The sequence below is a fragment of the Bradyrhizobium sp. U87765 SZCCT0048 genome, from assembly GCF_018131225.1.
Classification (GTDB): Bacteria; Pseudomonadota; Alphaproteobacteria; order Rhizobiales; family Xanthobacteraceae; genus Bradyrhizobium_A.
Map to the genome: position 1 here is coordinate 505,951 of NZ_JAFCMM010000004.1, position 57,671 is coordinate 563,621.

General features: G+C 67.5%; 49 protein-coding genes (2 of these 49 only partly in view). 36 read left to right on the top strand and 13 right to left on the bottom strand.

Features of this window, described 5'->3' with window-relative positions:
- On the bottom strand, positions 1–86 hold the 5' end (the start) of the coding sequence (locus tag JQ639_RS25150; RefSeq protein WP_211968839.1) for a metallophosphoesterase family protein. Its footprint begins 670 nt before the window's first position; the window shows 86 of its 756 coding nt (coding positions 1–86); it begins with the start codon at positions 84–86; its stop codon lies beyond the left edge, outside the window.
- A gap of 299 nt (positions 87–385) precedes the next feature.
- Between JQ639_RS25150 and JQ639_RS25155 the strand changes: the two genes are divergently transcribed.
- Positions 386–1,609, top strand: coding sequence for a serine hydrolase domain-containing protein (locus JQ639_RS25155; RefSeq protein WP_211968838.1), 1,224 nt, complete (start codon positions 386–388; stop codon positions 1,607–1,609).
- 12 nt (positions 1,610–1,621) lie between these two features.
- Here the strand turns inward: JQ639_RS25155 and JQ639_RS25160 are convergent, their stop codons facing one another.
- On the bottom strand, positions 1,622–4,990 hold the full coding sequence (locus JQ639_RS25160; protein WP_211968837.1) for an autotransporter outer membrane beta-barrel domain-containing protein: 3,369 nt from the start codon (positions 4,988–4,990) through the stop codon (positions 1,622–1,624).
- Between the two features lie 323 nt (positions 4,991–5,313).
- A complete protein-coding gene (locus JQ639_RS25165) occupies positions 5,314–6,324 on the bottom strand; it encodes a helix-turn-helix domain-containing protein (protein WP_211968836.1) in 1,011 nt (336 codons plus the stop codon).
- 600 nt (positions 6,325–6,924) lie between these two features.
- Between JQ639_RS25165 and JQ639_RS25170 the strand changes: the two genes are divergently transcribed.
- Genes JQ639_RS25170 through JQ639_RS25200 form a run of 7 tightly spaced genes read left to right on the top strand, consistent with a single transcriptional unit; the run spans position 6,925 to position 15,084 of the window.
- Positions 6,925–8,349 (top strand): exopolysaccharide biosynthesis polyprenyl glycosylphosphotransferase, encoded by a 1,425-nt coding sequence (locus JQ639_RS25170; RefSeq protein WP_211968835.1) that lies wholly within the window; start codon positions 6,925–6,927, stop codon positions 8,347–8,349.
- 26 nt (positions 8,350–8,375) lie between these two features.
- Complete coding sequence (locus tag JQ639_RS25175) at positions 8,376–9,638, top strand: glycosyltransferase family 4 protein (protein WP_211968834.1); 1,263 nt, start codon at positions 8,376–8,378, stop codon at positions 9,636–9,638.
- A gap of 39 nt (positions 9,639–9,677) precedes the next feature.
- Positions 9,678–10,793: a glycosyltransferase family 4 protein gene (locus JQ639_RS25180; RefSeq protein WP_211968833.1), complete on the top strand. Its 1,116-nt coding sequence runs from the start codon at positions 9,678–9,680 to the stop codon at positions 10,791–10,793.
- Positions 10,794–10,823: 30 nt separating this feature from the next.
- A complete protein-coding gene (locus JQ639_RS25185) occupies positions 10,824–11,567 on the top strand; it encodes an FkbM family methyltransferase (RefSeq protein WP_211968832.1) in 744 nt (247 codons plus the stop codon).
- Positions 11,564–13,042 carry an O-antigen ligase family protein gene (locus JQ639_RS25190; protein WP_211968831.1) on the top strand — a complete coding sequence of 493 codons (1,479 nt, stop codon included), beginning with the start codon at positions 11,564–11,566 and terminating at the stop codon, positions 13,040–13,042. The genes JQ639_RS25185 and JQ639_RS25190 overlap by 4 nt, the downstream gene beginning before the upstream one ends.
- Positions 13,039–13,710: an acyltransferase gene (locus JQ639_RS25195; protein WP_211968830.1), complete on the top strand. Its 672-nt coding sequence runs from the start codon at positions 13,039–13,041 to the stop codon at positions 13,708–13,710. Before JQ639_RS25190 ends, JQ639_RS25195 begins: the two co-directional genes overlap by 4 nt.
- A 15-nt stretch (positions 13,711–13,725) precedes the next feature.
- Entirely contained in the window at positions 13,726–15,084 is a 1,359-nt protein-coding gene (locus JQ639_RS25200; RefSeq protein WP_211968829.1) for a lipopolysaccharide biosynthesis protein, read from the top strand.
- A 10-nt stretch (positions 15,085–15,094) separates the two neighbouring features.
- Here JQ639_RS25200 and JQ639_RS25205 read toward each other — a convergent pair whose 3' ends face one another.
- From JQ639_RS25205 to JQ639_RS25220, 4 genes are all read right to left on the bottom strand, one after another.
- The gene (locus JQ639_RS25205) at positions 15,095–17,389 is read right to left on the bottom strand and encodes a Wzz/FepE/Etk N-terminal domain-containing protein (protein WP_211968828.1); all 2,295 of its coding nucleotides are present in this window, start codon (positions 17,387–17,389) and stop codon (positions 15,095–15,097) included.
- Positions 17,386–18,552 (bottom strand): polysaccharide biosynthesis/export family protein, encoded by a 1,167-nt coding sequence (locus tag JQ639_RS25210; protein WP_349644579.1) that lies wholly within the window; start codon positions 18,550–18,552, stop codon positions 17,386–17,388. The genes JQ639_RS25205 and JQ639_RS25210 overlap by 4 nt, the downstream gene beginning before the upstream one ends.
- A 357-nt stretch (positions 18,553–18,909) precedes the next feature.
- Positions 18,910–19,164 carry a hypothetical protein gene (locus tag JQ639_RS25215; RefSeq protein ID WP_211968826.1) on the bottom strand — a complete coding sequence of 85 codons (255 nt, stop codon included), beginning with the start codon at positions 19,162–19,164 and terminating at the stop codon, positions 18,910–18,912.
- A gap of 107 nt (positions 19,165–19,271) precedes the next feature.
- Positions 19,272–20,246, bottom strand: a complete 975-nt coding sequence (locus tag JQ639_RS25220; RefSeq protein WP_211968825.1) for a LysR substrate-binding domain-containing protein — start codon at positions 20,244–20,246, stop codon at positions 19,272–19,274.
- A 142-nt stretch (positions 20,247–20,388) separates the two neighbouring features.
- Between JQ639_RS25220 and JQ639_RS25225 the strand changes: the two genes are divergently transcribed.
- Together JQ639_RS25225 and JQ639_RS25230 are read left to right on the top strand one after the other, a co-directional pair.
- Entirely contained in the window at positions 20,389–21,570 is a 1,182-nt protein-coding gene (locus JQ639_RS25225) for a cytochrome P450 (protein WP_211968824.1), read from the top strand.
- 143 nt (positions 21,571–21,713) lie between these two features.
- Positions 21,714–23,078, top strand: a complete 1,365-nt coding sequence (locus JQ639_RS25230; protein ID WP_211968823.1) for an MmgE/PrpD family protein — start codon at positions 21,714–21,716, stop codon at positions 23,076–23,078.
- Positions 23,079–23,108: 30 nt separating this feature from the next.
- Here the strand turns inward: JQ639_RS25230 and JQ639_RS25235 are convergent, their stop codons facing one another.
- Positions 23,109–23,873 (bottom strand): crotonase/enoyl-CoA hydratase family protein, encoded by a 765-nt coding sequence (locus tag JQ639_RS25235; RefSeq protein ID WP_249123441.1) that lies wholly within the window; start codon positions 23,871–23,873, stop codon positions 23,109–23,111.
- Between the two features lie 14 nt (positions 23,874–23,887).
- The gene (locus JQ639_RS25240; protein WP_249123440.1) at positions 23,888–25,420 is read right to left on the bottom strand and encodes a class I adenylate-forming enzyme family protein; all 1,533 of its coding nucleotides are present in this window, start codon (positions 25,418–25,420) and stop codon (positions 23,888–23,890) included.
- Between the two features lie 109 nt (positions 25,421–25,529).
- On the opposite strand from JQ639_RS25240, the gene JQ639_RS25245 reads away from it, so the two are divergent.
- On the top strand, positions 25,530–26,117 hold the full coding sequence (locus JQ639_RS25245; protein WP_211968820.1) for a TetR/AcrR family transcriptional regulator: 588 nt from the start codon (positions 25,530–25,532) through the stop codon (positions 26,115–26,117).
- 58 nt (positions 26,118–26,175) lie between these two features.
- Positions 26,176–27,093, top strand: coding sequence for a pirin family protein (locus tag JQ639_RS25250; protein WP_211968819.1), 918 nt, complete (start codon positions 26,176–26,178; stop codon positions 27,091–27,093).
- 431 nt (positions 27,094–27,524) lie between these two features.
- On the opposite strand, the gene JQ639_RS25255 is transcribed toward JQ639_RS25250, so the two are convergent.
- On the bottom strand, positions 27,525–29,018 hold the full coding sequence (locus JQ639_RS25255; protein ID WP_211968818.1) for an NAD-dependent succinate-semialdehyde dehydrogenase: 1,494 nt from the start codon (positions 29,016–29,018) through the stop codon (positions 27,525–27,527).
- 367 nt (positions 29,019–29,385) lie between these two features.
- On the opposite strand from JQ639_RS25255, the gene JQ639_RS25260 reads away from it, so the two are divergent.
- Positions 29,386–30,570, top strand: coding sequence for a serine hydrolase domain-containing protein (locus JQ639_RS25260; RefSeq protein WP_211968817.1), 1,185 nt, complete (start codon positions 29,386–29,388; stop codon positions 30,568–30,570).
- A gap of 157 nt (positions 30,571–30,727) precedes the next feature.
- Positions 30,728–31,369 (top strand): HAD-IA family hydrolase, encoded by a 642-nt coding sequence (locus JQ639_RS25265; protein ID WP_211968816.1) that lies wholly within the window; start codon positions 30,728–30,730, stop codon positions 31,367–31,369.
- Here JQ639_RS25265 and JQ639_RS25270 read toward each other — a convergent pair.
- Positions 31,363–31,953 (bottom strand): NADPH-dependent FMN reductase, encoded by a 591-nt coding sequence (locus JQ639_RS25270; RefSeq protein WP_211968815.1) that lies wholly within the window; start codon positions 31,951–31,953, stop codon positions 31,363–31,365. The two genes, JQ639_RS25265 and JQ639_RS25270, sit on opposite strands and share 7 nt — an antisense overlap.
- A 126-nt stretch (positions 31,954–32,079) precedes the next feature.
- Complete coding sequence (locus JQ639_RS25275; protein ID WP_211968814.1) at positions 32,080–33,081, bottom strand: adenosine kinase; 1,002 nt, start codon at positions 33,079–33,081, stop codon at positions 32,080–32,082.
- 301 nt (positions 33,082–33,382) lie between these two features.
- Here JQ639_RS25275 and murJ point away from each other — a divergent pair, with 301 nt between their 5' ends.
- From murJ to trmB, 14 genes are all read left to right on the top strand, one after another.
- Positions 33,383–34,921: a murein biosynthesis integral membrane protein MurJ gene (gene murJ, locus JQ639_RS25280; protein WP_211968813.1), complete on the top strand. Its 1,539-nt coding sequence runs from the start codon at positions 33,383–33,385 to the stop codon at positions 34,919–34,921.
- A 102-nt stretch (positions 34,922–35,023) separates the two neighbouring features.
- Positions 35,024–36,064, top strand: a complete 1,041-nt coding sequence (gene trpS, locus JQ639_RS25285) for a tryptophan--tRNA ligase (RefSeq protein WP_211968812.1) — start codon at positions 35,024–35,026, stop codon at positions 36,062–36,064.
- A gap of 89 nt (positions 36,065–36,153) precedes the next feature.
- Positions 36,154–36,648, top strand: a complete 495-nt coding sequence (locus JQ639_RS25290) for a universal stress protein (protein WP_211968811.1) — start codon at positions 36,154–36,156, stop codon at positions 36,646–36,648.
- Positions 36,649–36,861: 213 nt separating this feature from the next.
- On the top strand, positions 36,862–37,419 hold the full coding sequence (locus JQ639_RS25295; protein ID WP_211968810.1) for a NifU family protein: 558 nt from the start codon (positions 36,862–36,864) through the stop codon (positions 37,417–37,419).
- A 111-nt stretch (positions 37,420–37,530) separates the two neighbouring features.
- On the top strand, positions 37,531–38,211 hold the full coding sequence (gene tsaB, locus JQ639_RS25300; RefSeq protein WP_211969072.1) for a tRNA (adenosine(37)-N6)-threonylcarbamoyltransferase complex dimerization subunit type 1 TsaB: 681 nt from the start codon (positions 37,531–37,533) through the stop codon (positions 38,209–38,211).
- A gap of 78 nt (positions 38,212–38,289) precedes the next feature.
- Positions 38,290–38,775, top strand: a complete 486-nt coding sequence (gene rimI / locus JQ639_RS25305; protein WP_211968809.1) for a ribosomal protein S18-alanine N-acetyltransferase — start codon at positions 38,290–38,292, stop codon at positions 38,773–38,775.
- Positions 38,776–38,889: 114 nt separating this feature from the next.
- A complete protein-coding gene (locus JQ639_RS25310) occupies positions 38,890–39,342 on the top strand; it encodes a Fur family transcriptional regulator (RefSeq protein ID WP_211969071.1) in 453 nt (150 codons plus the stop codon).
- 369 nt (positions 39,343–39,711) lie between these two features.
- Complete coding sequence (gene miaB, locus JQ639_RS25315) at positions 39,712–41,118, top strand: tRNA (N6-isopentenyl adenosine(37)-C2)-methylthiotransferase MiaB (RefSeq protein ID WP_211968808.1); 1,407 nt, start codon at positions 39,712–39,714, stop codon at positions 41,116–41,118.
- Positions 41,119–41,122: 4 nt separating this feature from the next.
- The gene (locus JQ639_RS25320) at positions 41,123–42,214 is read left to right on the top strand and encodes a PhoH family protein (protein WP_211968807.1); all 1,092 of its coding nucleotides are present in this window, start codon (positions 41,123–41,125) and stop codon (positions 42,212–42,214) included.
- A 28-nt stretch (positions 42,215–42,242) separates the two neighbouring features.
- Positions 42,243–42,755 carry an rRNA maturation RNase YbeY gene (gene ybeY / locus JQ639_RS25325; RefSeq protein ID WP_211968806.1) on the top strand — a complete coding sequence of 171 codons (513 nt, stop codon included), beginning with the start codon at positions 42,243–42,245 and terminating at the stop codon, positions 42,753–42,755.
- Positions 42,752–43,882, top strand: coding sequence for a hemolysin family protein (locus JQ639_RS25330; protein WP_371745171.1), 1,131 nt, complete (start codon positions 42,752–42,754; stop codon positions 43,880–43,882). The genes ybeY and JQ639_RS25330 overlap by 4 nt, the downstream gene beginning before the upstream one ends.
- A 5-nt stretch (positions 43,883–43,887) precedes the next feature.
- Entirely contained in the window at positions 43,888–45,501 is a 1,614-nt protein-coding gene (gene lnt, locus JQ639_RS25335) for an apolipoprotein N-acyltransferase (protein ID WP_211969069.1), read from the top strand.
- 211 nt (positions 45,502–45,712) lie between these two features.
- The gene (locus JQ639_RS25340; RefSeq protein WP_211968805.1) at positions 45,713–46,132 is read left to right on the top strand and encodes a helix-turn-helix domain-containing protein; all 420 of its coding nucleotides are present in this window, start codon (positions 45,713–45,715) and stop codon (positions 46,130–46,132) included.
- Positions 46,133–46,233: 101 nt separating this feature from the next.
- Entirely contained in the window at positions 46,234–46,968 is a 735-nt protein-coding gene (gene trmB / locus JQ639_RS25345; protein WP_211968804.1) for a tRNA (guanosine(46)-N7)-methyltransferase TrmB, read from the top strand.
- Between the two features lie 4 nt (positions 46,969–46,972).
- Here trmB and JQ639_RS25350 read toward each other — a convergent pair whose 3' ends face one another.
- Positions 46,973–48,067, bottom strand: a complete 1,095-nt coding sequence (locus JQ639_RS25350) for a DUF2336 domain-containing protein (protein ID WP_211968803.1) — start codon at positions 48,065–48,067, stop codon at positions 46,973–46,975.
- 435 nt (positions 48,068–48,502) lie between these two features.
- Between JQ639_RS25350 and rimP the strand changes: the two genes are divergently transcribed.
- From rimP to pnp, 8 genes are all read left to right on the top strand, one after another.
- Positions 48,503–49,282 (top strand): ribosome maturation factor RimP, encoded by a 780-nt coding sequence (gene rimP, locus JQ639_RS25355; RefSeq protein ID WP_211968802.1) that lies wholly within the window; start codon positions 48,503–48,505, stop codon positions 49,280–49,282.
- Positions 49,283–49,284: 2 nt separating this feature from the next.
- On the top strand, positions 49,285–50,892 hold the full coding sequence (nusA, locus tag JQ639_RS25360) for a transcription termination factor NusA (RefSeq protein ID WP_211968801.1): 1,608 nt from the start codon (positions 49,285–49,287) through the stop codon (positions 50,890–50,892).
- A 15-nt stretch (positions 50,893–50,907) separates the two neighbouring features.
- The gene (locus JQ639_RS25365; protein WP_211968800.1) at positions 50,908–51,639 is read left to right on the top strand and encodes an RNA-binding protein; all 732 of its coding nucleotides are present in this window, start codon (positions 50,908–50,910) and stop codon (positions 51,637–51,639) included.
- A gap of 40 nt (positions 51,640–51,679) precedes the next feature.
- Positions 51,680–54,418: a translation initiation factor IF-2 gene (infB, locus tag JQ639_RS25370; RefSeq protein WP_211968799.1), complete on the top strand. Its 2,739-nt coding sequence runs from the start codon at positions 51,680–51,682 to the stop codon at positions 54,416–54,418.
- Between the two features lie 181 nt (positions 54,419–54,599).
- Positions 54,600–55,040, top strand: a complete 441-nt coding sequence (gene rbfA, locus JQ639_RS25375) for a 30S ribosome-binding factor RbfA (protein ID WP_211968798.1) — start codon at positions 54,600–54,602, stop codon at positions 55,038–55,040.
- Positions 55,037–56,161: a tRNA pseudouridine(55) synthase TruB gene (truB, locus tag JQ639_RS25380; protein ID WP_211968797.1), complete on the top strand. Its 1,125-nt coding sequence runs from the start codon at positions 55,037–55,039 to the stop codon at positions 56,159–56,161. Before rbfA ends, truB begins: the two co-directional genes overlap by 4 nt.
- Before the next feature lie 2 nt (positions 56,162–56,163).
- A complete protein-coding gene (rpsO, locus tag JQ639_RS25385) occupies positions 56,164–56,433 on the top strand; it encodes a 30S ribosomal protein S15 (protein ID WP_211968796.1) in 270 nt (89 codons plus the stop codon).
- A gap of 293 nt (positions 56,434–56,726) precedes the next feature.
- Positions 56,727–57,671, top strand: the start of a protein-coding gene (pnp, locus tag JQ639_RS25390; protein WP_211968795.1) for a polyribonucleotide nucleotidyltransferase. Its footprint extends 1,212 nt past the window's final position; only the first 945 of its 2,157 coding nucleotides appear in the window; it begins with the start codon at positions 56,727–56,729; its stop codon lies off the right edge, out of view.

The window sequence follows — 57,671 nt, forward strand, 5'->3', positions numbered from 1 at the left end:
TATTGCATCCGGCCTCCGTCCACATTGCGATCGATCGTCGGGCGCTGGCCGAGGTGAGTGTCGGTGAAATGGGCGATGAGCGTCATTGTCCTGCCTGTTGAAGCCGCGGCGAAGGCGCCGGCAAAAGGCCTCTTGCACGGCGCGGGTTGAAGAACGAGCGAAGCGCCCCGGCACGACGACCAGGGCGCCCATCTCCAGCCGCGACCCTAGCAGCGCATCGCGACGCCATGTTTCGATCCCCGTCGAAGAAACGCATGGCGCCACGCCGCCAAAGGCGCATCGCGCAATCTGCGATACCGCAGAAAGCCGCAAGGTTGAGGTCATGCTGTTCCGACAGAGTGCCGGCGCATCCCGGACCATCCGAGGTGCCAAACCGGAGAGGCCGATGCCGTCGTTCACCGCACGCCGTCCCGCGCTTGCCCGTCGCCGACCTGTCGCGGGGCACACAGCGTGGCTTCTGACAGGTGCGCTGCTTGGATTGCCCCTCGCCGGCTGCAAGACATCCGATGTGCTCGGGCCGGCGGTCGAAGCCGCGGCGGAGAGCCCGACCGTCTGCACCGCGGCGAAGCCCTATGCCGGACAGCCGCTGCACGCGGCACCGTCGGCCAGCGTGCTGCCGCCGCGTGCCGCGCTTGCCGGACAGCTTCCCGCCGCCACAGCCGACAAGCTCGAAGCCGCGCTCGACACCGCCTTCAAGGCGACGCAGGCGCAGGCGATGACGGCGGCCGTGGCGCTGCCCGGCAAAGGCCAGTGGACCGGGATGCGCGGCACCGACAAGCCGCTGTTCTTCTGGGCCAGCGCCGGCAAGCAGGCGATTGCCGTGGTGGTGCTGCAGCTGGCCGAGGAACGCAAGCTGCGGCTGAGCGACCAGGTATCGCGCTGGATCGATGGTGTGCCGAACGGCGATCTCATCACTGTCGAACACTTGCTGTCTCATACCAGTGGGCTTTACAGCGCCAACGAGGACGAGGCGGTGCACCGCAGGGGCGGCCGCATGACCCGCGACGAGGAGATGGCGATCCTGCGCCATCGCGGCGCGTTGTTCTGTCCCGGCGAGAACTGGCGCTATTCGAACTCCGGCTACGCCCTGCTCGGCGACATCATTTCCAGGGCCGACGGTCGCCCGTGGCGGCAGGCGATCGAGGCCCGCATCATCGACCGGCTCGGCCTCAAGGGCATGCGCGTGGCGCAGCCGGGCATGGCCACCGACGATATCGCGCTGCCCGCGGCCGCGAACGGCGAGGACGGCCTCGATATCACCGTGCCCGGCGCGGCGGGCGCGCTGATCGCGTCCGCGTCCGACATGGTGCGGTTCGAACAGGCGGTGCTCGATGGCGAACTGCTGAAAACGACGAGCCGCCGGCAGATGCTGGCGCAGCTCTATCCGATGTTCGACGCCGGCACGTTCTACGGCTTCGGCGTCATGGTCTACGACCGGCCCGACACGCCGCGGCGGCTCTACTGGATCGGCCACAGCGGTGGCGGCGCCGGCGTGCGCGCCGTGGTCGCCTATGATCCGCACCGCCGCGCGTTTGCCGCGGTCTCGCTCAACGGCGGCGCGGGCGACGCCCATGCCAGCGCCAACCTGCTGCTGAAGACGCTGGACTGATCCGCGACGCTGTCAGAACGTCACGCGGAAGTTTGCCTTCACCGACTGATCGGACAGGCGGGAATCGAACTGGCCGTCATAGGCGATCCCGAGAACCGCGCCCTTGGTGAGGTTGACGTCCAGCCCCGCGCCGGCGATGGCCGCGTCGCGCCCGATGGGCAAGCCGGCAACACCGAACGGCGAGCCGCCGCCGAAAGCCACGATCGCGAGCGGCGTGACATCGCCGAAGGCGTGGCGCCAGCCGAGCGTGGCGCGCGCCGCCATGTCGGGGCCGTCGATGAACGAAAAATGGTGCTCCGCCCGCAAACCGAGGGTCGTGAAGGTGACGGCTGTGCGGTCGCCAGCCACCGCGAGCGCGGCAGCGCCGCCGCGCTCCGTAAAGCCATCGGTCGACAGATTGACATAGGCGAGGTTGGCAAAGGGCTCGAACATGACGCGGCGGCCTGCGTCGATGCGATAGCCCAATTCACCGAACACCTGGGTCGTGCGTGCCTGCTGGTCACCCCTGAGCATGTCGCCGAAACCCGCAAAGCTCACCGTGCGGCTGGTGGTGATGTCATGCCAGGTGAAGGCCGCTCCGGACCGGAACGCAAGGCTGCCCCACTGCGTGCCGGCATAGCCGGCGACATGATAGTTGTCGCTGGCTCCCGACGACATGCGGTCAGCGATGCGCAAGGTGGAATGGCTATAGCCACCGAGCACACCGAGGCGCCAGGTTTCGGCGACGCGTGCATCGCCGCCCGCGAACAGGCCGCCGATGTCGCGTGCCAGCCCCGCGGCGTTGCCATTGCCCGACGCCGATCCCCAGGCCCCGAAGCCGCGCGCCCACATCGCGATCGCATCGCCCGCCCGTGCCGCGGCCGGATCGGCGGACGCATAGGCCATCGCCGGTGCGGAAGCGACTGCGACGCCATCGAACGCGGAACGCAGGCGGTCGATCGCGGCCTCGCGCACGAAGCGGCTGTCCTCGATCATCACCATCCTGGCGGAGGCCTGAACCTCACCCGACAGGGCGTCGAAAGCCTGCCGTGCCCCCGCCGCGCCCGGCTGCTGCACGACCGCGTCATAGATCGCGCCACTGCGCAGCGCCTCGGTCGCCCGCGCCGTCGCCACCTGATTCGGTGTGATCGCGACCGACGGAAACGTGGCCTGACTGCGGGTGACGTCGAGATAGACGTTGGTGGGATCGTAGCTCAGCGCGAACTGAAGGAACGGGAAGCTCTGTGTCAATGACGCGAACGTGCCGGTAACGCCGCCATTGGCGGTGAGAATGGTGTAGCGCGTCCCGGACCGATAGGAGCCGGTCTCGGCGATCACGTTGACGCTGCCGCCCGCAAGCTTCGCGGTGCCGCTCGCCGCGATCCTGTCGCTCTGGCCGCCGGCATTGAGTTCGACATCATAGAACGAGCCGGCTGCGAAGCTGACGTTGCCGGCAACATTCAGCGTGCCGATGGAATTGCCCGGCGCGACGCGGGCGCCACTCGCCACGGCGACACCGCCGACGGTGCCGATGCCGCCGAGCGTACCGCCGGCCAGCGTGACGCGGCCTGCGATGCTCGCCGCCGGATGGCTGTCATCCCCCACCACGAGCTTGCCACCCTGGACCGTGGTGGTGCCGGAATAGGTATTCCGGCCGTTCAACACCTGGGTGCCGGCGCCGGTCTTGACGAGGCTCAACGGCGCAAGGCCATCGGCGATCACGCCCGAAAACACCGTGTTCGTGCCATTGGCGCCGAGCGTGAGGGTCGCGGCCGGCTCGCCGGAGTTTTGCACCAGACCGGCGCCCGCGAGCGCCCCGATGGTCTGCTTCCGGCCACCGATATCGAGCGCCGCGCCGGAAGCGACCGTGAAGGTGCTTGCCGCCGACAGCGCATTGACGCGACCTGCCACGAGAAGGCCGGCCATGACGGAGGTCGGTCCGGTGTAGGTGGACACGCCGTCGAGCGTCAGCGTGCCGGTGCCGATCTTGGTCAGCCCGCCGTCGCCGCTGATTGCGCCACTGAGCGCGACATTATTCGCCATGGTATCGACGGTGGCACCCGCGGCGTTCAGCACGATGTCGCGATTCGTCCAGAAGTTCGTGGTGAGCTGCAGCGTGCCGCCGTTGAACACGAGCCGCGCGCTGTTGCCGAGGTTGACGTCGTCGATGACCGCGAGCGTGCCGCCATTGATCGTCGTATCGCCATTGTAGTCGTTCGCGCCCCCCAGCAGCAGCGTGCCGGCGCCGGTCTTGGTCAGCCCGCCATCGCCCGTGATCGGGCCGGCGAAAGAGACCGTGTTGCCGTTGGTATCGATGGTGCCGCCGCCCGTGTTGAGCAGGACCTGGCGATTGGTGTTGAAGCTCGACAGCGCCTGCAACGTGCCGCCGCCGAACGTCAGCCCGCCGCCAGCGGCGCCGAGGCTGGCATTGCCGGCCACCGCCAGCGTGCCGGCGTTGACCGTGGTGCCGCCGGAATAGGTGTTGGTGCCGGTCAGGGTCAGCGTGCCCGTGCCGACCTTGACCAGACTGCCGCCGGACGACACGTTGAGACAGCCATCGCCGGCGGCGCAATCGGTGATCGCGCCGCTGACCGTGGTGCTGAGATTGTTGCCGCCGACGGTGAGCTGGCCGCCGCCGAGCACGAAACGGCCGGCGCCTTCGATCGAGCCCGCGGTGAACCTCCCATCGTTCTGGGGACCGCCATTCATCGAGAAATCGATGGAGCCGCCATTGGCGACCAGCCGCGCGTTGCCGGCGGTCGCATTGTTCAGGAATCCGATCGTGCCGCTGTTGTTGATGACGGTGGCATTGCCGGCCGTCGACGACGCTTGCCAGGCGATGATGCCGTTGTTGTTGGTGATGGTGGCGTTGCCGGCGCTCGCCGTATCCGCCCACACGATCTGGCTGCCATTGTTGGTGATCACCGCATTGCCGGCCGAACTCGTATCGTAGAAGGCGAGCCCGAGATTGACGCTGCTGACGACATAGCTGGCGCTGCCCGCAGAACTGCCCCCCGTGAAGAACATCGACCCGCCGACCGCAACATTGAACGTCGCGCTGCCACCGTTCACCGCGACGCCGGTGCCGTTGAGCGTCAGCGTCCCGGTCGACAGACCGAACGTATAGGCGGGGGCGTTCGCCCCGAGCTGAATGCCGCCCAGGGCAAGGGCTCCGTCCGGCGTGATGGTCACGGCGGCCCGCGTCGATGCGCCGAAGATCGCGCTGCCGGTCGGCACTGCCCCGCCCATCCAGTTGGCGGCCTCGTTGAATTCGGCGCTGGCCGGATTGGCCAGCCATTGCGCATCGAGCGCCGCGGCCGGATGAAGACCAGACAGCAAGGCCAGCAGCGCGGCAAGCGAGACACGGCGGCCATAGACCGCCGTGGACGTCAAATTCAGCACGGTACAGCTCTCCACTGTCAGGACGGCGCCCCGGGCGCCACGGCAGCCGATCCCGTTCAGCCGCTCGCCTTCGAGCCGCCGCCGGTCGTCGCCATTGATTGTTGTTGTGCCCGGGCCTGCCGGAGGGCGCCGCCTCCGGGCCGCCCGGCCCTTGATCCCTGTTCTGGATTATCAATCCGCGCAGCGCGGTTCACGCACCGTCAGCGCCTGGCGGTCAAATGTTGCTGGATGTGCAAGATCGGTAACGATTTCTGCATGGTCCGAAAGGGACCCGCGACGGCCGGGCTTCGCCGGCCGCACCACGACACCGCCGGGGCCGGCGCTCAGCGCAGGCGTCGAATCCAGCCCCACCACTCGTCGGGCTCGATGGCCGTCATCGACGGGCTCTCGCCGCGCATTGCAAGGCTGCGCACCTCGCGCGCGGTCATGCCGACATGGCGGCGGAAGGCGCGACTGAAGCTCTTGGGGTGGGTAAAGCCATAGGCTTCAGCAATTTCCGCGACACTGAGGTGGCGTTGGGACGGATCCGCCAGTGCCCTGCGGCAGGCCTGCAGCCGCTGCTTCTGGACGTAGCTGGCGAAGCCATCCCACGGCTCGAACAAATAGTAGAGCTTGCGCTGCGAGATGCCGAACGCCGCCGCGACACCGTCCACGGACAGCGCGGGATCGGCAATGTGCAATTCGATATGACGGGCGATGGCACCGAACAGCGACGATAGCACGCCCTGCCGGCCCTCCTCGCGAACGCCGCCATTGATGGCCGCGGCGGCGAGCTGGAGTGTCGGCTGGAGCAGCGCCTCCGCATCCTGCGGCATGAGTTGCGATCCACTCTGGAACATGGCGACGAGATGGCTGTGCAGCAGGCGCACCAATGGGTTCGATCCCGGCAGCACCCGCATGTTGTGCTCGTCCGGCGCGGACAGCAGCGGCGCCAGCAGCCGACGCGGCACCACGGCCGTCAGATTGGAGAAGCCTGTCACCGTGGTCGCCAGCGGCTGCGCGAGATCGGAGATCCAGAGATCGCCCGGCCGCGTGCGCTCCGCAGAGCTGCCGTCGCGGCGGCCACATGAACCTTCGGTGTAGAACTGCAGCAGCATGTGATCGAGATTGTCACGGCCGATCCGGCGCGGCGAACGATCGAAGGTTTGGGCGGCGGAGCGGCAGGTGCCGAGCAGCAACTCGTCGAACTGGAATCCCTCGACGCGGGCATGAAACGCGCCGTCCGGCGCCTGGCGCAGCCGCGTATCGAACATCACGCCGATGCTTTGCTGCCACGCCGCCGCGGCATCGGAGACCGCAAGGCCTTTGGTATCGAGGATGGAATGAGGCAGCATGAACACGCACCGGACACATCGCCGCCACGGGCCACCGTGTCAGCACCGTTCGCGGAACGCCGTATATATGCAGGAGACGGCTGCGCGTCGCAAGATCGTCGGCGCTGCAGCTTTCGTCGCAGGCCGCATCTTCCGGCCCTCGGTGCGATGGCCCGGCCCCGCCTGCTCTCAGTCCGTTGGCAACGCGCGGCACTCGCCGCGCCTGAATCATCGCACGCACATCGTAACCGAAGCGCGTGTCGCTCACACGAACGACGCCGGCAGGACGATGACCGTCATGCCTGAGGCTGCATTTGCGCCTCGTTGCGCAGATCGAACGACGTCCGTGCGGGGCGGATCGTAATCGCGCAGCGCGCGACAACGGCATTGCGCTTCCGCGTGAAGCCGCCGCGCAAATCGTTACTGCGAGAGCGGTAATGTCATCCGTCGTTTCCCGTGATTTCCCTTACGAATTAATTGCGTTTTTTGGAAATGCTTAGTTTTCCGTAAACGAGCGTGTAGAGCGGCTTCATCGATCGCCATGGAGCTCGCTCGTAAATGTCGCTGTTCAGGCACACGGATGATTGGGTCGCGTCTCGCCCCGTCGCTGCCGACGCGGCCGTGCAGCAGACCGGTACCCATGTGCTTCAGCGTTTTTACGTACCGACACTGAGATCCGCTCACACGACGATCGCAACCCTCGAATGCCTCGCGATCTCGGCCGGTGCGCTGGTGACGATCTTCTCCTACGCGATGCATCGGCCGCCAACCGGACTGGCCGTGCTTTACGTCGCGACCGCGGCGCTCATCGGCATCGCCCATCTCGCGGTGACCGCCGCCTCGCGCCAGTTCACGCTGATCGAGCGGCCGACGCCCTATCTCTATCTGCTCAGCGGCTTCGCCTCCGTGACATTGATGTTCGTCCTGCTCGCGGCCGCGCTGTTCTTCAGCCGCGTCGCATCAGTCTATCCGCGTGACGCTCTGCTCGCGCAACTCGCGACGTGCGGTGCGATGGTCGTGATCTTCCGCGGCTTCGCACATCTGCGCTTTCAGACTGCGGTTGCCGCGGGAACGATCCATGGCCGGCGCATCGTGCTGATTGGTCGCCAGGCCTTCGTCCACGACCGACATCGTGACATGCGCTTCGGCGGCGCCGGCGTGCAGATCATCCACTGCCAGATCCCGCCGCGCGACCGCAGCGGTCGCGCCTGCATCACCGCGGAGACCATCGCCGAAGCGCTCGTCGACCAGTGCCGCATGCTTCAGGCGGACGACGTCATCCTGCTCGCCGACGAGACGCGCAAGAGCGAGCTGTCGACCATCACCACCTCGTTCCGTGAAATTCCGGCCTCGATCTACGTCCTCCCGCGCGAGGCCCTCAGCGTGTGGGCCCAGGCACGTCTGGCGGATGTCGCCGGCGTGATGGCCTTCCGTGTGGCCGACGCACCGCCATCGGCGACAGCACTCGCCATGAAGCGCGGCTTCGACATCGTGGCCGCGGCGTCCGGGCTCATCCTGCTGTCGCCGCTGATGCTGGCGGTCGCTGCCGCCATCAAGCTCGATTCCGAAGGCGCCGTGCTGTTCGCACAGGATCGCCACGGCTACAATAACCAGCCGATCCGGGTGTTCAAGTTCCGCACCATGCGAACATCACCCGACGCGCCGTTCCGTCAGGCGACCCGCGACGACCCGCGCATCACGCGCGTCGGCGGCTGGCTGCGGCGCAGCAGCATCGACGAATTGCCACAGCTGTTCAACGTTCTGCGCGGCGACATGTCGCTGATCGGCCCGCGGCCGCATGCGATCTGTCACAACGAAATGTTCATGCCCGAGATCAAGCTGCTGTCGCGGCGACACAACATGAAACCGGGTTTGACCGGATGGGCCCAAGTGAACGGCTATCGCGGCGAGACCGACACGCTGGAGAAGATGGTCCGGCGTGTCGAATGCGACCTCTACTACATCGATCACTGGTCGCTGTGGTTCGACCTAAAGATTCTCCTTCTCACGGTGTTTTCCAGAAAAACCTACTCAAACGCGGGCTAACACGCGTTGAAAATCCAGGTGGCGTCATGCGTATTGCGATTGTCGACTATTCCGGACATGCCTTTGCCGTGCAGCTGTCGCGCGCGCTCGCCGCGCGCGGCCACGAGGTGCGGCATTTTCACTATGCGGATTTCCAGAGCCCTCACGGCACGCTGAGCCGCACCGCGGACGATCCGCCGACTTTCTCGATCGCGCCAGTCTCTCTGGGGGTGCCGTTCCACAAGCACTCCTTCGTGCGGCGCCGCTTCCAGGAGGTGCGTATCGGGCGGGCGTTCGCTGCGGCGATCGCCGCGTTCGGCGCCGATGTCGTGCTGGCCGGCAATTGCCCGCTGGATTGCGTCAGCCAGATCGGCCGCGGCGCCCGGCGCAGCGGCAGCCGCTTCGTGTTCTGGCAGCAGGACATCTATTCGTCCGCGATCACCCGCATCCTTGGCCGCAAGTTCGGGCTTCCGGGCCGGCTGGTCGGCGCGCACTATCGCCGCGTCGAACGCAACGCCCTGCGCAACAGCGACGCCATCGTGGTCATCAGCCGCGATTTCGTCGACACCATCCGCGACGAACTGAGACTGCCGGCCGGCCGCATTCATGTGATCGAGAACTGGGCGCCGATCCGCGAGCTGCCGCAGCGTCCCAAGGACAACGACTGGGCGCGCCGCCACGGTCTCGCCGACAAGACCGTCGTGCTCTACAGCGGCACCATCGGCCTCAAGCACGACCCGCATCAGCTGCTCGACCTCGCGCTCAGCCTGCAGGGCGACGCCAATACGCATCTCGTCGTGGTGTCGGAGGGCCCCTATGCGGACTGGCTCGCCAGCCAGTGCAACCAGCTCGGCCTTGCCAACGTACGCGTGCTGCCGTTCCAGCCGTTCGCGGATTTTCCGAACGTGCTGGGTTCGGCGGATGTCACCGTCGCGATCCTCGAACCCGACGCCGGCGTGTTTTCGGTGCCATCGAAGATCCTCAGCTATCTCTGCGCCGGCCGCGCCATCGTGCTGTCGGCGCCCACGGAAAATCTCGCCGCCCGCATCGTGCGTGGCTGCAACGCCGGCCGCGTGGTCGACGCCGGCGACCGCGCCGCGCTGGTGCATGCGGTGCGGCTGTTCATGGACAACCCGGCGCTGCGCGCCGACGCCGGGCGCAATGCCCGCCGACATGCGGAAGCGACCTTCGACATCGACATGGTGGCGACGCGGTTCGAGACGGTGTTCCACGACCTGCTGACGGAGCAGGCGTCGCGCACCGCCAGCCCGCTGCACGACGATACCATGCGCCCGATCGTCCGGCGCTAACACGGCACAGCGAGCGAAGCCATGCCCAGGAAACGGATTTTGATCATCTACCGGTCGTACTTTCCATCCCGCTCCCATCTCGGGCCGGCGACGTCGATTCGCAATCTCGTGGAAGCGATGGGCGGCGACTACGACTTCCACATCCTGACGCTCAATCACGACTTCACGACCGGTCGTCCGCTGTTTCCGACGCCCCATCATCGCGAGGTGCTGCCTCATGCGGTGGTCGAGTATGTGCCGCGCGGCATAGCCGCGCTGCGACTGCTGGCGCGCCGCCTCAATGAGAACTTCGACGCCGTCGACGTCAACTGCGCGTTCGATCCGCTGCTTGCAATCCCGGCGCTGGTGATGTGCCGGCTGGGCTTCGCGCCGCGCAGCCGGCTGTGCCACACGCCCCATGGCATCTACATGGACGTGATCATGGGGACGCGGCGCCTGCGCAAGACGCTGTTCTGCCGCGCCGCCGATCTTCTCGGGCTCTACCGGCGTGTCGTGCATCTCGCCAGCTCGCCGGGCGAGGCCAGCGACATCGCGCGGAACCATTGGCGTCCGCAGCAGATCGCGGTCGTCTCGCAGTTCGTGGCGATGCGGCCCGCGCCCGCACCACAGGCCGAAAAGCCGGCCGAACGGCTCAAGATCGCCTTTGTCGGCCGCATCACCGAGCAGAAGAACCTGCTCGCCGCCATCGCGATGATCCAGGCGCTGAAGGTGCCGGCGACGCTCCATGTGTTCGGCGAAGCAGCCGACCCCGACTATGTCCGCCGCTGCGACGCGCTGATGCACCAGGGGCTCGGGCTCGGCAGCATCCGCTTCGAGGGGCGTGTCGAGCCTGCCGAACTCGCCCGCGCGCTTCCGCAGCACGACGTGCTGCTGCATCCGACCCTCGGCGAGAATTTCGGCCACGCCATCGTCGAGGCCCTGCATCTCGGCCTGCCGGTGCTGATCAGCGACCGCAGCCCGTGGACCGACGTCGAAGCCGGGCAGGCCGGCTGGGTGCTGCCGCTCGCCGACCTCGGCGGCTTCGTTGCCCGCCTCGAGGCGATCTACGCCATGGGCGCGGAATGGGCGGCCTGGAGCGCCGGCGCCCTTGCCTATGCCCGCCGGACCTTCGACCCGGTCGCGACCATGCAGCGCTACAGGAACATCTATGGCTGACCCGCGCATCGACAGACAGGAGCGAACGCCATGCAATGGCTGACCCTTCGCAAGGGCGCATACTGCGCCGTTCACCCGCGGCTGTGGCCGCAGCTCGCCGGCGGCGTCGCGCCGGCGATCGAGCACACCACGGCACTGCAGCGCTTCGCATTCCGCACCGTGGTCGACGTCGGCGCCAACCGCGGCCAGTTCGCGATGCTCGCCCGCGCGCTGTTTCCGGACGCGTACATCTTCGCGTTCGAGCCGCTGGCCGCGCCGGCGAAACTGTTCCGCCGCTATCTCGACGGCGATGGCCGCATCCACCTGTTCGAAAACGCTATCGGCGAGCGCGCCGGGGCCCGCACCATCTTCGTGGCGACGCAGGACGATTCCTCGTCGCTGCTACAGCCGACGGAAGCCCAGAGCGAGATCTTCGGCGTCGAGGTGGCACGGACCGAGGTGATCGTGATGAAGCGCCTCGCGGACTGCCTGAGCGCCGGGCAACTGCACGGTCCTGCGCTGCTGAAAATCGACGTGCAGGGGGCCGAACTCGACGTGCTGCGCGGCTCGACCGATCTCCTCGATCGCTTCGACACCATTTATGTCGAATGCTCGTACCTGCCGCTCTACGAGGGCCAGCCACTGGTCCCGGATGTGGCGCGATGGATGGACCGCAACGGCTACGAACTCGCCGGCGTCTACAACCAGCATGTCGATCCGACGCGAGGCCCGGTTCAGGCCGATTTCCTGTTCGTGCGGCCGCCGGCCGACCGGCGGCGCGGGGGCGATGCATGAGGCGCCTGCTCGACACGCTGGCGATCGAGGCGACGATCCTGCGCGACCTGCTGTCGGGCGGCGCCTTCAACAGCGCCGGGCTCGGCTTCGCCGCCTATATCGTCTTGATCTGCTATCCCGCGATGCGTGCCACGCCGGCGATGCTGGAGAGCGTGCGGGCCGGCGAGACCACCATCGCCACCGCCGGCGAGAGCAGCCTTTACATCGCTGTCCCCGCGCTGCTGCTCGGGCTGTTGCTGTTCGCCCGGCATGGCATCATGACCGTGCTGATGCGCTTTCAGCCTGCGCTGATGTTCCTGTGGATGTTTTCGTGCCTGGTGCTGCTGTTCACCATCCTGCTCGGCGACTATCCGGATTCGATATCGCAGGTGACGCAGTACGCGCTGACCGCATTCGGCTTCGTGCTGTGCATCGCGTTCTGGCAGGCGCCGGCCCGCGCCATCGACAACGCGCTCGCCATGGCGGTGCTGGCGCTTGCCGGCTGCCTGGTCGCGGCGGCGATCCTGCAGGGCTTCCACGAATATCGCTGGGTCGGCCTGATCCACCCCAATCACTATGCGCGCTACGCCTATATGGCGCTGGTGCTGCACAGCGTGCTGACCCGCCGCGTCAGTTTCCTGATGCTGGTCCCTTGCCTCGCCGCCACCTACATGGTCAGCGCCCGCACGGTGATGATCGGCACCGTGGCGTTCTATCTAGGCTACCTCGCCTGCACCGTGCGCGGGGTGCCGGCCGACCCGCGACGGCGAGCCGTGATCGTCCGCACAATCTGCTTCACCCTGCTTGGCGCGCCGATCGCGCTGCTGGCGCTGATGGCGACGTTCGACGTCGGCCATCTGCTCGACCGCCTGACCAATGACCTCGCGATCTTCGATCCCGACCGCGGCATATCCTCGGGTTTCACCGGCCGTTCCGATTCCTGGAATGCGTTCTTCGACGCCATGGAGAAGTTCGTATTCTTCGGCTACGGTTTCCGCTCCAGTCGCTACAACATGCATTCGGTGCACAGCGGCGTCCTGTCCTACTTCATGGATTTCGGCATGCTGCTCGGCGGCCTGCTGCTGCTCGCTGTCGTCGCCCGCGCGATCCAGCTGATCTGGTACGGCACGCGGCTGCTCGAACGGCGCAGCCTGATCTGCGGGCTCGGCATCGCCACGACGCTGTTGATCCAGTGCTTCGAGCCCGACAACTTCAACATCGGCTTTATCGGTGCGTTCTTCTTCATGCTCATCCTCGGCTACGCCCGGCCGCCGGCCGCTGGCGCCGCACGAGCGCTGATCTGGCGGGCGCTGCCGCCCCGCCCCGCACCGCCGTCGCCGCCGCTGCTCCACAACATCATTCCCTTCCGCCGGCCGCGCTGGCGGCGGCTGCGCCAGCCGGACCGCGCCGCACCGCGACCCGCCGCGCGATCGATCATCAAGTTTGGCCCACGGGCCACCATCGACCTCACGACCAACGAACGGGTGACACCATGATCAGACTCGCGTTGCAGATGATCTTCCTCGTCCTGCCATGGCCGTTGCGCCGCAGGCTGCTGTCCGCCTGCCTTGGCCACAAGCTCGATCCGCAGGCACGCATCGGCCTGTCGATCGTCCTCGCCGACGATGTCGAGCTCGGCCGCAACGCCCGGCTGGGCCACTTCACCTACATCGCCCGCATGGATCGCCTGCAGATGGCGGCGGACTCCTATATCGGCAACTTCAACTGGATCGGCGGCCTGTCGACCCGCGTCGTCACGCCGTTCTTCCGCGGCATCAAGAACAGGCGGTCCGAATTCATCATCGGCGAGGGCAGCATGGTCGGCCATCAGCACTACATCGACTGTACCGACAGCGTCACCATCGGCCGCTATGCCGGCATCGCCGGCGTACGCAGCCAGTTCCTCACCCATGGCGTCGAGATCATCCGCTGCCGGCAGAGCTGCGCGCCGATCGTGATCGGCGACTATACCATGATCGGCTCGGGCTCGCTGATCATGAAGGGCGTGATACTGCCCGACCGCTGCATCGTGGCGGCCGGATCGGTCATCACCCATGTCAAGGCGGAGCCGTACTCATTGATCGCCGGCAATCCGGCCGAGTGCACGCGCAAGGTGCCTGCGACGGCAAAATTCTTCCACCGCGACGTTGCCGTGATCCACTGAAGGCGCCGGGCTGCGATGAGATCGATCCTGCTTCCCACGCTCGCGGCCTGGCTGGCCCGCGTGCTCGCGATCGCGCTGAACATCATCGGCCTGCCGCTCGCCCTGCGGGCGCTCGGCCAGGAGCGGTTCGGCCTGTTTCTGGTGGTGCTCAGCATCGGCTCGTGGATCGGCTTTGCCAATGTCGGCATGGGCCGCGTCGTGGCCAGCATCATCACCCGCACCGCCGGCCGTTCGCCGGCGCTGACGGCGCGGCTGATTTCGATGGCCACCGCGCTCGCCGCGGGCATCAACCTCGCCCTGTTCCTCGGTGCCTCGACGCTGTTTCTTGCCGTCATGGCGACGGTGCCGCTGAACGAGGCGATCGCCCATCACCGCATCGAGTTCGAGATCAGCATCGTCAGCCTGTTCCTGGCGATGAGCCTGTGGTTCTTCCTGTCGGTGTTCGAGGGCATCGACGCCGGCCATCACCAGTTGCAGCGCCTCTACTACTTCCAGCTCGGCAGCTACGCGCTATCGCTGGTGCTGCTGTTCGTCGTATTCCCGCGCTACCCCTCGATCGCGCTCGCGGCCTATCTGCTCAATCTCAGCTTTCTGCTAGGATCGATCGCCCATGGCATCGACGTCGCGAGGCGCAACCGCCACCTGCTGGTGCGCCATTTCGGCTGGCATCGCCAGGCGGTGCGCCTGCTGCTGCTCAGCACGCTCGACTTCACCGTCATCAGCCTCGGCATCGGCATCCTGTACCAGCTCTCGACCGGCCTGTTCGGCTTCGTGTTCGGCCCCGACAAAGTGATCGAGCTCGGCGTGCTGATGCGACTGATGCAATCCTACGGCGCTCTGCTGATCGCCTTCACTTTTCCGTTGACCAACGTGATCGCATCACGGCTGGCGGCGCGGGACGGCGACGGCGCCCGCCATGCGGCGCGGATCAGCGGCTTCCTGCTGCTCGGCGGCGCCCTCGTGGCGAGCCTCGGTGCCCTGCTGTTCGCCAACGGGTTGCTGGCGCTGTGGCTGCATGCCGGCATCCGCTTCACGCCGCCGTTCCTGGTCGCCACCAGCCTGCTGATCCTGCTGAGCTCACTGCACTTCTATCTCGCGGCGCTGCTGATGGGCGGCAGTGACACCAAGCGTGCCGCCCGCATCCATCTCGCCGAGGCGGCGCTGTTTCTGCCGATCGCATTCGCGAGCTTTCATGCGGCCGGGCAGACCGGCCTGCTGATTGCCCTCGACACCGTGCTGGCCGGCGGCTGCATCGCCATGGCGCTGCGGCTGCGGCGGCACCCGGTGCTGGGATCACTGGCCGGCGCGCGGCCGGCCATCACCGCCCGGCCGGCGAGCGCGATGGGCGGATCGGTCGGTGCCGACGGCCCGTGACGCCCGGCCGCTACGACGCCGAATCCCGCACCACCCAGTGCGGCTCGCCGCCACCGGCGCGGCGCGGGCTGCCTATCTGCCACGCATACTGCCCGAGCTGATCGGTATCGACCTTGTTCAGAACCACGCCGAGCAGGCGATCCTTCAAGGCCCGCGCCGAAACCAGCGCGTCCTCGACTGCATCGATCCGCGTGCGTCCCCACTCCATCACCAGTACATAGGCCTGCACGAAACCCGCCGTCGCGCGCACGTCGAGCGCCGGCGTCAGCGGTGGCAAGTCGATGATGACATAGTCGTAGCTGCCGGCGAGCCGGGTCACGAGATCCTTCATCGCTGCCGACGCCATCACCTCGCTGGAGCTGGCGAGCGGCGCCTTGAGCACCGCAGGCAGAAACGCCAGCCCGCTCGCCGGCTCGCGCCACACTGCCTCGTCCAGCTCCGACATGCCGCCGACCACCTGCAACAGGCCAGCCGCGGCCTGGGGGCTCAGTTGCATGGTCAGCGCCGGATTGCGCAGATCGGCGTCGACCACGATGGTCCGGGCCCCGACCTGGGCGCACAGCATCCCGAGCGACGCCGCGATCGTCGATTTGCCCTCGCCCTGCAGCGCAGAGGACAAGCCGATGACGCGACCGTGCTCCGGCTTGGGGCTGAGATCGATCGCTCCCTTGATGGCGCGAATGCCCTCGGCGTAGCCCGAAAAAGCGTCGGCCATCGCGGCCCAGCCCATGCACGCGCCGGGCGCGATAGCCCGCACCCCCGATGGCGCGGCAACCGTATCAGCAGGCACGATGGAGACGTTCGCGGCATCGACCACCGGCAGCAGTGTCAGGCATTCCATGCCGAGCACCGCCTCGGCCTGGCCACGGGTGCGGATCACCCGATCGGCCATGTCGTTGATGATGCCGACGCCGAGCCCGAGCATCAGCCCGCTGACGGTTCCGACCAGCACCACCAGCAGCGTCGACGGGCTGCTGCGCCGCACCGGGCGGCTGGCGCTGGAGATGATCCGCGCCTCCGTGATCGGGAAGGTCTGCTGCTGGATCGCCTGCGTATACCGCTCGAGCAGATTCTCATAAAGCGTGCGATAGGTCTGCGAGTTGCTCTCCAGCTCCTTCAGGCGCACCTGTGCCTGGCCGGTGAGTTGCGACTTCGCCACCGCATCGTCGAGTGCCGCCTGCACGTCGGCCTCGCGCTTCTTGGCGATCTCGAAATCGCTGCGATAGGTCTCGGCGAGCCGCGCCAGCTCGGCGTTGATCGCGCGCTTGATCTCCTGCATCTGGTTGCGCAGCCGGACCGCGGCGTCGTGCGACGCGCCATAGCGCGCCGCCAGCTCGGCCTCGCGGCCGGCGATGTCGAGATACTGCAGGCGCAGCTTGCTGACGACGTCGCTCCGCAACGTATCGGTCACGGTCGCCTCGCGCAGATCCGAGCTCATGATCTGATTGATGCGCTCGAGCCGCGCGCGTGCCTCCGTGGTCTGGGTCCGCGCCGTCAGCAGTTCCTTGTTGATGTCGGCGACGCGCTGCTCGGTGATCGAGCGTCCACCGGCATCGACGATCTTGTTCTCCGCCTTGAAATCGGCGATCGACTTCTCCGCCGACGTCGCCTGGCCGCGCAGCTCGGCGATACGTTCCGCAAGCCAGTCGCTGGCGCGCTTCGCTGCGAGATACTTGGCGTTGAGCTGATCGGCGATATAGGCCTCGGCCACCGCGTTGGCGATCTTGGCGGCGCGGTCAGGATAAGCCGAGCGATAGCTGACCTCGATGACATAGGTGACGCCGACCCGGCGCGCGCTGAGGTTCCTCGAGAACTCGCGCAGCACCCGCCGGTCGATCGCTTCCTGTGCGTCGGAACCGCCGCCGAAATCGAGCAGCTCCAGCAGGCCATAGAGATAGTACTGGGCGTTGCCCAGCAGGCCGCCGCCATAGCGCACGAACTCCGGGTCGGACGCGAGATTCATGTTCTTGATGATGGTCCGGGCGATGTCGTCCGACTTGATGATCTCGACCTGGCTCTCGACCAGCGGCGCGTCGACCGGGGCCTCGCTGAACATCGACTGCGGTTGCAGCTGCACCCGCCGGGTGTCGATCAGGATCGTCGCCTGCGCCGTGTAGGTCGATCGCACCACCATGAGATAGCCGACGGCGAGCAGCAGCGTCAGCAGCAGCAACCCGATGATGATGCGGTATTGCCGCCGGCAGAACGCGGCGACCGAAGCAAGGATCTGGTCCGGCGCCAGGGTCTCGGCGGAGAGGCCCTGGCGGTCGGTAATGCGGCTCATCTTGGAGATCTGCAATGTCATGGTCTCACCAGATTGTGCAGGGCCACGCCGTTGTAGGCGGCGACAATGGGGTCGTTGACGGTCGCAGTGATCAGGCGGATGTAGTTGAGGATCTTGCTGACCTCGACGGCGTGGGCGTTCGAGACGTACAGCACGTCCTTGTTGCGCATCGCCATCTGGGTGGTCAGGAAGTACGTCGACGGATCGCGCATGTTGAAATTGTAGACCACCGGCACGATCGGCGTGTCGAAGCGGCGAACGTCGACACCGAGCCGCTCCGCGACCTCGCGGGTCTCACCGCGGTAGATGAAGATCGAGCCGGGATCGGCCATGGCGTCGTTGAGGCCGCCGGCCTTGGCGACCGCTTCCGACACCGTGATGCGCCAGGCGTCGAAATTGAACTGCCCCTGCTGGCCCGCGGCGCCGAACGCCACGAAAGTCTGCGGTTCGCGATAGACGTAGATCGTGTCCTGCGGGCGGACGAAGATGTTGTTCGAGGGCTCATAGACCAGCGCGCCGAACGGCACCCGAGCGCGCTTGCCTTCGCGTTCCAGCGACACCCAGGTGTCGTAGCCTTGCGCCTTGGGACCGCCGGCGCGGGCGATGGCATCGAGCAGATGCTCGCCAGCGGCATTGGCCGGAAAGCGCGACGGTACATTGACCTCGCCGAGTACGCTGATCAGCGAGGTGCGCTGGTCGACCAGCGCCACCACCGCCTGGGGTTCGATCGCGCGATTGCGCAGCGCCTTGATGATGGTCTGCTGAACCTCGCCGGGCGTGCGCCCGGCGGCGCGGATCGCCCCCGCGTACGGCACCGAAATGTTGCCCTTGCCGTCGACCGGCTGGTTGGGCAGGGCGATGAAGTTGCCGGGGCGCACGCCGGCTTCGAGCGGAATGAACAGTCCGCCCGCCGCGGCCTCGAAGATGGTGACGCTGACGACATCGCCGACGCCGAAGCGGATCTCGTTCGGCGGCCTCTGGTCGGAGAACGCGTTGGTGAGGCGGCCGGTGTTGTCGTTGAGAGTCGCGACCGTCTGCGGCGTGACGTTGACGAGCGCGTACGGCAAGCTCTCCGGCGAGACCGGCTGCTGCGCGCGAATGGCGCCGCTGTCGGGACCGTTGCGCGGCATCGTCGAGCAGCCGGCCAGCGCAAGAGCGATCACGCCACCCGCGACGATACGCAACCAACGTGTTGGTAAATTTTCCTGCACCATGCGCGGGCAATATCACGCGTATGGTTAATGCATTTTTAGACCTGCGATTTCAGGCCTTGTTTTAAGGGATAGAACGTAGTTGTACGCGTCGCTAGCACACCACATTGCAGCCCCGCATCCGTACATTCGCGTAGTAAAACGAGTGACGGCAAGCCGGCCGCGACCGCGTCTCATCGAATCAGCGAAACGCGGCCGCCTGCACGACACCCATCGGCGCATTTCAGATTCGGAATTTTGACGACAGATCATCGCCATCATCGCGCCCGCGCGGACCGGGCGCGCGACGCATCGACGTTTCGGCTGACGTCTGCGAAGGGCGTGTTTGTCCTACTGCGAACCGCTGCCGGCATAGCCGCTGCGCGGCGGGTAGCTCGCGCCGGTCGTCGTGAACGGGCTGACGAACGGGCTCTGGAAGGTACTGCCCGACGGATAGGTCTGCGTCGGCGCGTTGGGCGACACCGTGTAGGGATTGGTGCGCTGCTGGTTGACCGTCACCGATGGATTGAGCGGATACATGCCCTGCGCGACGGCGTCACCCGCCGCTGCCGCGAGGATGGCGATGGCGACGATGACACGCCTCATGATCCCAAACTCCCCATCCGCGAACCAACACATCGCCTGCGCGACTCAGCACCGCGGTCCACCTGCCGAGCAACGCCGAAAGCACTGCCGCGCTCAAGTCCGCATTGTTACGTAGCCGCGCGGCGCGATGCGCGGCGGGCAGGTCCCGCCTTCGCACGATCGACGGCGGGTGCGGCCGCGGCCAGCGAGCCGACGCAGAAACCGCGAAACAGCTCGAGCCGCTGCGACGGCGCCATGTAGGGGCTGCGGGCGAGGGCGACCGAGAACACGCTGGTCAGCCGCGCGATGTCGCGGGCGACCACCGCATGTCCGTCATAGGCGATCTCCGCCGGCGGGCGCTGCAGCAGCACGGCGTAGCCGAGGCCGCGCGCCACCAGCGAGCGCACCAGCTCGAAGTTGCGGGTGCGCAGCCAGACCTTGGGCGTTACCCCGACATTGTCGAAGATCTGCTGGGTGTTGTGCTCCGCCGGCGGCAGTGCGAACTGGATGAGCTGCTCGGCCGCAAGCCGGCGCAGATCGACCTTCGCATGGCCGGCGAGGCGATGGCCGCGCGGCAACAGCACATGCGGCGCGACGCGGTAGAGATCGTCGCGCAGGGTCTCCGCGGCGAGGTCAAAATCATAGAGCACCGCGAAATCGCAGCGCCCGTCGTGCAGGCGCTGCTGCAGATCTTCCGCCGAGCCCTCGATCAGCTCGATCTCGACCTGGGGATGCGCGGCACGGCAGTCGGCCATCAGCTTCGGCATCAGGAACGGCGCCAGCGTGGTGTAGCAACCGACCGTGAAGCGGCCGGCGAGCGCCGCGCCCTTGCCCTGCGCCCGCGCCTGGAAGTCCTCCGCGGCGACCAGCACGTTGCGTGCGTGCACCAGCAGCTCGCGCCCCGGCCGCGTCAGAGTGATGCCGAGTGCGCGGCGGCGCACGAACAGCTGCAGGCCGAGATCCGCCTCGAGCTCACGCAGCGATTCCGACAGCGCGCCCTGCGAGATGTTGAGGCGGCCGGCGGCCTCGGACAGCGTCGCGGATTCCGCCAGCTGCAGGAAGTAGCCGAGCTGGCGGAGCGAGAACCGCGGCTGGAACGACACGCGGGAACCTCCCGTTTAAATTCGGAATTTCCGAATATGTTAGACGGAATTTCAGGTTTTACAAATGGATGGGGCCGCCGGAGACTTCGCGGCAACAACGACAAACGCCCGGCCGCCGCGCGGCGCGGGCCGGAGGACGCCCATGCTGAGCGAACCGCGCGCGGACGGCGAGGCGATCAGTCTCGCCGCGCTGACGGCCGACCCCTATCCCATCTATCGGCGGCTGCGGCGCGATGCGCCGGTGGCATGGGTGCCGGCGGCCAACCGCTATCTGGTGACGCGGCACGCCGATATCGTGCAGCTGGAGCGCCAGCCCGAGATTTTCAGCGCCGCCGAGACGCAGTCGCTGATGATCCGCGTGATGGGGCCGACGCTGCTGCGCAAGGACGGCGCCGCGCACCGCCGCGAGCGCATGGCCTGCGAGCCGGCGCTGCGGCCGCCGGCGATCAAGAACCGCTGGACGGGGGAATTCCAGGCGATCGTCGACCGGCTGATCGACGGCTTCATCGCCGAGGGCCACGCCGACCTGTTCGACCGCTTCGCCGCGCCCTGCGCCGCGCTGGCGCTCGGCCGCCTGCTCGGCCTCTACAACACCCCCGCCGACGACCTGCGGCGCTGGTCCCAGGCCCTGATCGACGGCACCGGCAACTACGGCAACGATCCGGAGATCTGGGCACGCGCCGATGCGGCCGCGGCGGAGGTCGATGCCGCGATCGACGACATCACGCCCTACCTGCGCGCCCATCCCGACGAGTCGGTGATCTCGTGCATGCTCAATGCCTCCGATCCGCTGAGCCGCGACGAGATCCGCGGCAACGTCAAGGTGTTCATCGGCGGCGGTCTCAACGAACCGCGCGACGCCATCGCTGTCGGCGCCTACGCGCTGATGGCTTTCCCGGAGCAGCGCGCGCTGGTGGAGGCCGACCCGACGCTGTGGCGCGCAGCGTTCGAGGAAACGGTGCGCTGGGTGGCGCCGATCGGCATGTATCCGCGGCAGGTGACCCGCGCCACCGAACTCGGCGGCACGCGGCTGCCCGAAGGTGCGCGGCTCGGCGTCGTGCTCGCTTCCGCCAACAGCGACGAGGCGGTGTTCGACGATCCCGACCGGTTCGACATCCGCCGGCCGAAGAAGCCGCACCTCGCGTTCGGCGGCGGGCCGCACTTCTGTCTCGGCATCTGGGCATCGCGGGTGATGGTCGGCGACATCGCATTGCCGACGCTATTCCGCCGCCTGAAAAATCTTCGCCTCAGCGGCGACGAAGTGCGCTGGAGCGGCTGGGTGTTCCGCGGACCGGTCAATCTGCCGGCGGCGTGGGACGTCTGAGGCACGACGTCCATCGCCGGACGCATGGCCCTGCCGACGGGATGCAGGCGCGTACGGCTTGAATGCCATTTCCCGCGCGCCTACCCTCGCGATCAACCTCGTGGGACGAACCTCGGGGATGCGCGCGAAGGACCAACCGGGAAATGGCGAACGAGACCGCAACACTGGCCGCCTATGTCAACAAGCTGACATTCGACGACATTCCCGCCGAGGTGAAAGCACGCGCCAAGGCGCTGACGCTCGACCTGCTCGGCAGCGCGGTGCGGGCGCGGCGCGAGGCGGATTCGACGCCGTCACTGCTCGGCATGCTGGCGGCGCTGTCGCTCGACGGCCGCGGCGAAGCCACCGTGTTCGGCGACACGCGCGGCTACACGCCGGCGGTCGCGGCGCTGCTCAACGGCGCGCTCGGTCACTCCCTCGACTTCGACGACACCCATGCGGATTCCTCGCTGCATCCGAGCGCGCCGGTGGTGCCGGCGGCGTTCGCGGTCGGCGAAATGGTCGGTGCGTCGGGCCGCGATGTGCTGACCGCGATCGTCGCCGGCTATGAGGTGTGCTGCCGGCTCGGCAACGCCCTCGACCCGACAGCGCACTATGCCCGCGGCTTCCATCCGACCGCGACCGCCGGCACCTATGGCGCCGCCGCCGCCGCCGGCAAGCTGCTCGGCCTCAGCGTACAACAGCTAATTTCCGCCTTCGGCGTGTCGGGCAGCCAGGCAGCAGGCTCGCTCCAGTTTCTGGTCAACGGCGCCTGGAACAAGCGCTACCAGGTCGGCGCCGCCGCCATGAACGGCGTGATCGCGGCGACGCTGGCAAAACAGAGCTTCATCGGCGCGAGCGAATCGGTCGAGGGCAAGCACGGCCTGCTGGTCGGCTACACCGATCACGCCGACGCCGCCAAGGCGGTCGCCGGCCTCGGCACCGTCTACGAGACGATGAAGATCGGCGTGAAGCCGTATCCGAGCTGCCGCTACACCCATGCGGCGATCGACGCGCTGATCGCGATGCGGCGCGAGCACAACCTGACGCCGGACAATGTCGCGAGGGTGGAGATCGGCCTGCATCGCAACGGCATCACCCTGACCGGCGATCCCACGACCAAGCGCCATCCGCGCAGCATCGTCGGCGGACAGTTCTCGATGTTCTTCACCGGCGCGCTCGCGCTCGATCAGGGCAGCTTCGGGTGGGACGACTACGGCCGGCTCGGCGACGCGGCGATCGACGGCATCGCCGACCGCATCGAGGTGGTGCAGGACGCGCGGCTCGAAGGCCGCAGCCATCCGTTCGGCGCGCGCGTGAGTGTCGTCAGCGGAGACACGACGCACGAGCGTCTCGTCGCCGATCCTTCCGGCGAACCACCGTCGTTCCCCGACGCCACGGCGATGCAGCAGAAATTCATGCAGCTTGCGCAACCGGTGCTGAACGAGGGCGCCTCGCGCTTCGCCGAGGCGATCCTGTCGCTGGAACGGTTCGGCCGGGTCAGCGAGGCGACACGGCTGGGGCGGTGACGACGAAGGGAAAGGCGGTGACCTTTTCGCTCAGATCGTCTTGAAATCGCCGCTGCGGCCAAGACCTGCGGAAAAGCGCGCCGCGCCTTTCGCCGCTTCCGCCCTCAGCGGCACGTCGCCGCCCTCGCCTTCGTGGCGCAGCGCGGTGGCGATGTCGTCGCCCCACTGGGTGTAGCTCGACATCCGGTCGGCGCGCATGCACACCTGCGGAAAGCGCGACAACTCCACGGCCAGTTGCTCGGCGGCGGCGCGCGCGGTGCCCTGCGGTACGACGCGGTTCGCGAGGCCGAACGACAGCGCTTCCTCGGCAGCAACAGGCCGGCCGGTGAGAATCATGTCGAGCGCGCGGCTGTGACCGATCAGCCGCGGCAGCCGCACGGTGCCGCCATCGATCAGCGGCACGCCCCAGCGGCGGCAGAACACGCCGAACACCGCCGTGGTCGATGCGACCCGCATGTCGCACCACAACGCCAGCTCGAGCCCGCCGGCAACCGCATGGCCTTCGACCGCGGCGATCACCGGCTTGGACAGCAGCATGCGCGAGGGGCCCATCGGCCCTTCGCCCGCCGGATCGTGCACCGGCGCGGTCGCGACCGTCTTGAGATCGTAGCCGGCGCAGAACGCGCCGCCGGCGCCGGTGAGCACGGCAACGTCGCTGCCCTCATCCTTGTCGAAGGCGGCGAAGGCCGCGCGCAACAGCAGCGCGGTCTCGTGATCGACGGCGTTGCGGCATTCCGGCCGGTTGATGATCACCGTGGTGACGCGATCGTTCTTCTCGACGACGACCTTGCTCATGCCTGCCTCCGCCATCAGATCTTGCGCTCGCGGCCGGCCCAGAACGGATCGCGCACCGCGCGGCGCAGCAGCTTGCCGACGGGACTCTTGGGCACCTCGGGGATGAAGCGCACCGACTTCGGCACCTTGTAGCCGGCGAGACGCTCGCGGGCGAAGGCGATCAGCTCGACTTCCTCGGCGGCGATGTCCTGGCGCAGCGCGACGAACGCGGCCACCGCCTCGCCCCACTTATCGTCGGGCAGACCGACCACGACCACCTCGCGCACCGCCGGGTGCGCCGCCAGCGCATCCTCGACCTCGCGCGGATAGACGTTGTAGCCGCCGGTGACGATCATGTCCGAGGTACGGTCGACCAAATAGAGATAGCCATCGTCGTCGAACCGGCCGACGTCGCGGGTGCGGATCCAGTGGCCTGGCAGGATGGTTTGCGCATTGAGCTCGGGCGCGTTGTAATAGCCGGCCATGGCGAACGGCGCACGCAGCACGATCTCGCCACTCTCGCCGGCCGGCACATCGTTGCCGTCCTCGTCGACCAGGCGAATCTCGCAATCGATGCTGGGGCGGCCGCAGGCGGCCAGGCGCTGCTCCGCGTGCGGGCCGACATGATCCGATTTCTCGAGCACGGTGATGAACAGCGGCGCCTCGGTCTGGCCGTAATACTGGATGAAGCGCGGACCCCACAGCTTCAGCGCCCGCAGCATGGTCGGCCGCGGCATGGGAGAAGCGCCGTAAAGCATAGTGGACACCGAGCGCATGTCGACGGTCTCGATGCCGGGATGATCCAGCAGCATGCCGATCATGGTCGGCACGAGATTGAGCGCCGTCGGCTTCCAGCGCTCGATGGCGTCGACATAGGCCGCGGGGGCAAAGCCCGGCAGCACCGCCGCCGCGCCGCCGCGAATCCAGTAAGGCAGCACGAAACAGCCGCTGGCGTGGATCAGCGAGGCGGCATGCAGCATGATGTCGCCGGCCGCGATCTCCATGTTGCGGAGTACATTGTCGGTGATCGCCGCCCAGCTCGCCTGGGTGTGCAGCACCGCCTTGAGCTTGCCCGTGGTGCCGGAGGTGTAGATCGCGAGCACGATATCGTCGGGCTCGGGCCGCCGGTCGGGCAGCGTGTCCGGCTGGCTGCGGGCGGCCTGCAGCAGGTCGTCGTCCTGCGCGCCGCCGAGGCTGCGGATCTTCAGTCCGCTCACCAATTGCTGCAGCTCGCGGGCGCGCTCGGCGAGCTCCGGGCCGTGCAGCAGCACGGTGACGCCGGCCCCCTCGAGCATCTGTTTTTGTTCGTTCGCCGACAGCCGCGAATTGAGCGGCACACGCACGAGGCGCGCCTTGGCGCAGGCGAAATCGATCGGCATGCTGTAGAGCGAGTTGTTGAGCAGCAGCCCGATGCGGCCGCCGACGCCAAGACCTTCACCCTCAATCAGCGCATGGGCGAACTGGCTGGACAGCCTGTCGACTTCGGTGAAGGTCAGATGCTGGTCGCCGAACAGCACGGCCGGGCGCGGCCCATGATAGAGCGCGCCCCGGCGGATCATCTCCGTCATCAACACGATCGTTCCTCCCGGTGATGGTATCGGCCTTGGATCGGCCGGTTTTGATTGCCGCGGATGTTAACGCTCGTTAACATCGAGTCAATCCTGAACATGAGGCCGCATGCGCCGCGCCGAACAAATCCTGCACGTCGCCTCCCGGCTGTTTTCCGAACGCGGCTTCAATGCGGTGTCGATCGACGACATCGGCGAAGCGGCGGGGATCAGCGGACCGGCGCTCTATCGCCACTTCGCCAACAAGGTCGAGATCTTCAAGGGCGTCTGCGACCTGACGCTGGATCGTCTTGCCGAACTCGTCGGGCCGCCCGAGGCGGAACCGGAGCGGGAGCTGGTCGCGTTGATCCACGGCCAGGTGCAGCTATCACTGTGCCACCCCGAGCTCGCCTGCGTATTCGAGATCGAGCGCGCGCTGCCGGAAGATCTGCGACGGCATTTCCGCCAGCGCCAGCGCAACCATGCGCGGCGCTGGGTCGCAGCCGTGCGCGCGCTGGCGCCGGACCGCAGCGAGGCCGATATCATGCTGGCGGTCTATGCCGCGATCGGACTGCTGATCTCGGCGCCGCGCATGCCGCGCGAGGTGCTGCGCCGCGACGATCTCGACACCAGCTTGATGGCCACGGCCTACCGCGTGCTGGAGCTGTCGCCCGCGCGACATGACGCCGTCACACACCACGCGCTCGCTCCGCAGTAGAATTCTGCTCCCGCGTGGCCTATCGTCGAGACCACGCTTTCTGCAGCAGGAGACGATCATGAGCTGGCAGCCCTCCGCCGACCCGATCCTTGGTGACCCGCAAACCTGCGATGCGCTGGAACTCGTGGTGGTGCCGCGGGTGCGCGACCTCGGCGACGGGTTTGCCGTGCGCCGCGCGCTGCCCCACGGCAAGCGCCAGATGGTCGGCCCCTTCATCTTCTTCGATCACTTCGGGCCGGTGCAGTATCTCGCCGGCAAGGGCATGGATGTGCGGCCGCACCCGCATATCGGGCTCGCCACCGTCACCTACCTGTTCGACGGCCATATCATGCATCGCGACAGCGAGGGCAACATCCAGGAGATCATGCCCGGCGCGATGAACCTGATGACCGCTGGCCGCGGCATCGCCCACTCCGAGCGCACGCCCGACGTGCAGCGCGCGGTCGGCCAGAAGATGCTGGGGCTGCAGAGCTGGATCGCGCTGCCCGCCGGGCGCGAGGAGATCGATCCGAGCTTCCAGCATTTCGACGCCACGCGCCTTCCCGTGGTGAAGGATACCGGCCTCAGCGCCCGCGTCATCGCCGGCTCCGCTTTCGGCGCCACCTCGCCGGTGGAGATGGTGTCGCCGTGGTTCTATGCCGAGGTCACGGTCGACGCCGGCACCGCGGTGCCGCTCGATGCCGACCACGAGGAGCGCGCGATCTATCTCGTCGACGGCGAAGTGCAGATCGCGTCCGACATCTTCGAGGGGCCCCGCCTGCTCGTGTTCCGCCCCGGCGACCGCATCACCGTGCGCGCACTGAAGCCGACGCGGATGATGTTTCTCGGCGGCACCGCGCTCGAAGGCCCGCGGCACATCTGGTGGAATTTCGTCTCCTCCAGCAAAGAGCGGATCGAGCAGGCCAAGGAAGACTGGAAGATGGGCCGCTTCGCCCATGTGCCGCAGGAGCACGAGTTCATTCCGCTGCCGGAGTGAGGGCCCACGCATTACCCCTCATCCTGAGGAGCGGCGAAGCCGCGTCTCGAAGGATGAGGCCCGAACACCCCGGCCTCATGGTTCGAGACGCGGTCCTGCGGACCGCTCCTCACCATGAGGGGCGGCGCCACAGCGACGTGCGAAATCGAAGCACTTCGTTGGGTTAAGCGAGATGCCAACTCAGAGCCGCCCAGCTTGATTTTCAGAACGCGACCCACCCACGGCGTCGTTGCCGGGCTTGACCCGGCAATCCAGCTTGCTCGCAACGCGACGAGAGCTTTTAAAGCTGGATCACCGGGTCACGACGCTGCGCGTCGGCCCGGTGATGACGCAGAGAATGCAAACACGCGCCGGGCGGTTAGAAAGCCGCGAGGCTGAAAGAAAAGCCGCGCATCGCTGCGCGGCTTTTGTCGTCGTGCGATGACCGCAGCTCAGATGCCGGCCATCATGATGTACTTGATCTCGACATACTCCTCGATGCCGTGGCGCGAGCCTTCGCGTCCGAGGCCGGATTCCTTGACGCCGCCGAACGGCGCGACCTCCGTGGTGATGAGGCCGGTGTTGACGCCGACCATGCCGGACTCCAGCGCCTCGGCGACGCGCCAGACGCGGCCGAGATCGCGCGAGTAGAAGTAGGAGGCGAGGCCGAACGGCGAGGCGTTGGCCATCTCAACCACTTCCTTCTCGTCCTTGAAGCGATAGACCGGCGCCAGCGGGCCAAACGTCTCCTCGCGCGTCACCAGCGCATCGACCGGGACATTGGCCAGCACCGTCGGCTCGAAGAAGGTGCCGCCGAGCGAGGAGCGCTTGCCGCCGGTGATGACCCTCGCGCCATGCGACACCGCGTCGGCAATATGCTCCTCGACCTTCTTCACCGCCGCGGCGTTGATCAGCGGGCCCTGCACGACACCGTCCTGCGTGCCATCGCCGAGCTTCATCGCCGCAACCTTCGCCGACAGTTTTTCGACGAAGGCGTCGTAGATCTTGTCTTGGGCGTAGAGCCGGTTGGCGCACACGCAGGTCTGACCCATGTTGCGGAACTTGGAGACGATGGCGCCCTCGACCGCGGCGTCGAGATCGGCGTCGTCGAACACGATGAACGGCGCATTGCCGCCGAGCTCGAGGCCGAGCTTCTTCACGCCGACCGCCGCCTGGCGATAGAGGATCTTGCCAACTTCGGTCGACCCGGTGAAGCCGACGACGCGCACCGCCGGATGCTCGCACAGCACCTTGCCGATGGCCGCAGAATCACCAGTCAGCACATTGAACACGCCCTTGGGGAAGCCGGCCTTCTCCGCCAGCGCGGCGAGCGCAAGCGCGGTGAGCGGCGTCTCGGTGGCGGGCTTGAGCACCACGGTGCAGCCCGCGGCGAGCGCCGGCGACACCTTGCGGGTGATCATCGAGCACGGGAAATTCCACGGCGTGATGGCGCCGGCGACGCCGATCGGCTGGCGAATGGCGAGAAGGCGGGCGTCGCCACGCGGCGAGGGAATGGTCTCGCCATAAACGCGCCGCGCCTCCTCGGCGTAGAACTCGACATAGGCGCCGCCGATGTCGATCTCGCCGCGCGCCTCGGTGAGCGGCTTGCCCTGCTCGGAGGTCAGGATCAGCGCAAGATCGTCGCGGTTGGCGACGATCAGGTCGAACCACTTCCGCAGCAGCACGGCACGCTCCTTGGCCGTGGTCTTCGACCAGGTCTTGAAGGCGCGCTCGGCGGCTTCCACCGCCTCGGTCGCTTCCTTGGCCCCGAGCCGCGGCACGCTGACAATGGTGGTGCCGGTGGCGGGATTGTCGACCTTGACGGACGGCGCGCCGACCCAGGCGCCGTCGATCAGGCAGCGGTCGCGCAGCAGCGTCGGATCCTTGAGGCGATCATGGAGCGAAGCGGCGGTGGACGCGACGGCGGCGGAAGAAACGGGTGTCATCGGCAGGATCTCCTGGAACTCATGGCCAGCGCCCCGACGGTCGGGGTTAGGCGGCGGGAGAGGTTCGCGCCGGCCGCGGCCCGATGTCAATCATACCCACGGCACTTTCCGGTGAGGCGGAGCGCCGGCGCACACGGTGCGCAGTCCGGCGGCGCCGCATTCGCGCTATCCCGCTGCGTCGGCGGCACAATCTCGCTTGGCAGACGGCCGCTGGCCGGCATTCTCCGGCGCGACCGCCGCAGAAACTGACGACATTCGTGACGGCCCTGCGACAGCGCGGCGCAACGACGCGGCGGCCTTGCCGTCCGCAGGGCACGGGCCCAAGATCATCGGCCTCAACAACAAACAACGATGGAGGACACACCCCATGAGCCAATCCCCGGACATCGATCAGGTCCTGCGGCGCGCCGTCGACAGCGGCGACATCCCCGGCGTCGTCGCCACCGCCGCAACCGGAAGCGACGTGATCTACGACGGCGCGTTCGGCCAACGCGACCTGTCGAAGCCACAGCCGATGACCACCGACAGCGTATTCTGGATCGCATCGATGACCAAGGCGGTGACCTCCGCCGCGGCGATGCAACTCGTCGAACAGGGCAAGCTGTCGCTCGATGGCCCGATCGGCAAGGTGCTGCCCGATCTCGCGCAGCCGCAGGTGCTGGAAGGCTTTGCCGCCGACGGCACGCCGCAGTTGCGGCCGGCAAAGGGCACGATGACCCTGCGCCAGCTCATGACCCATACCGCCGGCTTCTGCTACGAGATCTGGAACGGGCAGATGGGCATCTACCAGGAAAAGACCGGCACGCCGGGCGTCACCACCTGCAAGAACGCCGCGCTGAAGACACCGATCATGGCCGACCCCGGCACGCGCTGGGAATATGGCACCAACATCGATTTCGTCGGCAAGGCGGTGGAGGCGGCGAGCGGCCAGAAGCTCGACGCCTACCTGCGTGACCACATGTTCGCGCCGCTCGGCATGACCGATACCGCGTTCAGGATCAGCGCGGCGATGCGCGAGCGCCTCGTCGGCATGCATGCCCGCACGCCGGACGGCCTGGTGCCGATCCCGTTCGAGCTGGAGCAGGAGCCGGAATTTCACATGGGCGGCGGCGGTCTCTACGGCACGGCGCGCGACTACCTCGCCTTCACCCGCATGATTCTCAACAAGGGCCGCGCCAACGGCCACCAGGTACTCAAGCCCGAGACGGTGGCGCTGATGAGCGAGAACAGCATCGGCGACCTCGAGGTGACGAAGATGACCACGGCGGCGCCGCCGCTCAGCAACGACGTCGACCTCTATCCCGGCATGCCGAAAAAGTGGGGCCTCAGCTTCCTGATCAATACCGGGGTCACGCCCGAAGGCCGCAGCGCCGGCAGCCTCGCCTGGGCCGGTCTTGCCAACACTTACTACTGGATCGATCCGGTGCGCGATGTCGCCGGCGTCATCCTGATGCAGCTGCTGCCATTCGCCGACGCCAAATGCCTGCAGACTTTCGCGGCCTTCGAACGCGGGGTCTACGACAGCCTCGGCAGCGGCCGGCGCGCGGCGTGAGCCCGACGCCCGGCACGCGCTGCTTCTCCCCGCGATGGAGAGGAGCGGCGCGGCCGCCGAGAGCTGCATCATGCTCGCTCGCATGCACAGCAATGGACATCCCAGAGCACCACCGGCTAATCTCGCTGTTCATTCAACGGAACGGCGGCGGGACCGAATGATCGAGGCGGTGATCTGGGATTTCGGTGGGGTGATCACCACCTCGCCGTTCGAGGCGTTTGCGCGGTTCGAGGCGGAACGCGGCCTGCCCGTCGACATTATCCGGCGCACCAATGCGGCCAATCACCTGGACAACGCCTGGGCGAAGTTCGAGCGGGCCGAGATCGATCTCGCCACCTTCGATGAGCTGTTCGCGGCGGAATCGCGCGCGCTCGGCGCCGAGGTCCGCGGCGCCGACGTCCTGCCGCTGCTGTCGGGCGACCTGCGCCCGGAGATGATCGAGGCGCTGCGGCGGGTGAAGGCCCACTCCAAGACCGGATGCATCACCAACAACCTGCCCGCCAACAGCATCGGCAGCCGGAGCGGCCGCTCGCTGTATGTCGCCGAAGTGATGGTGCTGTTCGACCATGTCATCGAATCGGCCAAGATCGGCCTGCGCAAGCCCGATCCGCGCATCTACCGCATGATGATCGAGGCGCTGAACGTCGACCCGGCGCGGTGCGTCTATCTCGACGATCTCGGCGTCAACCTGAAGCCGGCGCGCGAGATGGGCATGACCACGATCAAGGTGGTGAATGCGGCGCAGGCGCTCGCGGAGCTGGAGGCTGCGACGGGGCTGGTCCTCAGGGGCGATCAGTAAGGCGGCGCCTTGCGCGCGCGCTGGGCGCGGGCGGCTTCCGTCCACCACGCGAGATCGTCGGCGAAGCGCGGGAATGCGCGATCAAGAAACGCGCCGGCCGGACCGCTCGGCTTGCCGTCGGCCGTGAGCGTTTCCGCGATCGGCCCGACTGCCAGCGTACTCGAAATCACGACCATGCCCATCTCGGACAGCGTGCCGTGCCACATCATGCTGGCCCGCGCGCCGGAAAAGCGGCCGGCCGAATAGCTGGCGATGGCGGCGGGACGCCAGAACCATTCCTCGAGGAAATGATCGGTCAGGTTCTTGAGCCCGGGCTGCATGCCCCAATTGTATTCGCCGGTCACGAACACGAAGGCATCGGCGGTGCGGATCTTGTCTGCGAGCGCTTCCAGCGCCGGCGGGGCGGAGCCCCTGGCGTATTCCTTGTACATCCGATCGAGCAGCGGCAGCCCGATCGCCCTGGCATCGATCAGCTCGGCATCCGCGCCGCGCCCGCGCAGGCCCGCGACAATGTAATCGGCGAGGCGGATGCCCATCCGATCGACGCGATAGGAGCCATAAAGGACGAGAATGCGATCGGCCATGCGCCTGCCCTCCGGTCGGCACGGCGGATCGACCGTGCCGACGGGATGCTACGACATCGGCGCGGGCTCGTCGAACCGACGCAGCGCCCCGACAATTCGTGCCGCAATGCCGACCGCGCCGTGCGCTCAGACCGGCAGGCCATGCTTCTGGGCGAGTTCCTTGAGCGACGTCTGCGGACGCGCGCCGATGTGCTGGATGATCTCGGCAGCAGCGAGCGCGCCGAGGCGGCCGGCCTGCTCGTGGCTGGCGCCGCGCACGAGGCCGAACAGGAAGCCGGCAGCAAAGAGATCGCCGGCGCCGGTGGTGTCGACGAGCTCCTTGATCGGGAAGGCCGGCACGGCGGTGGTCTTGTCCTTGGTGACGACGACGCAGCCCTTCTCGCTGCGCGTCACCACCGCGAATGTCGCGTCCTTGCCCAGCTGCGTCAGCGCGGCGTCGACGTCGGTCGACTGGTACAGCGACAGCAGCTCGGCCTCGTTGGCGAACACGAGATCGACCGTCCCGCCGCGCATCAGCTCGAGGAACTCGTCGCGGTAGCGATGGACGCAGAACGCGTCCGACAAGGTCAGCGCCACGGTGCGGCCAGCCTCGTGCGCGATCTTCGACGCCTTGACGAACGCGTTCTTGGCGTCCGCCGGATCCCACAGGTAGCCTTCAAGATAGGTGATGGACGCCGCCGCGATCTGCTCGGGATCGATATCGTCGGGCCGCAGGTTCTGCGCGGCTCCGAGATAGGTGTTCATGGTGCGCTCGCCGTCGGGCGTGACCAGGATGTAGGAGCAGCCGGTCGCCGGGCCGTCGCTCGCCACCGGCGTCGTGAAAGTGACGTTGGCGGCGCGGATGTCGTGGCTGTACATGCGGCCGATCTGATCGTCCTTGACCTTGCCGACATAGGCCGCGCGGGCGCCGAACGCGGCAACGCCGGTGATGGTGTTGGCCGCCGAACCGCCGGACACTTCCGTGGCCGGGCCCATGGCGGCGTAGATCGCCGCGGCCTGGGCCTCGTCGATCAGCGCCATCGATCCCTTGGCCATGCCGTGGCGGGTCAGGAAGGCGTCGTCGGTGCGCACCAGAATATCGAAGATGGCATTGCCGATGCCGAGAACATCGTATTTCGCAGTCGTCATCGACAGTGCTCCGCTCGCCGGGGCTGCCCGGCCGATTGATCATGGCGCACGACAAAGGCCGTGCAGACGGCGCCGACGTATCACGACCGCGCCGCTGCCAGCAAGGCCGGCCGGCCGCCGCCGGCAGGCAACATCCCGGCAACCCTGTTCGGCGAAAGCACCTCGGATATCAATGATTTGACGACATCCCCCTTGCGCCGGACGGAGGTCCGGGCAAATGCTGGAATGATTGCACATGCCTTGAACGCACGTGGACACGGGCCCCGCCCGGGATGCCAGAGCCGGAAACCAGACCGCCGCCATGATTCGCCACGTCGTCACGGTCTCATCGGGAACGCTGACCTCGCGCCTGCTGGGCTTCGTGCGCGATTCCCTGACCGCGGCGCTGCTCGGCGCCGGCCCGGTCGCCGATGCCTTCCTCGTCGCCTTCCAGTTCATCAATGTCACCCGCCGCCTGCTGGCCGAAGGTGCGCTCAACGCGGCGCTGGTGCCCGGCTATCTGCGCGCCCGCGACAGCGGCGGCCCGGTCGCCGCCGCAGCCTTCGCCGGCCGCGTCATGGGCACGATGAGCCTGATCCTGATCGTCATCGCCGTGATGCTCGGCCTGCTGATGCCGCAGGTGATGAGCTTTCTCGCGCCGGGCTTCGTCGCCGGCACGCTCGACAGCGCGGTCGCCGACGCGCGGCTGATGCTGCCGTATTTCGCGTTCGTCGGGCCGGTCACGGTGATGATGGGCGTGCTCAATGCCGAGCACCGCTTCCTGCTCAGCGCGTTCTCGCCGTTGTTGTTCAACATCACGCTGATCGGCGTAACGCTGCTGCTGATGTTGCGCGGCGCAAACATCGCCTTCGCCGCCACAGCAATGGCGGCGACCGTCGGCCTCGCCGGCCTGCTGCAGACGCTGGTGCTGATCCAGCGCCGCCGCGACCGCGAAGGCCTCGCCCATCCGGTCCGCGCGAGCTTCGACCCGGAGATGCGCGCCTTCCTGCGCAAGGCCGTGCCCGGCATGTTCGCCAATGCAGGACCCCAGTTCCTGATGGTCGCCGGCGCCATCCTGGCGTCGTCGTCGCCGGCCGCGGTGTCGTGGCTGTATTTCGCCAACCGCCTGATCGAGCTGCCGCTCGGCGTCGTCGGCGTCGCGATGGGCACGGTGCTGGTGCCGTCGCTGACCCGCGCCGTGCATGACGGCGACCGTCCGGCGCTGGTGAAAACGGAATCGCGCGGCGTCGAGTTCGCGGTCGGCCTCGTGCTGCCGGCAACGCTGGGGCTGATCGTGCTGTCCGAGTTGATCGTGCGGGTGCTGTTCGAGCACGGCGCCTTCACCGCGGAGGATACCCGCGCCACCGCGCAGGCGCTGATGGTGCTGGCGCTGGGGCTGCCGGCGCATGTGCTGGTGAAGACCCTGTCGCCGGCGTTCTTCGCCCGCGACAACACCGCGATTCCGCTGTGGGCGACGCTGGCCGGCCTCGCTGCCGCGGTGATCGCCGGCCTGCTGCTCGGCCCGCGGTTCGGCGCCAACGGTGTCGCCGTCAGCATCGCGCTCGGCGCCTGGTGCTGTGCCGGCGTCCTGCTGTGGCGCGGCGCCGGCGCGTTCGGACTGTCGCTCGACGACGCGGCACGGCGGCGGCTGCCGCGGATCGTCGGCGCTGCCGTGATCATGGGCGCGGTGCTGTGGCTCGCCGAAGCGTTCGTGGCGCCGGTCACCGCAGAGGCGCATTTCACGGCCCAGCTCACCATTCTCGGCGGCCTCGTCGCGGTCGGGCTCGCGCTGTACGGCCTGCTGCTGGAGTTGCTGGGCATCGTCAGCTGGAGCCAGGCGATCGACGACTTGCGCGCCTGAGGCGCGCGTGGCAAGGGACGCCTCTAGCGCTGCCGGTTGCGGGGCACTCGGCGTGGGGCCAGCACCTTAGATCTCTTTCGAACGACGGCCAGGAACGAAGCAATGACGACCAAACAACTGGTGTTCTCCGGCGTGCAGCCGACCGGCAACCTGCATCTCGGCAACTACCTCGGCGCCATCGTCAATTTCGTCAAGCTGCAGCAGACCCACGAGTGCATCTACTGCGTGGTGGACATGCATGCCATCACCGTGTGGCAGGACCCGGCCGAGCTGACCAAGGCGACGCGCGAGGTCGCCGCCGCCTTCATCGCCGCCGGCATCGACCCCAAGGCGCACATCATCTTCAACCAGAGCCAGGTGTCCGGCCATGCCGAGCTCGCCTGGGTGTTCAACTGCGTCGCCCGCCTCGGCTGGCTCAACCGCATGACCCAGTTCAAGGAGAAGGCCGGCAAGGACCGCGAGAACGCCTCGGTCGGTCTCTATGCCTACCCCAACCTGATGGCGGCGGACATTCTGGTCTACCGCGCCACCCATGTGCCGGTGGGCGAGGACCAGAAGCAGCACCTCGAGCTGGCGCGCGACATCGCTCAGAAGTTCAACAACGACTTCGGCGACCAGATCCGCCAGCAGGGTTTTGCCGACGGCCTGTTCTTCCCACAGCCGGAGCCACTGATCACCGGGCCCGCGACGCGGGTGATGAGCCTGCGCGACGGCACCAAGAAGATGTCGAAGTCCGACCCGTCGGACTACTCGCGCATCAATCTCAGCGACGACGCCGACGCCATCGCCCAGAAGGTGCGCAAGGCCAAGACCGATCCGGAACCGCTGCCGACCGAGGAAAAGGGACTGGAGCACCGCCCCGAGGCCGACAACCTCGTCGGCATCTATGCGGCGCTGTCGGGCCGTCCCAAGCCCGACATCCTGCAGGAGTTCGGCGGCGGCCAGTTCTCCAGCTTCAAGTCGAACCTCGTCGATCTCGCTGTCGAGAAGCTCGGGCCGATCGGCGCCGAGATGAAGCGCCTGACCAGCGACACCAGCTACATCGACAGCATCCTGTCGGACGGCGCCGACCGCGCCCGCGTCATCGCCGACCAGACCATGAACACGGTCAAGGACATCGTCGGCTTCATCCGCAAGAAGTAAGACCAACCGACGCAAGGGGCTTGCGTGCCGGCGCGGCGGACGCGAAGCTCGATGCGACCGGGACGATCCCGGCGAACATCGAGGCTTGCATGACCACGCCGCGCCGCGCCTACGAAGCCGGCCACGCGCCGAAGTGCCTGGTGATCGTCGACGACACCGCCGAAGCCGACCGCGCGGTGCGCTACGCCAGCCGCTGGGCGCTGCGCAACAGCGGCGGCGTGGTGATGCTGCGGGTGATCGACACCGAGGATCACAACCAGCAATGGCTCGGCGTCGCCGACATCATGCGCGCCGAAGCCCATGAGACCGCCAACGCAGCGCTCGACGCCGCGGCAGCGCGGGCGGCCGACGTCGCCGGCATCACCCCGGCGCGGGTGATCCGCGAGGGCAGCGCCGGGGCGCAGATCCTCGACGTCATCGCGACCGACCCCGACATTGTGCTGCTGGTGCTCGCCGCCGCCACCGGTGTCGAGGGCCCCGGGCCGATCATCACCGCGGTCACGGCGCTGGCCGGCACATTTCCGATCCCGGTGACGCTGGTTCCGGGGAACCTCGACGCCGCCGACATTGCCGCCCTGACCTGACCGCGGCGCCACAAAGACGTCACCAACCCCTTGATCGAGCTGCCAAAGAGGCTATGTCTGCGGCATGGGCGCTGCCGCGCCGCAGCCATGCCGGCCACCGCGTTTCCGGGCGCCGCGTTCGGCGCTAAGGTGCGGGAGGCCTCGACGGCCTCCATTCCCGCCTCAACCCTTGGGCCGCGCCGGCCTTGAACCGGCGATGTGCCGGAGACAGCGATGTTCATTCAGACCGAAGCGACCCCCAATCCCGCGACCCTCAAGTTCCTGCCCGGCCGCAACGTGCTCGGCGACGGCACCATGGAATTCCGCGACCGCAGCGAAGCCGGCCGCTCGCCGCTCGCCGAACGGCTGTTCGCCGTGCCCGGCGTCACCGGCGTGTTCTACGGCGCCGACTTCGTTACCGTGACCAAGGATGACAGCGACTGGCAGCACCTCAAGCCGGCCGTGCTCGGCGCCATCATGGAACACTATATGTCGGGCGAGCCGCTGCTCGGCGACGGCGCGCATCAGGCGGACGCGGACGAGTTCTTCAATGAGGCCGACGCCGAGACCGTCGACATCATCAAGGAGCTGATCGAGACGCGCGTGCGCCCGGCCGTCGCCAATGATGGCGGCGACATCACTTTCCGCGGCTTCAAGGACGGCATCGTCTATCTCGACATGAAGGGCTCGTGCGCCGGCTGCCCGTCGTCGACCGCCACGCTGCAGCATGGCATCCAGAACCTGCTGCGGCACTTCGTGCCGGATGTCGTCGAGGTCCGCCCGATGGCGTAAGCCATCCCGCGACATCTGCGATTTTGCCAGGGGCAGGCGTGGAAACGCTTGCCCCTTCATCGTTTGCCGGGCAGTTTGCCGCCGAATGCATCCGCCTTGCCGCCAGAGACCATGCTGATCCTCGCCATCGATACCGCGCTCGACGCTTGTGCCGCCGCCGTGCTCGACACCGACGCCAACGCGCTGCGCGCGCAGGAATCGCAGGCGATGAAGCGCGGCCACGCCGAGGCGCTGCTGCCGCTGCTCGACCGCGTGATGCACGCCGCCGGCGTGCCGTTTGCCGACCTCGACCGCATCGCGGTGACCACGGGCCCCGGCAGCTTCACTGGCCTGCGCGTCGGCCTGTCGGCGGCGCGCGGCATTGCACTTGCGGCCAGCAAGCCGGTCGTCGGCGTCACCACGCTGTCGGCGTTCGCCGCCGCGCCGGTGAGCGAGAATGGCGAGGCGCCGGTGATCTCGGTGATCGACGCGCGTCACGACCAGGTCTATCTGCAGGTGGTCAGCGGCAGCGGCGGCACCCTGGTGCGCCCGCGCCTCGCGACGATCGCCGACGCCCTGGAGACCGCGCAGTTCGGCGCGCCGCGCCTCGTCGGCAACGCGGCGCAGCTGGTGGCCGACCGCTGGCCCGGCGACGCGCCGCCGCCGGTGGAGGTGATGGCGCGCCCCGCTCCCGACATCGCCTGGGTCGCCTGGCTCGGCGCCGCGGTCAGTCCCGACGCGGCCCCCGCCCGGCCCTACTATCTGCGGGCGCCCGACGCCAAGCCGCAGGCCGCCGCGCTGCCGACCCTGTAGCGCCACGCCGGCCGGTTCCCTTGCCTCCCGGCATCGTATAAGCCTGCATCATCGTTCTGCCCGATCCGATACCGCACCATGCGCCGTCTTCTCGCGAACCTGTTCGGCTCGATCCCGCCCGTCGTGGAGACGGCGCAGCTCGGCGACGTACATCAGCTTGCACAGCTGCACGGCGCCTCATTTCACCGCGGCTGGGGCGCCGGTGAATTCGAGCAGATGATCCTCGATCGCAACACGCTGACCCACCGGCTGCGGCAAGGGCGGCAGATCATCGGCTTCTCGGTGTCGCGCATCGCGCTGGATGAGGCGGAGATCCTGTCGATCGCGATCACCGCCGCGCGGCGTGGCAAGGGCCTGTCGCGCGCGCTGCTGCAGACCCATCTCGGCCATCTCGCCGGCCGCGGCGTGCACAAGGTGTTCCTCGAGGTCGAGGAGAACAACCAGCCGGCGCGCCGCCTCTATGAACGCATGGGCTTTCGCACCGTGGGCCGGCGCGAGCGCTATTACCGCGATGCCAGCGGCCAACAATTGAACGCGCTGGTGATGCAGCGCGACTTGTCGTAACCCGCGCCCGGTGGCAAAACAGGCCGACGACAAGAGCCCGGCCGCACACCGGGCTGGTATCCGCCTGCCCATGCCGGCCGGATGTCGCACACCAAAACGATCTGGAACGACTTCATGACGATCCTCAAGCCGGTAGCCGCTGCTCCGACCGACATCGAAAAGCGTTGCGCCGCGACAGGCATGCGCATGACCGAGCAGCGCCGCGTGATCGCGCGCGTGCTGGCGGAGGCGGAGGATCATCCGGACGTCGAGGAACTGTACCGCCGCTGCGTCGCCGTCGACGACAAGATCTCGATCTCCACCGTCTATCGCACCGTGAAGCTGTTCGAGGATGCCGGCATCATCGAGCGCCACGACTTTCGCGAGGGGCGCGCGCGCTATGAGCCGGTGCCCGACAGCCACCACGACCACCTGATCAATCTGCGCGACGGCAAGGTGATCGAATTCACCTCCGACGAAATCGAGAAGCTGCAGGCCGAGATCGCCCGCAAGCTCGGCTACCGCCTGGTCGATCACCGCCTCGAGCTGTATTGCGTTCCGCTCGACGACACCGATCCGACCTCCTGAGCGCGGTCGGAACGCATTCCTTGTTCGTGGTGTCCTGTCTCCTCATGATCAGCAGCACGGGAAAGCCGCGCGTCTCGAACCATGAGGCCAATGAGCCGCACCATCCGGGCCTCATCCTGCGAGACGCCCGCGATGCGGGCTCCCCGGGATGAGGGTATAGCCCCGCCGGCCCCCAAAACCTGCCCGAATTGGCCCGAATCGGGCCGGATCGGCCGCAACGGCGGCCGAATAGTCTCCGAAGCTGGATTTCGCCGCCTTTTGGCGATATCCCAGCGCGGTCCCGCCGGGACGCGCCGGCGAGAGCGTTCGCCCGGTCTGCCGGCGTGAGGCGACCCGACCGGGATCGCGAACAAGAAATCACTGGAAACGATGTCCGCGCCGCGCAAGCTGCATATCAAGTCATACGGCTGTCAGATGAATGTCTACGATGCGCAACGCATGGTGGACACGCTCGCGCCTGAAGGTTTTGTCGAGACGGCCGATGCGGCCGATGCGGATCTCGTCATCCTCAATACCTGCCACATCCGCGAGAAGGCCTCCGAGAAAGTGTATTCGGAGCTCGGCCGCCTGCGCGAGGCCAAGGACGAGGCCGCGCGGCACGGCCGCAAGGTGACGATCGCCGTGGCCGGCTGTGTCGCACAGGCCGAGGGCGCGGAAATCATCCGCCGCGCGCCGGTCGTCGACGTCGTGGTCGGCCCGCAGAGCTATCACCACCTGCCGCAACTGCTGGCGCGCGCGCGCCAGGAGGGCCGCGCCCTCGAAACCGAATTTCCCGAAGACGACAAGTTCAACTTCCTGCCCGCGCCGAAGCCGGCAGCGATCCGCGCCCGCGGCGTGTCGTCGTTCGTCACCGTGCAGGAAGGCTGCGACAAGTTCTGCACGTTCTGCGTCGTGCCGTACACACGCGGCGCCGAGACCTCGCGGCCGGTGGCGCGCATCATCGACGATGTGATGCGCCTCGCCGACAACGGCGTGCGCGAGATCACGCTGATCGGCCAGAACGTCAACGCTTTCCACGGCGAAGGCCCGGACGGTACGTCATGGCCGCTCGGCCGCCTGCTGCGCCGCCTGGCGCAGATTCCGGGCATCGCTCGCCTGCGCTATTCCACCAGCCATCCGCGCGACGTCGCCGACGACCTGATCGACGCGCATCGCGACCTGCCGGCGCTGATGCCGTTCGTGCACCTGCCGGTGCAGTCGGGATCGGACCGCATTCTCGCCGCCATGAACCGCAAGCATACCGCCGATGATTATCGGCGTGTCATCGACCGGTTCCGTACCGTGCGGGAAGACATTGCTTTTTCTTCTGATTTCATCGTCGGCTTTCCCGGCGAGACGGAGGAAGATTTTCGCGCCACCCTCGCGCTGGTCGCGCAAATCGGCTACGCTGGCTCCTATTCGTTCAAGTATTCGCCGCGGCCGGGAACGCCTGCGGCGGACATGCAGGAGATGGTTGCGACCGCAGTGATGGACGAGCGTTTGGCGCGGCTCCAGGAACTGATCGACAGTCAGCAATCGGCCTTCAACAAGGCCGCTGTGGGCAGGACCGTCGATGTGCTGTTCGAACGCACCGCGCGCAACGACGGCCAGATCGTCGGCCGCACGGCCTATCTGCAACCGGCCCATGTGATGGCCTCGCCCGACATCATCGGCCAGATCCTGCCCGTGCACATCGAAAGCCTGGAGCGCTACAGCCTGCTCGGCACGCTCACGGCCCCACCCGCGACCGCCGCACGCCCCGCCACGACGACAGTCCCAGCGACAACCGGAGCCTGAGCCCTTGCCAAAGAGCGCCTCGGATTCACCCTCCCTCGCCCCTGGCCGCAAGCTCGACCGCGACATTCGGACAACGCCCATCACTCCGACCACCCAAAGCGCCGAAGAGACCCAGGTCGTCGTCGCCTTCGACGATAACCGCGCGGCGTCGGCGCTCGTCGGCCCCTACGGCCAGAACCTCGCGCTGCTCGAACGCCGCCTCGGCGTCGTCGTCGATTCGCGCGGCAACCACATCACCATCGCCGGCACGCGCGACGCCTGCGACGCGGCGCGGCGGGTGCTGGAGACCTTGTATGAGCAGGCGGTGCGCGGCCACGAACTGGTCCAGGGCGACGTCGAAGGCGCGATCCGCGCCGTGATCGCGCAGGGCTCGCTGTTCGACTTCGACCCCAAGATCGCCAAGACGGCGTTTGAGGAGATCAACCTGCGCAAGCGCCCGGTGCGCGCTCGCACCGCCGCGCAGGACGCCTATATCCGCGCGCTCAAGCGCAACGAAATGGTGTTCGGCATCGGCCCCGCCGGTACCGGCAAGACCTGGCTCGCGGTGGCCCACGCCGCGCAGCTGTTCGAACGCAAGGAAGTCGACCGTATCATCCTGTCGCGACCGGCGGTCGAGGCCGGCGAACGGCTCGGCTTCCTGCCCGGCGACATGCGCGAGAAGGTCGACCCTTATTTGCGCCCGATCTACGACGCGCTGTACGACCTGATGGATGCGCGAGTCGTCGAACGCGCGCTGCAGAGCGGGGAGATCGAGATCGCGCCGCTCGCGTTCATGCGCGGCCGCACGCTGACCAACGCCGCCATCATTCTCGACGAGGCGCAGAACACCACGTCGATGCAGATGAAGATGTTCCTGACGCGTCTTGGCGAGAACAGCCGCATGATCATCACCGGCGACCCCAGCCAGGTCGACCTGCCGAATGGCCAGCCCTCCGGCCTGGCCGAAGCGGCGCGGCTGCTCGATGGCGTCGAGGGCATCGCCCAGGTTCGCTTCAGCGCCGAAGACGTGATCCGTCATGAACTGGTGGCGCGCATCGTCGCGGCCTATGAAGGATCGTCCAAGGATTCGTCCAGGGCGGCGGCGCCGAAGCCCTGAGGCCACGCCCGCAGCCCAATCGACAGCCATGTCCCGCCCCGTTGCACCCGTCACCGAAATCATCGTCAGCGCCGACTGCTGGCAGGATGCCCACACCCAATATGAAGCCATCATCACCCGCGCCATCGCCGCGGCGGCGGAGGCGGCCGATGCCGACACCGCCGGCGCCGAGATCGCCGTGATGCTGACCGACGACGCCGGCATTCGCACGCTCAACCGCGACTTTCGCGGCTTCGACAAGCCGACCAACGTGCTGTCGTTTCCGGCGCCGCCGGTGCCCGGCCACGACGGCGAGGGCGCGCCCGCCTCGCTCGGCGACATCGCCATCGCCTACGAGACGACACGGCGCGAGGCCGACACCGAGCACAAAGCGTTCGAGCACCATCTCAGCCACCTCGCGGTGCACGGCTTCCTGCACCTGATCGGCTACGATCACGAGACCGACGCTGACGCCGAGGAGATGGAAGGCCTCGAGCGCACAATTCTGGCGCGGCTCGGCATCGCCGACCCCTACGCCTCCCAGGACGAGGTCAAGCCGTGAGTCCGGACCCGACCTCCGGCGGCACGGCGCAGGACGCCGGCGACACCGCCCTCGAAACGCCGCGCAACCTGCCGGTGCCGGTGCGTGAAGGCGAGGTGCTGCGCCCGGCCTCCGAAACCTGGCTGATGCGGGCGCTGCGTACGCTGTTCGGCTGGAAACCCGGCTCGCTGCGCGCCGACCTGCAGGTGGTGCTCGACGCCTCGACCCCGGACGAGACCAGCTTCAGCGCCGTCGAGCGCACCATGCTGCGCAACATCCTCGGCCTGCGCGAACGACGCATCGCCGACGTCATGGTGCCCCGCGCCGACATCGTCGCGGTCAAACGCGACATTCCCCTCGCCGAGCTGATCGCGGTTTTCGAGAGCGCGGCGCATTCGCGCCTCGTGGTTTACAACGACACGCTCGACGACCCCGAGGGCATCGTCCACATCCGCGACCTGCTGGCCTACATCGCGGCGCGCGCCAAGGTCGACCCGCAGGTCAACGCCAAGCGCAAGAAGCCGTTTCCCGCCGGCCTCGACCTGCGCGCGGTCAACCTCGCCACCAGCCTCGCCGACGCCAACATCGTGCGCAAGCTGCTGTATGTGCCGCCCTCGATGCCGGCGCACGACCTGCTGGCGAAGATGCAGGCAAGCCGCATCCATCTCGCCCTCGTGGTCGACGAATATGGCGGCACCGACGGCCTCGTCTCGCTCGAGGACATTGTCGAGCAGATCGTCGGCGAGATCGACGACGAACACGACAGCGACGAGCCGCCGGCGGTGGTGCGCCAGCCCGACAACTCTTTCATCGCCGACGCCCGCGCCAGCCTGGAGGACGTCAAATCGGTGGTCGGCGACAGCTTCGTGACCGGCGAGGCCGGCGAGGAGGTCGACACGCTCGGCGGCTATCTGGTCGCGCAGGTCGGCCGCCTGCCGGTGCGCGGCGAGATCATTTCCGGCCCCGGAGAGTACGAGATCGAGGTGCTGGACGCCGACCCGCGCCGCGTCAAGCGGCTGCGCATCGGCACCCGCAAGGAGCGCGCGACGTCGCGCCTGCGCGAACCGCGGCGGCGCGAAGCCGCCGATGTCGCGCCACGCAACCCCGAGGGCTCGCCGCCTTCCAGCGACGGGACAGCGCCGACGTGACCGTGATGACAAGGCTGCGCAAGGCCGCCCTTGCGGTGGTGCTCGCCTGGGGCTGGCGACGCGCGCTGATCGCCCTCCTCGCCGGTGCCGTGTCGGCGCTGGCGATGGCGCCGTTCAACGCCTGGCCCGTTCTGTTCATCACCTTCCCGGTCATGGTCTGGCTGATCGATGGCGCCGGCGCCGGCAAGCTCGGCGGCGTGCCGGCGGCCGCGGTCGCCGGCTGGTGGTTCGGCTTCGGCTACTTCCTCGCGGGACTGTACTGGATCGGCTACGCGTTCCTGGTCGATGCCGACATCTTCGGCTGGCTGCTGCCGTTCGCAGTCACCGCGATGCCGGCGGGGCTGGCGCTGTTCACCGCGCTCGGCTTCGCCCTCGCCCGCCTGCTGTGGACGCGAGGCGCATCGCGCATCGCCTCGCTGATGGTCGGCCTCACCATCAGCGAATGGCTGCGCGGCCACATCCTCACCGGCTTTCCATGGAATGCCTTCGGCTATGCGCTGAGCGAGCCGCTGGCACTGGCCCAGACCGCTTCGCTGATCGGCCTGTGGGGCCTGACCTTCCTCGCCATCGGCATCTTCGCCAGCCCCGCGGTGCTGATCGACGCGCGGGGGCCGAAGCCGCGCTGGTTCGAGCAGTGGTGGACCGCGCCGGCAACCGCGCTGGTCGTGCTCGCGGCGATGGGAGCTTACGGCACGCTGCGGCTGGAGCACACCCCGCTGCGCCTCGTCGAGAACGTCAAGCTGCGGCTGATGCAGCCGAACCTGCAGCAGGACGTCAAGTTCAACTATTCCGCCAAGCAGGCGGTGATGCAGAAATACCTCGAGCTGTCGGACCGCTCGACCGGGCCTGCAACCACGGGCGTCAAGGACGCCACGGTGCTGATCTGGCCGGAATCGGCGTTTCCGTTCTTCCTGACGCGCGAGGCGGACGCGATGGCTGAGATCGCCGCGCTGCTGCCGAAGGGCACCACGCTGATCACCGGCGCGGTGCGCCCGCCAGAGGGACCGCTGCGGGGGCCGATCCGTGCCTACAACTCGATCTTCGTCATCGACCATGACGGCACCATCCTCGACATCTACGACAAGCTGCACCTCGTGCCGTTCGGCGAATATCTGCCGTTCCAGGACGCCATGGAGAAGCTCGGCTTCCAGCAGCTCACCAAGCTGCGCGGCGGCTACATCCCCGGCCAGGTGCGCAAGACGCTGGAACTCGCCCATGCGCCGCCGGTGCTGCCGTTGATCTGCTACGAGGCGATCTTCCCCGGCGCTATCGTACCGCCGAACGACCGTCCGCGCTGGATCGTCAACGTCACCAACGATGGCTGGTTCGGCATCAGCACCGGGCCCTACCAGCACCTGCAGCAGGCGCGGATGCGCGTGATCGAGGAAGGCCTGCCGCTGGTCCGCGCCGCCAACACCGGGATCTCCGCGGTGATCGATCCGGTCGGCCGGATCGTCGCCCGCCTCGGCCTCGGCGTCGAGGGCGTACTGGATTCGGCGCTGCCGTCGGCGATCGCTGCGCCGCCCTATGCCCGTGTCGGCGACCTGCCGGCGGCGATCATGGTCGCATTCGCCGCCATCTGGGTCATCCGCCGCCGCCGGCAGACGGCGGCCGGCTGAACCGCCTGTCCCCAGCACCGAGCCTGTTTCTTCATCAGAAATTTGCGTCGCGTGCTGAAATCCTGGATGATGGCGCGTGCAAATGAGGAATTTACGGGCTGCGTTAATCAACCGGTAAGTTCAGAATTGACGTTAGTACACCAACGGCGTAATGGGCCGGGGGGTTTACAAGGTTCATGACAGCCATGCAGGCTCATAAGGAGTTGTGCTGATGTCGGCGAAAGCGCCCAATCCTGTTGACAAATACGTCGGCAGCCGCGTGCGGATGCGCCGGATCATGCTGGGCATGAGTCAGGAGAAGCTCGGCGAGGCGCTCGATCTCACCTTCCAGCAGATCCAGAAATACGAGAAGGGCACCAACCGGATCGGTGCCAGCCGCCTGCAGCAGATTTCCGACATCTTGCAGGTGCCGGTGTCGTTCCTGTTCGAGGGCGGCCCGACCGGCTCGGCGCACGGCGACGGCGCGACCGATGCGCCCTCGCCCGCCTATGTGTCCGACTTCCTGGCGACGTCCGAAGGACTGGCGCTGACGCGGGCCTTCACCCGGATCTCGGATCCGAAGCTGCGCCGAACCATCGTCGACCTCGTCGAACAGATGGCTGCCCGCGACCAGCAGCAGGACCGCCGCTGATCCATTCCGCCCGGCGCCGCGACCGCGACGACGCCCCTGACCTGCGCTCCGCAGGATGCCGTGGCCGGTCGTCATCGCGACCGTGATCCAGACAAGACAAGATGTCCGCCCCCGATACTCCCGACGACACGTCTCATCCGGCGCACGGCTCGTTCTTCGGCCGCCGCAAGGGCCACAAGCTGCGCAACCATCAGGCGCATCTCGTGGAGGAGCTGCTGCCGCGTCTCGCGCTCGATCTCGCCACGCCGGCACCGGCCGACCTCTGCAGCCTGTTCGCGACGCCGGTGCGCCAGGTGCGCCTGGAGATCGGCTTCGGCGGCGGCGAGCACCTGATCGCGGAAGCCAGTGCGTTTCCCGACACCGGCTTCATCGGCGTCGAGCCCTATGTCAATGGCATGGCCAAGATCCTGGCGCAGATCGACGCCCGCCAGCTTGGCAACATCCGCCTGCTGGCCGGCGACGCTGCCGAACTGCTTGCGTGGGCGCCGGCCGCCTCGCTCGCCCGCATCGACCTGATCCATCCCGATCCCTGGCCGAAGCGGCGGCACTGGAAGCGCCGCTTCGTGCAGGACGCGACCATCGCGATGATGTCGCGCGTGCTGACGCCGCAGGGCGAGTTCCGCTTCGTCAGCGACATCGACCACTACAACGCGTGGACCCTGGCGCATTTCCTGCGGGCGCAGGATTTCCACTGGACGGCGCAGCGCGCCGACGACTGGCGGCTGCCGTGGCCGAACTACACGATGACGCGCTATGGAAAAAAGGCCGAACGCGAGGGCCGCAAGGCCAACTATCTGATCTTCCGGCACACGGCCGGCGCCAGCGCCGCGGACTGACGGCTCAGGCCGCGGTGTCGTTCGGGCGCTTCTGCCAGAACTTCAGCACGCGCTGGGCGGTCGCCGGCACCAGGCGCTCGTAGTTTAGCCGCGCCTCTTCCATCTCGGGGATCGACGGATTGGGCCGGCCGGGGCCGATGCGCACGATGATCAGCGCCCGCACCGTGGTCCATTGCAGGCCCAGCGACTTGCCCATGATCAGGATGGGATCGTGACGGTCGCCGCGGATCAGATGATCGATGATGGTGAGGCTGACGCCGGTCATCACCGACAGCGAGGCGACGGTCTCCTCGTACTTGTGCTCCTTGGCGAACGCCAGCAGCGCGGCCTCGTTCAGCTCCTGGGCGTAGCTGAGGGTGAGGATTTCGCGCTGGGCGCGGGCGAAATCGCGCGCGCCATTGCGCGACGCCGGCGCCGAGCCGATGCCGATCATCGCCTGGTTGATCGCGACCTTGCGCGCCGGCGAGGCCATGTCGAACAGGCGGCGGCGGACGATGTCGGCGGAGTGCTCGAGCAGCTCCTTGAGCTGCAGCTGGGTGATGTCGTGGCGGCGGCCGACGGCGAGCGCCAGCACGCCATCGTCGCTGGCGCGGTTGATCAGTCCGGAATAGCCGGTGCTCGAAAACTGCGCGCCGGAATTGCCGGCGACGCTGCGCACCACGTCGCGGTCGCCACGGCGCACGATCACATCGGTCACCGGCGCCGACAGCGTCGCGCGCTCGGAAATCGCGAACAGATGGCCCTGGCCCTTGGCGCCGGCGATCTCGATCAGCGCCGGCTCGTCGAGCAGCGGCGAGGAGCGCAACAGCGGTCCGGCGATGGAAATTTCATCCTCATGCACCAGCAGGCCGACCAGCTCCGGCGGCGCATTGGCGATCGGCGCGAGCTGCTCGGCGAGGCGGGCGCGGGTGTCGATCTCGACCAGCGGCACGAGGCCGATCAGAATGCCATCGAACAGTTCGACGTGCTGCGGCTGGAAATGCGCCGCGCCCTGTGCGAACAGGTCGGAAATCTTGCGGATCACATCCGCCTGCCGGCGAGCGTCGCCGCCTCTCACGATGGCGTCGAGTTCCGGAATCGCAGATGTCGCCAAGACCATAACCGTATCCCTGCCCGGACTGCCGGGTCGGCCTACGCTAGTGCGCCGAAATGAACGAAGGGTTAGCCCCTGCCCGTGGTTTCCGGCCGACCGGCGCGCTGGAACCGATGATGGTGGCCGCGCCGCCCTTGCCCAGAGGCCCGGACGGCGCTATATTGGTCCCACTCAAGACATCTCATACGATCGCGTATTGAGAGTGGGCTCCTCCGGGGACCCGCTCTTTTTTGTTACCTGAAGCGCCCCGCAAGCGAGGGGATGCGACTGGCGGCCGGTTCCGCCACAACCGCGCGCTCCGGGCCTGGGGCGGGTTTTTCCGGACATGGAAAACCCCGTCTTGATGGAAAAGCCGGAATTTGAACGACGCTTCGACCCCTTACACGACCGCTGGAACTTGGAACCCGACTCTGGAACCCGCCTCTGGAACCCGACCTCGACATGACCGACCCGACCGAACCCGCTGCCCCTGCCGACCTGCTCGATGAGCCCCGCCTGGTGGTCGAGCCCGGCGTCGCGGCGCGGGTCGCCGCGGTCGCCGAACCGGTGCTGCTGGGCATGGGGTATCGTCTGGTCCGCATCCGCGTGTCCGGCGAGGCCGGCTGTACCGTGCAGGTGATGGCCGAGCGGCCCGACGGCACGATGCTGATCGACGACTGCGAGGCGGTGTCGCGGGCGCTGTCGCCGGTGCTCGACGTCGCCGACCCGATCGATCGCGCCTATCGCCTCGAAATCTCCTCACCGGGCATCGACCGGCCGCTGGTTCGCCGCAGCGATTTCGAGCGCTATGCCGGCCATCTGGTGAAGGTCGAAATGGCGGTGGCCCATGACGGTCGCAAGCGCTTTCGCGGCCTGCTGTCCGGCGTCGAGGGCGACGCCGTGCGCCTGCGCCGCGACGACGTCCGCCAGGGCGACGACCCCGATGTGCTGCTGGTGATGGAAGACATCAGCGACGCCCGCCTCGTGCTGACCGACGAGCTGGTCGCCGAGTCGATGCGCCGCGGCAAGGCCGCCGAGCGCGAGCTGCGCCAGGATCTCGGCCTCGCGCCGCCGTCGCCGCCGCACGCCAAGCGCGACCAGTTGAAGGCGAAGACCCGGCCGGCTGCCGCGGCGAAACCCAAAGCCAAGACCAATCCCAAGGCCAAGCCCAAGCCGACGAACACCAAGCAACACCGCCTCGCTGCGCAAGCCAAGCGCGACGGGCACCACGAAGGAGACTGACCATGGCCGCGATCAGCGCCAACAAGCTCGAACTTCTGCAGATTGCGGATGCCGTCGCGCGCGAGAAGTCGATCGACCGGACGATCGTGATCTCCGCGATGGAGGACGCGATCGCCAAGGCGGCGCGGGCGCGGTATGGCAGCGAGACTGACATCCATGCGGAAATCGACGCCAAGAAGGGCGAGCTGCGGCTGTCGCGCCACATGCTGGTGGTCGAGCAGGTCGAGAACCCGGCCAACCAGATCTCGCTGAAGGACGCCCAGCGCGCCAACCCCGGTGCGCAGATCGGCGACACCATCGCCGACACCCTGCCGCCGCTGGAGTACGGCCGCATCGCCGCCCAGTCCGCCAAGCAGGTGATCGTGCAGAAGGTCCGCGAGGCCGAGCGCGACCGCCAGTACCAGGAATTCAAGGATCGCATCGGCGACATCGTCAACGGCACCGTCAAGCGCGTGGAATACGGCAGCGTGATCGTCGACCTCGGCCGCGGCGAAGCGATCGTGCGCCGCGACGAGATGCTGCCGCGCGAGCTGTTCCGCACCGGCGACCGCGTCCGCGCCTATCTGTTCGATGTTCGCCGCGAGACCCGCGGCCCGCAGATCTTCCTGTCCCGCACCCATCCGCAGTTCATGGCGAAGCTGTTCGCCCAGGAAGTGCCGGAAATCTACGACGGCATCGTCGAGATCAAGGCGGTCGCCCGCGATCCGGGCTCGCGCGCCAAGATCGGCGTGGTATCGCGCGATTCCTCGGTCGACCCGGTCGGCGCCTGCGTCGGCATGCGCGGCTCGCGCGTGCAGGCCGTGGTGAACGAGCTGCAGGGCGAGAAAATCGACATCATTCCGTGGTCGCCGGATATCGCGACCTTCGTGGTCAACGCGCTGGCGCCGGCGGAAGTCGCCAAGGTCGTCATCGACGAAGACCGTGAGCGTATTGAAGTCGTGGTGCCGGATACCCAACTGTCCCTCGCGATCGGCCGGCGCGGCCAGAACGTCCGCCTCGCCTCGCAGCTCACCGGCTGGGACATCGACATCCTCACCGAGCAGGAAGAGTCGGAGCGCCGCCAGGCTGATTTCGAGAATTCGACCCGCGTGTTCATGGAAGCACTGAACGTCGACGAAGTCGTCGGCCAGCTGCTGGCGTCGGAAGGCTTCTCTTCCGTGGAGGAACTGGCCATGGTGGACCAGAAGGAGCTTGCCGGCATCGAGGGCTTCGACGAGGAGACCGCCCAGGAACTGCAGAGCCGCGCGCGCGAATTCCTCGAGCGCCAGGAGGCGGAGCTCGCCGCCAAGCTCACGGAACTCGGTGTCGACGATGCGCTGAAGACGGTTCCCGGCGTCACCCTGAAGATCCTGGTCAAGCTCGGCGAGAACGGCGTCAAGACGATCGAGGATCTGGCGGATTGCGCCACCGACGATCTCGCCGGCTGGACCGAGCGCAAGGACGGCGAGACCGTCAAGCATGCCGGCTTCATCGACGCGGCCGACCTGTCGCGCGAGGATGCCGAGGCGCTGATCATGCAGGCGCGCGTCGCCGCCGGCTGGATCAGCGAAAGCGACATCGCCAAGCCGGCCGAGACGGCCGACGAGGCCTCCGAAGACCATCCGGCGTAAGGACCATGTTCCTGCATGCTGACAGCCACTGCCCCAGTCGATCTTGACGACGGCCCCCGGACCGCACGGTCCGGGAGGGAGCGGATGTGCGCGGTCACGCGGCAGGTTCAGCCGATCGAGGAACTGATCCGCTTCGTCGTCGGTCCCGACGGCGAGGTGGTGCCCGATCTCAAATGCAAACTGCCCGGCCGCGGCCTGTGGGTCTCGGCCAGCCGGGACACCCTGGCGGAAGCGATCCGCCGCGGGGTATTCGGCCGGGGATTCAAGCGCGAGGTGCGGGTGTCGCCTGACCTCGTGGCGCTCACCGATGCCTTGCTGGTGCGCGGCGCGGTCGAGGCCCTGGCAATGGCCGGCAAGGCCGGCGAGGTGGTGGCCGGGTTCACCAAGGTGGAAGCCGCCCTCGGGGCCGGACAGGCAGCAATGCTGCTCCACGCCTCCAACGGGGCTGCCGACGGAATCCGCAAGCTCGACGCGATTGCGCGGCAAAATACCGGCGAAACCGCCCCGTTTCCGATCCTCTGCGCATTGACCTCTGCAGAATTGGATTTGGCACTTGGGCGCTCAAATGTGATACATGCAGCCCTGCGCGCGGGCCCGGCCGTTCGAACCGTCCTGGACCGCTGCCGCAGCGTCCTCCGGTTTCGCGCGACTCCGGAGCAGCGGGCGAACAAGGCTGCAGCGACAACCATTGCCGCGACCACGACTTCGAGGTTAAAGGACGCCCCGACGGGACGGCCTCAAGACTGACGCGGCGCCGCAAGCGCCCAACGAGATTAGGACTGACTGAATGGCTGAAACGAAAAATCCTGGCGACAAGACTCTGAGCGTCGGTTCGAAAACTCTGTCGCTGAAGCCGCGCACAGAGACCGGCGTCGTGCGCCAGAGTTTCAGCCACGGCCGCACCAAGTCGGTGGTGGTCGAGAAGAAGACCAAGCGCCGCATGCCCGGCGATCCGCCCGAACCCGTCGCCGCCGCCTCCCCCCGCGCGCCCGAGCCGCAGCAGGCCAAGCCTGCTGCGCCGCCGCCGAGCCGGCCGGCGCCGTCCGCCCCGCCCCGTTCCTCCAGCCCGCAGCAGCGCGGCGGATCGGGCGTCGTTCTGCGCAGCCTCACCGAGGACGAGCGCAGCGCGCGCGCCATGGCGCTCGCCGATGCGCGCCTGCGTGACGTGGAAGAGCGCCGCATCGCTGAGGAAGAAGCCCAGCGCCGCGCCAGCCGCGAATTCCAGGAGCAGCAGGAGCGCGAGGCCGCCGAGGCCCGCGCCCGCGAGGAAGCCGCCCGCCGCCGTCTCGAGGACGAGGCCAAGCGCAAGGCCGAACTCGAGGCCAAGAAGCGCTTTGGCGAAGACGAGGCCAAGGCACGCTCGACGACCGCGCCGACCACCACACCTGCGGCCCGCCCCAGCGGCGCCCCGCCGGCCCGCACCGGCGCACCGACCTCACGGCCGGCGTCCAGCACAGCCCGCCCGGGCACGCCCGGCGCCGCGCGGCCCGCAGGGGGCCTGACCGCTGGCCGCCCGCCCGCCGTCGCCGCCGAAGCGGATGACGACGAGGCCCGGCGTCCGGTTCGCCGCGGCCCCGGCGGCGCGCGTCCGGTCATCCCGCCGAAGACCACCGCCAAGCCCGGCCCGCAGAAGCAGCGCGGCCGCCTCACCGTCGTCACGGCGCTGACCGCCGACGACGTGCGCGAGCGCTCGGTTGCCTCGTTCCGCCGCCGTACCCAGCGCCTCAAGGGCCATCAGGCCAACGAGCCGAAGGAAAAGCTGATCCGCGAGGTCGTCATCCCCGAGGCCATCACCATCCAGGAGCTCGCCAACCGTATGGCCGAGCGCGCCGTGGACGTGATCCGCATGCTGATGAAGCAGGGTCAGATGGTGAAGATCACGGATACGATCGACGCCGACACCGCCCAGCTGATCGCCGAGGAACTGGGGCACACCGTCAAGCGCGTCGCCGATTCCGACGTCGAGGAAGGCCTGTTCGACGTTGCCGAGGACCACGCCTCCGACCAGACGCCGCGTCCGCCGGTCGTCACCGTCATGGGCCACGTCGACCACGGCAAGACCTCGCTGCTCGACGCCCTGCGCCACGCCAACGTGGTCAGCGGCGAAGCCGGCGGCATCACCCAGCACATCGGCGCCTACCAGGTGACCTCGCCGCAGGGCGGCAAGATCACCTTCATCGACACCCCCGGCCACGCCGCGTTCACCGCGATGCGCGCCCGCGGCGCCAAGGTCACCGACATCGTCGTGCTGGTGGTGGCCGCGGACGACGGCGTGATGCCGCAGACGATCGAGGCGATCAACCACGCCAAGGCGGCGAAGGTGCCGATGATCATCGCGATCAACAAGATCGACAAGCCGGACGCCAAGCCGGAGCGCGTGCGCACCGAGCTGCTGCAGCACGAGGTGCAGGTCGAATCGTTCGGCGGCGACGTCGTCGACGTCGAAGTGTCGGCGAAGAACAAGACCAATCTCGACAAGCTGCTCGAGATGATCTCGCTGCAGGCCGAACTGCTCGATCTCAAGACCAACCCGGACCGTCCGGCCGAAGGCACCGTGATCGAAGCCAAGCTCGATCGCGGCCGCGGCCCGGTGGCCACCGTGCTGGTGCAGCGTGGCACGCTGCGGATCGGCGACATCATCGTCGCCGGCGCCGAGATGGGCCGCGTCCGCGCGCTGATCTCCGACCAGGGCACCACCATTCAGGAAGCCGGTCCTTCGGTGCCGGTCGAGGTGCTCGGCTTCAACGGGCCGCCAGAAGCCGGCGACCGTCTCGCCGTGGTCGAGAACGAAGCCCGCGCCCGCCAGATCACCGACTACCGCGCCCATCAGAAGCGCGAGAAGCAGGCGGCCCGCAATTCGGGCATGCGCGGCTCGCTCGAGCAGATGATGTCGCAGCTCAAGACCGCGGGCCGCAAGGAATTCCCGCTGGTCATCAAGGCCGACGTGCAGGGCTCGCTGGAAGCGATTCTCGGCTCGCTCGAGAAGCTCGGCACCGACGAGGTCGCGGCGCGCGTGCTGCACGCCGGCGTCGGCGGCATCAGCGAGTCCGACGTCACGCTGGCGGAAGGCTTCAATGCCGCGATCATCGGCTTCAACGTGCGCGCGCACAAGGAAGCCGGCGACGCCGCCAAGCGCGACGGCATCGAGATCCGTTACTACAACATCATCTACGACCTCGTGGATGACGTGAAGAAGGCGATGTCCGGCCTGCTCGCGCCGACCCTGCGCGAGACCATGCTCGGCAACGCCCAGGTTCTGGAGGTGTTCAACATCTCCAAGGTCGGCAAGATCGCGGGTTGCCGCGTCACCGACGGCACCGTGGAACGTGGCGCCAACGTGCGCCTCATCCGCGACAACGTGGTCATCCACGAAGGCAAGCTTGGCCAGCTCAAGCGCTTCAAGGATGACGCCAAGGAAGTCGTCGCCGGACAAGAGTGCGGCATGTCGTTCGAGAACTACCAGGACATGCGGCCCGGCGACATTATCGAGTGCTATCGCGTGGAGACGATCCAGCGCTCGCTGTAAGTCCAAGTCTTACTGCGAGTTCCGGTTTTCGGTCTCCGATTTGATCCCGCCCTCGGGAGCGCCGCGCCGCGGCTCTCCCCGGGCGGGTTATGCAAACCCAGGCTTCTGACGGCTTCCGGCACGCGGTGATCCCGCGTGCCGCGAGCTGTGGAGCCCATGAGCAAACGAAACCAGCAAACCCATGCCCCGTCATCATCAACGCGGCCCAAGCAGGAATTCGGGTACCGATGCTTCGCAGCGCCAGCTGCGCGTCGGCGAACTCGTGCGCCACGCACTTGCCGAGATCCTCTCGCAAGGTGCCGTGCACGACCCGGCCCTCGAAGGCCACATCATCACCGTTCCGGAAGTGCGGATGTCGCCGGACCTCAAGCTCGCGACCATCTATGTGATGCCGCTCGGCGGTCACGGCACCGACGACGTCGTCGCCGCGCTCGATCGCAACAAGAAGTTCCTGCGTGGCGAGGTGGCGCGACGCATTAACCTAAAATTTGCGCCTGATATTCGCTTCCGCGTTGACGAGCGATTCGACGAAGCGGAACGAATAGAGAAGCTCTTGAGAACACCTGCGGTTCAAAAAGACATCGCCCATGACACCCACGACGAATCGGACGAAGAAGAATGACCGGGACCCTGCCAGACGATGTCGCCGTCGAGCTGAAGGATGGTTTTGACGAAGCCCCGCAAAAAAATTTTTCCGCCCCGCGCGCGGCCGGTGGCGACGCGCAGACTGATGCGCCGCGTGAGCAGCAGCCGCAGCAGCGCGGCGGTCGCCAGCACGGCGGCAAGCCGAAGCGCGACCGCCGTGACGTCCATGGCTGGGTGATTCTCGACAAGCCGATCGGCATGACCTCGACCCATGCGGTCGCGGTGATCAAGCGGCTGTTCCAGGCCAAGCGCGCCGGCCATGCCGGCACCCTCGATCCGCTTGCCTCCGGCGGGCTGCCGATCGCCCTCGGCGAGGCGACCAAGACGGTGCCGTTCGTCATGGATGGCCGCAAGCGCTACCGCTTCACCGTGTGCTGGGGCGAGGAGCGCGACACCGACGACGTCGAGGGCCGCCCCACCGCCACCAGCGACGCCCGCCCGGACGCCGAGGCGATCCGTGCCCTGCTGCCGCGCTTCACCGGCGTGATCGAGCAGGTTCCACCGCAATATTCGGCGATCAAGATCCAGGGCGAGCGCGCCTATGACCTGGCACGCGACGGCGAGGTGGTGGAACTGAAGCCCCGCCCGGTCGAGATTCACGAATTAACTCTGGTAGATCAGCCAGATAGCGACCATTCGGTGTTCGAGGCGGAATGCGGCAAGGGCACCTATGTCCGGGCACTGGCCCGCGACCTCGGCCGCCTGCTTGGCTGCTACGGCCATATCAGCGCCCTGCGCCGCACCCTGGTTGGCCCGTTCGTCGAGAACGACATGATTCCGCTGGATCAGCTGGAGGCTTTGTGCGATAGAGCCGCGTCCGGCGAGGCCAACCTCGCCGATGCGCTTTTGCCCGTTGAGACCGCGCTGGACGACATCCCGGCACTGGCCGTCACACGGGCGGATGCGGCAAGGCTCCATCGGGGCCAAGCCGTCTTGTTGCGCGGACGGGATGCGCCCAATTCGAGCGGCACAGTCTATGTCACCGTCGGCGGCCGTTTGTTGGCCCTCGCCGAAATTGGCAATGGCGAAATCATCCCCAAGCGTGTGTTCAACCTGACCGGGCTGACAGCCAGCACCGGCCGAAACGAAGGTGTTTGACGATGTCGATTACCGCAGAACGTAAAGCGGAAGTCATCAAGACCAGTGCAAAGAAGGCCGGCGACACGGGTTCGCCGGAAGTTCAGGTCGCGATCCTGTCGGAGCGCATCAACAACCTGACCGAGCATTTCAAGACCCACAGCAAGGACAACCATTCGCGCCGGGGTCTTCTCAAGCTCGTCTCGACCCGCCGTTCCCTTCTCGACTACCTGAAGCGGACGGACGAGGCGCGCTACAAGGCACTCCTCGAGCGGCACAACATCCGCCGCTAAGACAGAGTCCAACGCGCGCATGACCTGCGCGCGTTTTGTCATGCAGGCCAAGCCTCCGGGAACGTCCCGCAGACCGGCCTGCATGATCCGCCCACCGCAATACGGCGGCTGGCGGTGACGGGCATGGGGCCCGTGAATCGAAGGACGGACGTCATCCAAGATATGAAAGCCATGGCAGGATCGCCGGACGCTGAGGTCGCAACCCCGTTGCCCGCAGCGTCTCGCCGTCTTGCGCATGGCTTTTGTGTTTTCCGACGGTCCGCCCGACGATGAACCGATGAAAGATATCAGATATGTTCAAAACACATTCCGTTGAACTGGATTGGGGTGGCCGTCCTCTCAAGCTCGAGACCGGCAAGATCGCACGTCAGGCCGATGGCGCAGTGCTCGCGACCTACGGCGAGACCATCGTGCTCGCCACCGTGGTGTCGGCGAAAACGCCCAAGGAAGGCATCGACTTCCTGCCGCTGACCTGCAACTACCAGGAAAAGGCCTATGCGGCCGGCCGCATACCCGGCGGCTACTTCAAGCGTGAGGGCCGTCCGAGCGAGCGCGAGACGCTGATCTCCCGCCTGATCGACCGCCCGGTGCGCCCGCTGTTCGCCGACGGCTATCGCTGCGACACCCAGGTGATTGTCACCACGCTGTCGCACGACCTCGAGAACGATCCGGACATCGTCGCGATGGTCGCCGCCTCCGCCGCGCTGACGCTGTCGGGCGTGCCTTTCATGGGCCCGATCGGCGCTGCCCGCGTCGCCTTCATCGACAATGAATTCGTGCTCAACCCGCAGCTCGACGAGATGCCGGAGAGCCAGCTCGACCTCGTCGTCGCCGGCACCGGCGACGCCGTGCTGATGGTCGAATCGGAAGCCAAGGAGCTGCCGGAAGAGGTGATGCTGGGCGCCGTGATGTTCGGCCACCGCCACCTCCAGCCGGTGATCAAGGCGATCATCGAGCTCGCCGAAAAGGCGGCCAAGGAGCCGCGCGACGTTCCCTCGGTCGACAATTCGGAGATCGAGAAGGAAATGCTCGGCCTCGTCGAGCAGGAGCTGCGCACCGCCTACGCCATCCCGGTGAAGCAGGAGCGCTACAAGGCCGTCGACGTCGCCAAGCAGAAGGTGCTGGCGCACTTCTTCCCGGAAAGCGCCGAGCCGCGCTTCGACAAGCTGCGCATCGCCGGCGTGTTCAAGGAGCTCGAAGCCAAGATCGTGCGCTGGAACATCCTCGACACCGGCAAG

Coding starts and splice junctions, on each gene's coding strand:
- rimP (WP_211968802.1), top strand. CDS start 48,503: ATGACCGACCCGACCGAACCCGCTGCCCCTGCCGACCTGCTCGATGAG.
- JQ639_RS25225 (WP_211968824.1), top strand. CDS start 20,389: ATGCTGAGCGAACCGCGCGCGGACGGCGAGGCGATCAGTCTCGCCGCG.
- rpsO (WP_211968796.1), top strand. CDS start 56,164: ATGTCGATTACCGCAGAACGTAAAGCGGAAGTCATCAAGACCAGTGCA.
- JQ639_RS25270 (WP_211968815.1), bottom strand. CDS start 31,953: ATGGCCGATCGCATTCTCGTCCTTTATGGCTCCTATCGCGTCGATCGG.
- nusA (WP_211968801.1), top strand. CDS start 49,285: ATGGCCGCGATCAGCGCCAACAAGCTCGAACTTCTGCAGATTGCGGAT.
- trmB (WP_211968804.1), top strand. CDS start 46,234: ATGTCCGCCCCCGATACTCCCGACGACACGTCTCATCCGGCGCACGGC.
- JQ639_RS25245 (WP_211968820.1), top strand. CDS start 25,530: ATGCGCCGCGCCGAACAAATCCTGCACGTCGCCTCCCGGCTGTTTTCC.
- rbfA (WP_211968798.1), top strand. CDS start 54,600: ATGCCCCGTCATCATCAACGCGGCCCAAGCAGGAATTCGGGTACCGAT.
- JQ639_RS25195 (WP_211968830.1), top strand. CDS start 13,039: ATGATCAGACTCGCGTTGCAGATGATCTTCCTCGTCCTGCCATGGCCG.
- JQ639_RS25340 (WP_211968805.1), top strand. CDS start 45,713: ATGTCGGCGAAAGCGCCCAATCCTGTTGACAAATACGTCGGCAGCCGC.
- JQ639_RS25290 (WP_211968811.1), top strand. CDS start 36,154: ATGACCACGCCGCGCCGCGCCTACGAAGCCGGCCACGCGCCGAAGTGC.
- JQ639_RS25260 (WP_211968817.1), top strand. CDS start 29,386: ATGAGCCAATCCCCGGACATCGATCAGGTCCTGCGGCGCGCCGTCGAC.
- rimI (WP_211968809.1), top strand. CDS start 38,290: ATGCGCCGTCTTCTCGCGAACCTGTTCGGCTCGATCCCGCCCGTCGTG.
- JQ639_RS25215 (WP_211968826.1), bottom strand. CDS start 19,164: ATGAGGCGTGTCATCGTCGCCATCGCCATCCTCGCGGCAGCGGCGGGT.
- JQ639_RS25365 (WP_211968800.1), top strand. CDS start 50,908: ATGCTGACAGCCACTGCCCCAGTCGATCTTGACGACGGCCCCCGGACC.
- truB (WP_211968797.1), top strand. CDS start 55,037: ATGACCGGGACCCTGCCAGACGATGTCGCCGTCGAGCTGAAGGATGGT.
- tsaB (WP_211969072.1), top strand. CDS start 37,531: ATGCTGATCCTCGCCATCGATACCGCGCTCGACGCTTGTGCCGCCGCC.
- JQ639_RS25155 (WP_211968838.1), top strand. CDS start 386: ATGCCGTCGTTCACCGCACGCCGTCCCGCGCTTGCCCGTCGCCGACCT.
- lnt (WP_211969069.1), top strand. CDS start 43,888: ATGACAAGGCTGCGCAAGGCCGCCCTTGCGGTGGTGCTCGCCTGGGGC.
- murJ (WP_211968813.1), top strand. CDS start 33,383: ATGATTCGCCACGTCGTCACGGTCTCATCGGGAACGCTGACCTCGCGC.
- JQ639_RS25255 (WP_211968818.1), bottom strand. CDS start 29,018: ATGACACCCGTTTCTTCCGCCGCCGTCGCGTCCACCGCCGCTTCGCTC.
- miaB (WP_211968808.1), top strand. CDS start 39,712: ATGTCCGCGCCGCGCAAGCTGCATATCAAGTCATACGGCTGTCAGATG.
- JQ639_RS25165 (WP_211968836.1), bottom strand. CDS start 6,324: ATGCTGCCTCATTCCATCCTCGATACCAAAGGCCTTGCGGTCTCCGAT.
- JQ639_RS25190 (WP_211968831.1), top strand. CDS start 11,564: ATGAGGCGCCTGCTCGACACGCTGGCGATCGAGGCGACGATCCTGCGC.
- JQ639_RS25250 (WP_211968819.1), top strand. CDS start 26,176: ATGAGCTGGCAGCCCTCCGCCGACCCGATCCTTGGTGACCCGCAAACC.
- JQ639_RS25235 (WP_249123441.1), bottom strand. CDS start 23,873: ATGAGCAAGGTCGTCGTCGAGAAGAACGATCGCGTCACCACGGTGATC.
- JQ639_RS25175 (WP_211968834.1), top strand. CDS start 8,376: ATGCGTATTGCGATTGTCGACTATTCCGGACATGCCTTTGCCGTGCAG.
- JQ639_RS25275 (WP_211968814.1), bottom strand. CDS start 33,081: ATGACGACTGCGAAATACGATGTTCTCGGCATCGGCAATGCCATCTTC.
- JQ639_RS25240 (WP_249123440.1), bottom strand. CDS start 25,420: ATGACGGAGATGATCCGCCGGGGCGCGCTCTATCATGGGCCGCGCCCG.
- trpS (WP_211968812.1), top strand. CDS start 35,024: ATGACGACCAAACAACTGGTGTTCTCCGGCGTGCAGCCGACCGGCAAC.
- JQ639_RS25350 (WP_211968803.1), bottom strand. CDS start 48,067: ATGGTCTTGGCGACATCTGCGATTCCGGAACTCGACGCCATCGTGAGA.
- infB (WP_211968799.1), top strand. CDS start 51,680: ATGGCTGAAACGAAAAATCCTGGCGACAAGACTCTGAGCGTCGGTTCG.
- JQ639_RS25230 (WP_211968823.1), top strand. CDS start 21,714: ATGGCGAACGAGACCGCAACACTGGCCGCCTATGTCAACAAGCTGACA.
- JQ639_RS25265 (WP_211968816.1), top strand. CDS start 30,728: ATGATCGAGGCGGTGATCTGGGATTTCGGTGGGGTGATCACCACCTCG.
- JQ639_RS25205 (WP_211968828.1), bottom strand. CDS start 17,389: ATGACATTGCAGATCTCCAAGATGAGCCGCATTACCGACCGCCAGGGC.
- JQ639_RS25200 (WP_211968829.1), top strand. CDS start 13,726: ATGAGATCGATCCTGCTTCCCACGCTCGCGGCCTGGCTGGCCCGCGTG.
- JQ639_RS25185 (WP_211968832.1), top strand. CDS start 10,824: ATGCAATGGCTGACCCTTCGCAAGGGCGCATACTGCGCCGTTCACCCG.
- JQ639_RS25310 (WP_211969071.1), top strand. CDS start 38,890: ATGACGATCCTCAAGCCGGTAGCCGCTGCTCCGACCGACATCGAAAAG.
- ybeY (WP_211968806.1), top strand. CDS start 42,243: ATGTCCCGCCCCGTTGCACCCGTCACCGAAATCATCGTCAGCGCCGAC.
- JQ639_RS25295 (WP_211968810.1), top strand. CDS start 36,862: ATGTTCATTCAGACCGAAGCGACCCCCAATCCCGCGACCCTCAAGTTC.